At 29.2% G+C, this 57,671-nt stretch carries 60 protein-coding genes, 4 tRNA genes, 2 rRNA genes and 1 riboswitch (2 of these 67 running past the window's edge); of the genes, 29 read left to right on the forward strand and 37 right to left on the reverse strand.

The window, feature by feature from the left end:
• The 4 genes from ACTT9Y_RS04820 to ACTT9Y_RS04835 form a co-directional block, all read right to left on the reverse strand.
• Positions 1–611: ribosomal RNA gene (locus tag ACTT9Y_RS04820) — 23S ribosomal RNA — on the reverse strand; it reaches 2,142 nt to the left of the window's first position.
• Between the two features lie 131 nt (positions 612–742).
• Positions 743–818, reverse strand: a tRNA-Ala gene (locus ACTT9Y_RS04825).
• A 10-nt stretch (positions 819–828) separates the two neighbouring features.
• A tRNA-Ile gene (locus ACTT9Y_RS04830) sits at positions 829–905 on the reverse strand.
• Between the two features lie 98 nt (positions 906–1,003).
• Positions 1,004–2,478: ribosomal RNA gene (locus ACTT9Y_RS04835) — 16S ribosomal RNA — on the reverse strand.
• The 16S and 23S rRNA genes sit together here with 2 tRNA genes alongside, the layout of an rRNA operon.
• 337 nt (positions 2,479–2,815) lie before the next feature.
• Between ACTT9Y_RS04835 and ACTT9Y_RS04840 the strand changes: the two genes are divergently transcribed.
• Positions 2,816–4,108: a peptidoglycan DD-metalloendopeptidase family protein gene (locus ACTT9Y_RS04840; protein ID WP_440933268.1), complete on the forward strand. Its 1,293-nt coding sequence runs from the start codon at positions 2,816–2,818 to the stop codon at positions 4,106–4,108.
• Here ACTT9Y_RS04840 and ACTT9Y_RS04845 read toward each other — a convergent pair.
• From ACTT9Y_RS04845 to ACTT9Y_RS04865, 5 genes are read right to left on the reverse strand one after another with little or no spacing between them, the layout of a single operon-like run.
• Positions 4,105–4,545: a DUF4167 domain-containing protein gene (locus tag ACTT9Y_RS04845; protein WP_440933269.1), complete on the reverse strand. Its 441-nt coding sequence runs from the start codon at positions 4,543–4,545 to the stop codon at positions 4,105–4,107. The genes ACTT9Y_RS04840 and ACTT9Y_RS04845 overlap by 4 nt on opposite strands.
• A gap of 10 nt (positions 4,546–4,555) precedes the next feature.
• The gene (gene prmC, locus ACTT9Y_RS04850; RefSeq protein ID WP_440933270.1) at positions 4,556–5,398 is read right to left on the reverse strand and encodes a peptide chain release factor N(5)-glutamine methyltransferase; all 843 of its coding nucleotides are present in this window, start codon (positions 5,396–5,398) and stop codon (positions 4,556–4,558) included.
• Between the two features lie 3 nt (positions 5,399–5,401).
• Positions 5,402–6,475: a peptide chain release factor 1 gene (gene prfA / locus ACTT9Y_RS04855; protein ID WP_440933271.1), complete on the reverse strand. Its 1,074-nt coding sequence runs from the start codon at positions 6,473–6,475 to the stop codon at positions 5,402–5,404.
• 2 nt (positions 6,476–6,477) lie between these two features.
• Positions 6,478–7,572, reverse strand: a complete 1,095-nt coding sequence (ispG, locus tag ACTT9Y_RS04860; protein ID WP_440933272.1) for a flavodoxin-dependent (E)-4-hydroxy-3-methylbut-2-enyl-diphosphate synthase — start codon at positions 7,570–7,572, stop codon at positions 6,478–6,480.
• 5 nt (positions 7,573–7,577) lie between these two features.
• Positions 7,578–8,789 carry an aspartate kinase gene (locus ACTT9Y_RS04865; RefSeq protein ID WP_440933273.1) on the reverse strand — a complete coding sequence of 404 codons (1,212 nt, stop codon included), beginning with the start codon at positions 8,787–8,789 and terminating at the stop codon, positions 7,578–7,580.
• A 75-nt stretch (positions 8,790–8,864) separates the two neighbouring features.
• On the opposite strand from ACTT9Y_RS04865, the gene ubiG reads away from it, so the two are divergent.
• On the forward strand, positions 8,865–9,587 hold the full coding sequence (ubiG, locus tag ACTT9Y_RS04870) for a bifunctional 2-polyprenyl-6-hydroxyphenol methylase/3-demethylubiquinol 3-O-methyltransferase UbiG (protein WP_440933274.1): 723 nt from the start codon (positions 8,865–8,867) through the stop codon (positions 9,585–9,587).
• Here the strand turns inward: ubiG and ACTT9Y_RS04875 are convergent.
• On the reverse strand, positions 9,584–10,012 hold the full coding sequence (locus ACTT9Y_RS04875; RefSeq protein ID WP_440933275.1) for a DUF1178 family protein: 429 nt from the start codon (positions 10,010–10,012) through the stop codon (positions 9,584–9,586). The two genes, ubiG and ACTT9Y_RS04875, sit on opposite strands and share 4 nt — an antisense overlap.
• A gap of 38 nt (positions 10,013–10,050) precedes the next feature.
• Positions 10,051–11,352, reverse strand: a complete 1,302-nt coding sequence (gene argJ, locus ACTT9Y_RS04880) for a bifunctional glutamate N-acetyltransferase/amino-acid acetyltransferase ArgJ (protein ID WP_440933276.1) — start codon at positions 11,350–11,352, stop codon at positions 10,051–10,053.
• Between the two features lie 65 nt (positions 11,353–11,417).
• Here argJ and secA point away from each other — a divergent pair, with 65 nt between their 5' ends.
• Positions 11,418–13,964 carry a preprotein translocase subunit SecA gene (gene secA, locus ACTT9Y_RS04885; RefSeq protein ID WP_440933277.1) on the forward strand — a complete coding sequence of 849 codons (2,547 nt, stop codon included), beginning with the start codon at positions 11,418–11,420 and terminating at the stop codon, positions 13,962–13,964.
• Positions 13,965–13,966: 2 nt separating this feature from the next.
• Here secA and ACTT9Y_RS04890 read toward each other — a convergent pair whose 3' ends face one another.
• On the reverse strand, positions 13,967–15,061 hold the full coding sequence (locus tag ACTT9Y_RS04890) for an acetyl-CoA carboxylase carboxyltransferase subunit alpha (protein ID WP_440933278.1): 1,095 nt from the start codon (positions 15,059–15,061) through the stop codon (positions 13,967–13,969).
• 100 nt (positions 15,062–15,161) lie between these two features.
• A riboswitch (glycine riboswitch) is annotated at positions 15,162–15,245 on the forward strand.
• A gap of 82 nt (positions 15,246–15,327) precedes the next feature.
• Here ACTT9Y_RS04890 and ACTT9Y_RS04895 point away from each other — a divergent pair.
• Positions 15,328–17,502, forward strand: coding sequence for a malate synthase G (locus ACTT9Y_RS04895; RefSeq protein WP_440933279.1), 2,175 nt, complete (start codon positions 15,328–15,330; stop codon positions 17,500–17,502).
• Here ACTT9Y_RS04895 and recR read toward each other — a convergent pair.
• From recR to kdsB, 5 genes are all read right to left on the reverse strand, one after another.
• On the reverse strand, positions 17,477–18,088 hold the full coding sequence (gene recR, locus ACTT9Y_RS04900; protein WP_440933280.1) for a recombination mediator RecR: 612 nt from the start codon (positions 18,086–18,088) through the stop codon (positions 17,477–17,479). The two genes, ACTT9Y_RS04895 and recR, sit on opposite strands and share 26 nt — an antisense overlap.
• 3 nt (positions 18,089–18,091) lie before the next feature.
• Positions 18,092–18,409: a YbaB/EbfC family nucleoid-associated protein gene (locus ACTT9Y_RS04905; protein ID WP_440933281.1), complete on the reverse strand. Its 318-nt coding sequence runs from the start codon at positions 18,407–18,409 to the stop codon at positions 18,092–18,094.
• Positions 18,402–20,057: a DNA polymerase III subunit gamma/tau gene (dnaX, locus tag ACTT9Y_RS04910; protein ID WP_440933282.1), complete on the reverse strand. Its 1,656-nt coding sequence runs from the start codon at positions 20,055–20,057 to the stop codon at positions 18,402–18,404. Before dnaX ends, ACTT9Y_RS04905 begins: the two co-directional genes overlap by 8 nt.
• A gap of 140 nt (positions 20,058–20,197) precedes the next feature.
• Positions 20,198–21,031, reverse strand: a complete 834-nt coding sequence (locus ACTT9Y_RS04915; protein WP_440933283.1) for a prephenate dehydratase domain-containing protein — start codon at positions 21,029–21,031, stop codon at positions 20,198–20,200.
• Entirely contained in the window at positions 21,031–21,762 is a 732-nt protein-coding gene (kdsB, locus tag ACTT9Y_RS04920; protein WP_440933284.1) for a 3-deoxy-manno-octulosonate cytidylyltransferase, read from the reverse strand. Before kdsB ends, ACTT9Y_RS04915 begins: the two co-directional genes overlap by 1 nt.
• A 113-nt stretch (positions 21,763–21,875) precedes the next feature.
• Between kdsB and ACTT9Y_RS04925 the strand changes: the two genes are divergently transcribed.
• Entirely contained in the window at positions 21,876–22,415 is a 540-nt protein-coding gene (locus tag ACTT9Y_RS04925) for a c-type cytochrome (RefSeq protein WP_440933285.1), read from the forward strand.
• On the opposite strand, the gene argF is transcribed toward ACTT9Y_RS04925, so the two are convergent.
• Positions 22,407–23,336: an ornithine carbamoyltransferase gene (gene argF, locus ACTT9Y_RS04930; protein WP_440933286.1), complete on the reverse strand. Its 930-nt coding sequence runs from the start codon at positions 23,334–23,336 to the stop codon at positions 22,407–22,409. The genes ACTT9Y_RS04925 and argF overlap by 9 nt on opposite strands.
• Position 23,337: 1 nt before the next feature.
• A complete protein-coding gene (locus ACTT9Y_RS04935) occupies positions 23,338–24,504 on the reverse strand; it encodes an aspartate aminotransferase family protein (RefSeq protein WP_440933287.1) in 1,167 nt (388 codons plus the stop codon).
• Between the two features lie 169 nt (positions 24,505–24,673).
• On the opposite strand from ACTT9Y_RS04935, the gene ACTT9Y_RS04940 reads away from it, so the two are divergent.
• The gene (locus ACTT9Y_RS04940; RefSeq protein WP_440933288.1) at positions 24,674–25,168 is read left to right on the forward strand and encodes a GcrA family cell cycle regulator; all 495 of its coding nucleotides are present in this window, start codon (positions 24,674–24,676) and stop codon (positions 25,166–25,168) included.
• On the opposite strand, the gene ACTT9Y_RS04945 is transcribed toward ACTT9Y_RS04940, so the two are convergent.
• Complete coding sequence (locus tag ACTT9Y_RS04945; protein WP_440933289.1) at positions 25,169–26,155, reverse strand: complex I NDUFA9 subunit family protein; 987 nt, start codon at positions 26,153–26,155, stop codon at positions 25,169–25,171.
• Between the two features lie 15 nt (positions 26,156–26,170).
• Between ACTT9Y_RS04945 and ACTT9Y_RS04950 the strand changes: the two genes are divergently transcribed.
• From ACTT9Y_RS04950 to ACTT9Y_RS05015, 14 genes are read left to right on the forward strand one after another with little or no spacing between them, the layout of a single operon-like run.
• Entirely contained in the window at positions 26,171–26,785 is a 615-nt protein-coding gene (locus ACTT9Y_RS04950; protein ID WP_440933290.1) for a ribonuclease D, read from the forward strand.
• Positions 26,785–27,753: a KpsF/GutQ family sugar-phosphate isomerase gene (locus ACTT9Y_RS04955; protein ID WP_440933291.1), complete on the forward strand. Its 969-nt coding sequence runs from the start codon at positions 26,785–26,787 to the stop codon at positions 27,751–27,753. Before ACTT9Y_RS04950 ends, ACTT9Y_RS04955 begins: the two co-directional genes overlap by 1 nt.
• Complete coding sequence (gene lptC / locus ACTT9Y_RS04960; protein ID WP_440933292.1) at positions 27,754–28,329, forward strand: LPS export ABC transporter periplasmic protein LptC; 576 nt, start codon at positions 27,754–27,756, stop codon at positions 28,327–28,329.
• A 1-nt stretch (position 28,330) separates the two neighbouring features.
• A complete protein-coding gene (locus tag ACTT9Y_RS04965; RefSeq protein ID WP_440933293.1) occupies positions 28,331–29,107 on the forward strand; it encodes an ATP-binding cassette domain-containing protein in 777 nt (258 codons plus the stop codon).
• A gap of 6 nt (positions 29,108–29,113) precedes the next feature.
• Positions 29,114–30,433: a 3-phosphoshikimate 1-carboxyvinyltransferase gene (aroA, locus tag ACTT9Y_RS04970; protein WP_440933294.1), complete on the forward strand. Its 1,320-nt coding sequence runs from the start codon at positions 29,114–29,116 to the stop codon at positions 30,431–30,433.
• An 11-nt stretch (positions 30,434–30,444) separates the two neighbouring features.
• On the forward strand, positions 30,445–31,101 hold the full coding sequence (locus ACTT9Y_RS04975; RefSeq protein WP_440933295.1) for a (d)CMP kinase: 657 nt from the start codon (positions 30,445–30,447) through the stop codon (positions 31,099–31,101).
• Entirely contained in the window at positions 31,101–32,828 is a 1,728-nt protein-coding gene (locus ACTT9Y_RS04980; protein WP_440933296.1) for a S1 RNA-binding domain-containing protein, read from the forward strand. Before ACTT9Y_RS04975 ends, ACTT9Y_RS04980 begins: the two co-directional genes overlap by 1 nt.
• Before the next feature lie 19 nt (positions 32,829–32,847).
• Positions 32,848–33,144: an HU family DNA-binding protein gene (locus ACTT9Y_RS04985; protein WP_440933297.1), complete on the forward strand. Its 297-nt coding sequence runs from the start codon at positions 32,848–32,850 to the stop codon at positions 33,142–33,144.
• Positions 33,134–33,826 carry an orotidine-5'-phosphate decarboxylase gene (gene pyrF, locus ACTT9Y_RS04990; RefSeq protein ID WP_440933298.1) on the forward strand — a complete coding sequence of 231 codons (693 nt, stop codon included), beginning with the start codon at positions 33,134–33,136 and terminating at the stop codon, positions 33,824–33,826. Before ACTT9Y_RS04985 ends, pyrF begins: the two co-directional genes overlap by 11 nt.
• Entirely contained in the window at positions 33,823–34,446 is a 624-nt protein-coding gene (locus ACTT9Y_RS04995) for a phosphoribosylanthranilate isomerase (RefSeq protein ID WP_440933299.1), read from the forward strand. The genes pyrF and ACTT9Y_RS04995 overlap by 4 nt, the downstream gene beginning before the upstream one ends.
• Positions 34,443–35,672 carry a pyridoxal-phosphate dependent enzyme gene (locus ACTT9Y_RS05000; RefSeq protein ID WP_440933300.1) on the forward strand — a complete coding sequence of 410 codons (1,230 nt, stop codon included), beginning with the start codon at positions 34,443–34,445 and terminating at the stop codon, positions 35,670–35,672. The genes ACTT9Y_RS04995 and ACTT9Y_RS05000 overlap by 4 nt, the downstream gene beginning before the upstream one ends.
• Positions 35,672–36,472, forward strand: a complete 801-nt coding sequence (gene trpA, locus ACTT9Y_RS05005) for a tryptophan synthase subunit alpha (protein ID WP_440933301.1) — start codon at positions 35,672–35,674, stop codon at positions 36,470–36,472. The genes ACTT9Y_RS05000 and trpA overlap by 1 nt, the downstream gene beginning before the upstream one ends.
• On the forward strand, positions 36,469–37,398 hold the full coding sequence (locus ACTT9Y_RS05010) for an acetyl-CoA carboxylase carboxyltransferase subunit beta (RefSeq protein WP_440933302.1): 930 nt from the start codon (positions 36,469–36,471) through the stop codon (positions 37,396–37,398). The genes trpA and ACTT9Y_RS05010 overlap by 4 nt, the downstream gene beginning before the upstream one ends.
• Positions 37,352–38,617: a bifunctional folylpolyglutamate synthase/dihydrofolate synthase gene (locus ACTT9Y_RS05015; RefSeq protein ID WP_440933303.1), complete on the forward strand. Its 1,266-nt coding sequence runs from the start codon at positions 37,352–37,354 to the stop codon at positions 38,615–38,617. Before ACTT9Y_RS05010 ends, ACTT9Y_RS05015 begins: the two co-directional genes overlap by 47 nt.
• Here ACTT9Y_RS05015 and ACTT9Y_RS05020 read toward each other — a convergent pair.
• From ACTT9Y_RS05020 to ACTT9Y_RS05100, 17 genes are all read right to left on the reverse strand, one after another.
• Positions 38,614–38,931: a thioredoxin family protein gene (locus ACTT9Y_RS05020; protein WP_440933304.1), complete on the reverse strand. Its 318-nt coding sequence runs from the start codon at positions 38,929–38,931 to the stop codon at positions 38,614–38,616. The two genes, ACTT9Y_RS05015 and ACTT9Y_RS05020, sit on opposite strands and share 4 nt — an antisense overlap.
• A gap of 34 nt (positions 38,932–38,965) precedes the next feature.
• Complete coding sequence (locus ACTT9Y_RS05025; RefSeq protein ID WP_440933305.1) at positions 38,966–40,402, reverse strand: exonuclease domain-containing protein; 1,437 nt, start codon at positions 40,400–40,402, stop codon at positions 38,966–38,968.
• Between the two features lie 6 nt (positions 40,403–40,408).
• On the reverse strand, positions 40,409–41,095 hold the full coding sequence (locus ACTT9Y_RS05030; RefSeq protein ID WP_440933306.1) for a hypothetical protein: 687 nt from the start codon (positions 41,093–41,095) through the stop codon (positions 40,409–40,411).
• A 36-nt stretch (positions 41,096–41,131) separates the two neighbouring features.
• The gene (locus ACTT9Y_RS05035) at positions 41,132–42,229 is read right to left on the reverse strand and encodes a DNA recombination protein RmuC (RefSeq protein WP_440933307.1); all 1,098 of its coding nucleotides are present in this window, start codon (positions 42,227–42,229) and stop codon (positions 41,132–41,134) included.
• Between the two features lie 178 nt (positions 42,230–42,407).
• Positions 42,408–43,100, reverse strand: coding sequence for an ATP phosphoribosyltransferase (gene hisG / locus ACTT9Y_RS05040; RefSeq protein WP_440933308.1), 693 nt, complete (start codon positions 43,098–43,100; stop codon positions 42,408–42,410).
• Positions 43,100–44,152 carry an ATP phosphoribosyltransferase regulatory subunit gene (locus tag ACTT9Y_RS05045; protein ID WP_440933309.1) on the reverse strand — a complete coding sequence of 351 codons (1,053 nt, stop codon included), beginning with the start codon at positions 44,150–44,152 and terminating at the stop codon, positions 43,100–43,102. The genes hisG and ACTT9Y_RS05045 overlap by 1 nt, the downstream gene beginning before the upstream one ends.
• On the reverse strand, positions 44,130–45,524 hold the full coding sequence (gene hisS, locus ACTT9Y_RS05050; protein WP_440933310.1) for a histidine--tRNA ligase: 1,395 nt from the start codon (positions 45,522–45,524) through the stop codon (positions 44,130–44,132). Before hisS ends, ACTT9Y_RS05045 begins: the two co-directional genes overlap by 23 nt.
• Before the next feature lie 4 nt (positions 45,525–45,528).
• Positions 45,529–45,603 (reverse strand) — tRNA-His (locus tag ACTT9Y_RS05055).
• 231 nt (positions 45,604–45,834) lie between these two features.
• The gene (locus ACTT9Y_RS05060) at positions 45,835–46,047 is read right to left on the reverse strand and encodes a cold-shock protein (RefSeq protein WP_023854396.1); all 213 of its coding nucleotides are present in this window, start codon (positions 46,045–46,047) and stop codon (positions 45,835–45,837) included.
• 80 nt (positions 46,048–46,127) lie between these two features.
• Positions 46,128–46,202, reverse strand: a tRNA-Phe gene (locus ACTT9Y_RS05065).
• Between the two features lie 4 nt (positions 46,203–46,206).
• On the reverse strand, positions 46,207–46,422 hold the full coding sequence (gene infA / locus ACTT9Y_RS05070) for a translation initiation factor IF-1 (RefSeq protein ID WP_440933311.1): 216 nt from the start codon (positions 46,420–46,422) through the stop codon (positions 46,207–46,209).
• 2 nt (positions 46,423–46,424) lie between these two features.
• Positions 46,425–47,708, reverse strand: a complete 1,284-nt coding sequence (gene hisD / locus ACTT9Y_RS05075; RefSeq protein WP_440933312.1) for a histidinol dehydrogenase — start codon at positions 47,706–47,708, stop codon at positions 46,425–46,427.
• Between the two features lie 2 nt (positions 47,709–47,710).
• Positions 47,711–48,103, reverse strand: coding sequence for a DUF2948 family protein (locus ACTT9Y_RS05080; RefSeq protein ID WP_440933313.1), 393 nt, complete (start codon positions 48,101–48,103; stop codon positions 47,711–47,713).
• Positions 48,103–49,362: a UDP-N-acetylglucosamine 1-carboxyvinyltransferase gene (gene murA / locus ACTT9Y_RS05085; protein WP_440933314.1), complete on the reverse strand. Its 1,260-nt coding sequence runs from the start codon at positions 49,360–49,362 to the stop codon at positions 48,103–48,105. The genes ACTT9Y_RS05080 and murA overlap by 1 nt, the downstream gene beginning before the upstream one ends.
• A 3-nt stretch (positions 49,363–49,365) precedes the next feature.
• A complete protein-coding gene (gene dcd, locus ACTT9Y_RS05090; protein ID WP_440933315.1) occupies positions 49,366–49,926 on the reverse strand; it encodes a dCTP deaminase in 561 nt (186 codons plus the stop codon).
• Positions 49,927–50,023: 97 nt separating this feature from the next.
• Positions 50,024–50,224 (reverse strand): hypothetical protein, encoded by a 201-nt coding sequence (locus tag ACTT9Y_RS05095; protein WP_440933316.1) that lies wholly within the window; start codon positions 50,222–50,224, stop codon positions 50,024–50,026.
• Positions 50,225–50,398: 174 nt separating this feature from the next.
• A complete protein-coding gene (locus ACTT9Y_RS05100; RefSeq protein ID WP_440933317.1) occupies positions 50,399–51,121 on the reverse strand; it encodes a TVP38/TMEM64 family protein in 723 nt (240 codons plus the stop codon).
• Between the two features lie 96 nt (positions 51,122–51,217).
• Between ACTT9Y_RS05100 and rpmH the strand changes: the two genes are divergently transcribed.
• The 9 genes in view from rpmH to ACTT9Y_RS05145 are tightly spaced (at most 14 nt apart) and all read left to right on the forward strand, a layout consistent with a single transcriptional unit that may run on beyond the window.
• A complete protein-coding gene (gene rpmH / locus ACTT9Y_RS05105) occupies positions 51,218–51,358 on the forward strand; it encodes a 50S ribosomal protein L34 (RefSeq protein WP_023854404.1) in 141 nt (46 codons plus the stop codon).
• A 4-nt stretch (positions 51,359–51,362) separates the two neighbouring features.
• On the forward strand, positions 51,363–51,704 hold the full coding sequence (gene rnpA, locus ACTT9Y_RS05110) for a ribonuclease P protein component (protein WP_440933318.1): 342 nt from the start codon (positions 51,363–51,365) through the stop codon (positions 51,702–51,704).
• Positions 51,704–51,955: a membrane protein insertion efficiency factor YidD gene (gene yidD, locus ACTT9Y_RS05115; RefSeq protein ID WP_440933319.1), complete on the forward strand. Its 252-nt coding sequence runs from the start codon at positions 51,704–51,706 to the stop codon at positions 51,953–51,955. The genes rnpA and yidD overlap by 1 nt, the downstream gene beginning before the upstream one ends.
• A complete protein-coding gene (gene yidC, locus ACTT9Y_RS05120; RefSeq protein ID WP_440933320.1) occupies positions 51,955–53,634 on the forward strand; it encodes a membrane protein insertase YidC in 1,680 nt (559 codons plus the stop codon). The genes yidD and yidC overlap by 1 nt, the downstream gene beginning before the upstream one ends.
• A 14-nt stretch (positions 53,635–53,648) precedes the next feature.
• Complete coding sequence (gene argB, locus ACTT9Y_RS05125) at positions 53,649–54,497, forward strand: acetylglutamate kinase (protein WP_440933321.1); 849 nt, start codon at positions 53,649–53,651, stop codon at positions 54,495–54,497.
• Positions 54,494–55,165 (forward strand): pyrimidine 5'-nucleotidase, encoded by a 672-nt coding sequence (locus tag ACTT9Y_RS05130; protein ID WP_440933322.1) that lies wholly within the window; start codon positions 54,494–54,496, stop codon positions 55,163–55,165. Before argB ends, ACTT9Y_RS05130 begins: the two co-directional genes overlap by 4 nt.
• Positions 55,166–55,169: 4 nt before the next feature.
• Positions 55,170–55,997: a 2,3,4,5-tetrahydropyridine-2,6-dicarboxylate N-succinyltransferase gene (gene dapD, locus ACTT9Y_RS05135; protein ID WP_440933323.1), complete on the forward strand. Its 828-nt coding sequence runs from the start codon at positions 55,170–55,172 to the stop codon at positions 55,995–55,997.
• 1 nt (position 55,998) lies between these two features.
• The gene (gene dapE, locus ACTT9Y_RS05140; protein WP_440933324.1) at positions 55,999–57,156 is read left to right on the forward strand and encodes a succinyl-diaminopimelate desuccinylase; all 1,158 of its coding nucleotides are present in this window, start codon (positions 55,999–56,001) and stop codon (positions 57,154–57,156) included.
• Positions 57,153–57,671, forward strand: the 5' portion of a protein-coding gene (locus tag ACTT9Y_RS05145; protein WP_440933325.1) for a histone deacetylase family protein. The gene runs 411 nt beyond the window's last position; only the first 519 of its 930 coding nucleotides appear in the window; it begins with the start codon at positions 57,153–57,155; its stop codon lies off the right edge, out of view. The genes dapE and ACTT9Y_RS05145 overlap by 4 nt, the downstream gene beginning before the upstream one ends.

Below are 57,671 nucleotides of genomic sequence, written 5' to 3' on the forward strand. Positions count from 1 at the left end.
GCGCCTACACCTAGATGGCTTAAGCTTGCTTAATAAATTAAGTCACTGACCCATTATACAAAAGGTACGCCGTCACTCTAAAAAGAGCTTCGACTGATTGTAGGCATGCGGTTTCAGGTTCTATTTCACTCCCCTAATAGGGGTTCTTTTCACCTTTCCCTCACGGTACTAGTTCACTATCGGTCACTGAAGAGTATTTAGGCTTAGAGGGTGGTCCCCCTATATTCGAGCAGGATTTCACGTGTCCCGCTTTACTCAAGAATTTTGTTAAACATTACTCATACGGGACTATCACCCTCTATGGTTAGCATTTCCAAACTATTCAAATTTTTTCAACAAAACTACTGGCCTATTCCGCGTTCGCTCGCCACTACTAACGGAATCTCAATTGATTTCTTTTCCTCTGGTTACTTAGATGTTTCAGTTCTCCAGGTTGTCTCTTTAAACCTATTTATTCAGTTTAAAGTACCACATAAAGTGGTGGGTTTCCCCATTCGGAAATTTTCGGATCAAAACTTACATACAGCTCCCCGAAACTTATCGCAGTATATCACGTCCTTCATCGGCTTTCAGTGCCAAGGCATCCACTACACGCCCTTAAACGCTTGATTTATGCACAGAAAAAAATTCTGTGTAGAATCAAATTTTTATTTTGAACATTAGCTAATAACATTACTAATGTTCGGATATAGATATTGATATTAATTATTATTTATTCACAATTTTAGATAACTAAGTGTTCTGGTGGAGGATAGCGGGATCGAACCGCTGACCTCCTGAATGCAAATCAGGCGCTCTCCCAGCTGAGCTAATCCCCCATGATCTATTTGGTGGGCCGAGAAAGACTCGAACTTTCGACCCCACCCTTATCAAGGGTGTGCTCTAACCAACTGAGCTACCGGCCCCCATGCAAGAGAAACACTACTTTAAGAAGAGAAATGAGGACGGTCAACATTACCTATGTATATTATTTAGAATAAAAAAAATTTTTATTCATCCTTAGAAAGGAGGTAATCCAGCCGCAGGTTCCCCTACGGCTACCTTGTTACGACTTCACCCCAGTCGCTGACTATACCGTGGTCAAGGGTTTGAAACCTTGCCTTAAGGTAGAACCAACTCCCATGGTGTGACGGGCGGTGTGTACAAGACCCGGGAACGCATTCACCGTGGCACGCTGATCCACGATTACTAGTAATTCCAGCTTCATGCACTCGAGTTGCAGAGTGCAATCCGAACTGAGGTATCTTTTAAGGATTTGCTTAACCTCGCAGTTTTGCTTCCTGTTGTAGATACCATTGTAGCACGTGTGTAGCCCAACACGTAAGGGCCATGAGGACTTGACGTCATCCCCACCTTCCTCCAGCTTATCACTGGCAGTTCTTTCAGAGTGCCCAACTAAATGATGGCAACTAAAAGTGAGGGTTGCGCTCGTTGCGGGACTTAACCCAACATCTCACGACACGAGCTGACGACAGCCATGCAGCACCTGTGTTTCGTCCGGCCGAACCGAAAACTTTAATCTCTTAAAGTCGCGACGAACATGTCAAGTGTTGGTAAGGTTCTGCGCGTATCTTCGAATTAAACCACATGCTCCACTACTTGTGCGGGTCCCCGTCAATTCATTTGAGTTTTAACCTTGCGGTCGTACTCCCCAGGCGGTGTGTTTATCGCTTTCGCTGCGACACTGAAAATAAATTTCCAACGTCTAACACACATCGTTTACGGCATGGACTACGAGGGTATCTAATCCTCTTCGCTACCCATGCTTTCGTTCCTCAGTGTCAGTAATGATCCAGAAAGCTGCCTTCGCAATTGGTATTCTTTCTAATATCTACGAATTTCACCTCTACACTAGAAATTCTGCTTTCCTCTATCATACTCTAGCTGAAAAGTTTTGATGGCAGTTCCAGAGTTAAGCTCTGGGATTTCACCACCAACTTTTTCAACAACCTACGAACTCTTTAAGCCCAGTAATTCCGAACTACGCTAGGTCCCTTCGTATTACCGCGGCTGCTGGCACGAAGTTAGCCGGACCTTCTTATTCGGGTACAGTCATTTTCTTCCCCGACGAAAGAGCTTTACAACCCAAGGGCCTTCTTCACTCACGCGGCATCGCTGCATCAGAGTTTCCTCCATTGTGCAAGATTCCCCACTGCTGCCTCCCGTAGGAGTTTGGGCCGTGTCTCAGTCCCAATGTGGCTGATCATCCTCTCAAATCAGCTATTGATCACAGTCTTGGTAGGCCATTACCCCACCAACAAACTAATCAAGTGCAGGCTCATCCAATGGTGCATAAAGCTTTCTCCGTAAAGACTTATCCGGTATTAGCACAAGTTTCCTCGTGTTATTCCAGGCCAAAGGGCAGATACCTACATGTTACTCACCCGTCTGCCACTAAGTATTGCTACTTCGTTCGACTTGCATGTGTTAGGCGTGCCGCCAGCGTACGTTCTGAGCCATGATCAAACTCTCAAGTTTAAAAACGGCGCACACTAGCTTCCATATAAATTCTAAGAATAAAATTTATATGTGATTGAAGTGTGTACGACAAATTTTTGGTAACCTTAACCGTCCACACTTCTCTTCTTAAATTTTAACGTTTTAAATAGCTAATTGAGCAAAAAAGGCTCAATAATCCTCACTAATTTATTGTTTAAACAATAATTTTATTGAGAAAGTTCAGTGCTTATAGGCTAAAATTAAAGGAAATCAAGCATTTAAGACCAAAAAAATTAAGAAAAATACCATATTTTAAAGGGTTTTTTTTGATTTTTATCCACCCCTAAACTATTAATTGAACGACTATCAAAAATAAATGCTTAATAATTTAAAGATTAAATTAAAAAAAAATTTTGAAATTTTTGGATTAATTTTCTTAATTTTTATAACCGCTATTGCAACAAATTATTTTAATTATAAAAAAAATTTAAACGAAAAAACTTACAATAATTTTATTGATAATGTTTATTTTAAAAAAACATTAAGTTACCTAGTCGATAATCTTGAACCAAAATATAAAAAAGTTAAACACAAAATTAAATCAGGAGAAACATTTGATAAAATTTTGGAAAGCTATTCAATTGAAAAGTCAGAAATAATTAAAATTAAAACCTCTCTTAAAAAAAAAATAAATCTTAATAAGTTAAATACTAAACAAATAATACAATTTAGTCTTGATAAAACAAACAACAAAATTGAGGAATTTATATATCAAATTTCTAATACTCAAAAAATTTATCTTAAAAGAAATTCTAAAGGAGACAGTTTTGATAAAGAAATTGTTTCAATAAAGTTAGATAAGAAAATTATGTATAAAGAAAACTTGATAGTACAAAGTTTATATAAAGCAGCCACAGACGAAAAAATACCTGCTAATATAATTATTAATTTTGCAGGAATTTATGGATTTCAAGTTGATTTTCAAAGAGATATTAGAAAAAACGATAAATTTCAAATTATGTATGAAATTTTTTTGAACGAACAAAATGAAATCATAGAAACAGGTGAAATTCTGTTTGCGAACCTAAAACTCAGTGGACAAGATAACAATTTATATTATTTTGATAATAAAAAAAGTGAAGGTCACTATGATAAAAATGGAAAAAGTGTAAAAAAAGCATTAATGAAAACACCAATTAATGGTGCAAGACTTTCTTCTCCATTTGGAATGAGAAAGCATCCCATAGATGGTTACAATAAAATGCATAGAGGTACTGATTTCGCTGCACCTATGGGGACTCCAATAATGGCGTCTGGCGATGGGGTTGTTAAAAAGGCTGGATGGTGTGGAGGAGGAGGAAACTGTGTAAAAATTAAACATAATTCAACTTATCAAACAGTTTATGCTCATATGTCAAAATTTGCTCGGGGTATAAAACCTGGTGTAAGAGTCAAACAAGGACAAACTATCGGTTATGTTGGCTCCACAGGAAAATCTACTGGTCCTCATTTACATTATGAGGTGATTGTAAATGGAAAAAAAGTAAATTCGCAAAAACTTAAACTTCCATCAGGTAAAATATTAAAAGGTGAAGAGCGAAAATTATTCGAAACTGTCAAAATTAAATTGGATGTTCTTAAATCAGAAAAAATATTAGGAATAAATTAATTTACTTCTACTTGGGTTTTTGAAATTTTTTGAATTTTGGTTTTATCACTAGCTTCATCTACAGAATTTTGGTCTAAATTTTTAACGTTTGCCTCAATAATTTCAGGATTATATTCAGATCTTCCTTCAGAAAACTTCTCTCTTTTAATATTTTCTCTTTCGTTAAGTATTCTTGTGAAGTGATCAGCATGCTGTAAATAGTTCTCAGATAAAATTTTATCTCCATTTGATAGAGCCTCTCTTGCTAAATCATTGTATTTTTCAATTAATTTTGGTGCATTATGATTATTTCTTCCAGGAGCTTTTCTTTTAAAATTATCATTATTTGAAAAGTTAGAGCTAAATTTAGGAGCGTCACCATTTGTTTTAAAACTTCTAGTATTTCTTCTAAAGCTACTTCTTCTATTGTTATTGCTATTATTTCTGAATGTTACCATAATTTAATTATTATATTTTTGTACTAACTATACACCGATCATTATTTGCAAAATCTTTTAGAGTACTATTTATATAAAAACCTTCTTTTTTTAATAAGTTAATTACCTTATTTTTTTGATCAAATCCAATCTCTAAAATAAATTTACCATTTTTTTTTATCAGTTCAGAAGATTTTTTAATTACTTTTCTGATTTCTGATAAACCATCTAATCCACCATCTAATGCTAGTCTTGGCTCGAAATTAGCAACATCTCTGTCCAAATATTTAATATCTATTGTTTTAATATAAGGAGGATTAGAAACTATCAAATCATATTTTCCTAAATTGAATTTGTCAACATCTGATTTATATAATTTTACTCTAGAACTAACTTTAAGATTAATTGCATTCTTTTTACTTATATTAAGACATTTTTCACTTATATCTATCCCAGTACCAAAAAAATCTTTTCTTTCTTTAAGAATTGAAAGAAGAATACAGCCTGAACCAACGCCTATATCCAAAATATTTAATTTATTTCTTATTTTTGTTAACTTTAATGCATATTCTACAACGAGTTCTGTATCTGGTCTTGGAATTAATGTATCATTTGAAATAATAAATTCTGAATTCCAAAAAGACTTTTTTTTAATTAAATATGCTACCGGGTTCCCTAAAGATCTCTGTTCAATCAACTTAAAGAAATTATTTAAATCTTTTTTATTAATAGGTTTGCTGTAATTTAGTAAAATATAATTTCTATCTTTATTAATTATTTTAGTCATTAAAATTTCAGCATCTAATAGTGGGTTAGGTATAAATTTACTGTTTAAAATTTTTGAACCTTTATTTATAGCTAAATTAATATTCATATATTATTTTAAGTTACTAAGACTTTCCTCTTGCGCTTGTAGTGTCAAAGATTCAATCATTTCGTCAAATGCTTCACCTTCTAAAAATTCATTTAATTTATGAAGAGTTAAATTTATTCTATGATCTGTAACTCTTCCTTGAGGAAAGTTGTAAGTTCTTATTCTTTCTGATCTGTCTCCTGTGCCAATTTTTGTTTTACGGTCTTGAGATCTTTCTTGGTCAATTCTTGACCTTTCCAATTCATATAAACGTGCTCTCAAAATTTTCATTCCTTTTGCTTTATTTTTATGTTGTGATTTTTCATCTTGTTGAGATACACTTAAACCAGTTGGGATGTGAGTAATTCTTACAGCACTATCTGTTGTATTAACAGATTGTCCACCTGGTCCACCTGCTCTAAATACATCTATTCTTAAGTCAGAATCATTTATTTTTAAATCTACTTCTTCTGCTTCAGGTAAAACAGCTACTGTTGCTGCTGATGTATGAACTCTTCCTTGAGTTTCGGTATCTGGAACTCTCTGTACTCTATGAACTCCACTCTCATACTTTAGTGTTGAATAAATATTAGTACCTTTAATTGAAGCTATAACTTCTTTTAAACCTCCTGCATCACTTCTAGATATTGAGATTAATTCTAAAGACCATTTTTTTTTATGACTAACTTTTTCATACATTTTAAATAAATCTGATGCAAATAAACTTGCTTCTAATCCACCTGTCCCTGCTCTTATTTCAATAATAGCATTTTTTTTATCTGCTTCATCTTTAGGTAACAAAAATAATTTTAATTTTTTTTCATTAGCTTCATATCGATTTTGTAAATCTATCAATTCTATATCTGCCATTTTTTTTAACTCTCCGTCAGCAGAGCTATCATTTAGTATTTTCTCTAATTCTTCTTTTTCAGTTTGAAAAGAAATGTAATCTTTAGCACTTCCAACTATTTCATTTAAATCTGAGTATTCTTTTGATTTTTCGGCAAATAACTTGTTGTCTAATCCACCAGTGGATAAATCTTTTTCTATGGATGAATGTCTTATTATTAATTCCTCAACTGTTTTTAAGGGTATCATAATTAGTTCTCTAGTTCAGATACTTTTTTCTCAACTTCGCTTACAACCTTATTAATTATGTCATCAGTTAAAACTTTTTCATTCTGAACACCGGATAAATAAAGCATATTATTTCCTTTTCCCCCTCCAGTAATTCCTATATCTGTCATTGCAGCTTCTCCTGGTCCATTAACAACACAACCAATAATTGACACTGTTATTGGTGTTTTTATATGGGCTAGTTTCTTTTCCAATATTTTAACAGTATCGATTACATGAAATGCTTGTCTTGCACAAGAAGGGCAAGAAATGATCTTTACTCCTCTATTTCTCAAATTTAGTGATTTTAATATCTCATTACCAATTTTCACCTCTTGAGTTGGGTTGTCAGATAAAGAAATTCTAATAGTATCTCCAATTCCATCCATTAATAAACTACCAAGCCCTATGGATGATTTTATGCTCCCAGATACAAAACTTCCTGCCTCTGTAATTCCAAGGTGTAAAGGATAATCTATAACTTTAGATAGTTGTCTATATGCTGCTATCGAAAGGAATACATCTGATGATTTGACACTTATCTTAAAATTTAAAAAATCTTTATCTTCTAAAATTTTTATATTTCTTAAAGCGCTTTTAACTAATGCCTCTGGACACGGCTCTTTAAATTCCTCCAAAATATCTTTTTCCAGAGAACCTGCATTTACTCCAATTCTTATTGAACAATTATTATTCTTTGCTGCTTTCAATACCTCGTGTATCTTTGTTTCATCTCCAATATTTCCTGGATTAATTCTCAAACAGCTAGCTCCATTTTCTGCTGCCTCAATAGCCCTTTTGTAATGAAAATGTATATCTGCAACTACTGGTATTGATACATGTTTTATTATTTCTTTTAATGCTTTTGAAGAGTCCTCATCTGGACAAGAAACTCTTACAATATCAGCACCTTCCTCAGCTATATCATTAATTTGTTTTATGGTTGCTTTAACATCCGTAGTTAAAGTATTGGTCATTGATTGAACAGAGATTGGATTATCACCACCAATCTTTACATTTCCAACATTTATTACTTTTGTTTTTCTTCTTTTAATATCTCTAAATGGTCTTAAACTCATTATAATTAATCTAATTTAAATTCTTTATGCAAAGCAGCTATTGCTGTTTTAACATGCTTAACAGAAACTAGAACTGAAATTTTTATCTCTGAGGTAGAAATAACCAAAATATTAATTTTTTTTGATGCTAGTGCCTGGAACATTCTATATGTTATACCTGGAGTCGTTATCATACCAACACCGATGATTGAAATTTTAGAAACACCTTTATCAAAAGATAATTTTTTAAAAGATATTTTTTTATTTTGTTTGATTAATTTTTCTGTTTTTTTTAAATCATCAGCTTTTATAGTAAATGTAAGATCTGTCTCTTTTCCATCTAGAGATATATTTTGAACCACCATATCTACATTGATAAGATTTTTTGATAGTGGTTTAAAAATAGAAGCAGCAACACCAGGTCTATCTTTTACTCCTACAATTGTAATTTTAGCATCATTTTTTGTTGATGAAATTCCAGTTATAATTTGGTCACTAAATGCTTTTTTAGAATTTGTTATTAAGGTACCAGATTTTAATACAAATGAAGATTTTACTTTAACATCAATCTTATTCAGCTTTGCATCCTGAACCGATGTAGGCTGCATTACTTTTGAACCGAGAGATGCCATTTCTAACATTTCGTCATAAAAAATTTTTTTTATTTTTTTTGCTTTTTTATACTGCTTTGGATCAGTAGTATAAACTCCATCTACGTCAGTATAAATTATACATTCATCAGCTTTAATAAATTTTGCAAGCATAATTGCAGTTGCATCAGATCCGCTTCTTCCGATTGTTGTTATTCTTAAATCTTTACTTATACCCTGAAATCCTGTGATTATAGGTATTCCGCCTGAATTTATATATCTATTTAGTTCTTTGATACCTACTAAACTAATCCTTGCACTTGAATGAGGACCATCTGTTATAATAGGTAATTGCCATGATGTCCAAGATCTCGATTTAAAACCATTATGTTTTAGTCTACCAGCAATAAGTGCACATGATGCTTGCTCTCCAGTCGAAACTAATGCATCATATTCTGCTCTATCAAAATTGCTACTTATCAGTTTAGATTTATTAACTAACTCATTTGTCACACCACTCATTGCCGATGAAACAACTACTACCTTATTTTTTTTCTTTTTGTAAAAAGCAATAATTTTGCATACCTTTTTAATTCTATCTATAGTTCCTACAGATGTTCCACCAAATTTTAATACGATAGTTTTCATGCTAGCTTTAATTATTAATATTTAATAAATAATGGATAAAATACATCTAAATTATTATGTCAACTATTTATCACAATGACTAGTGTAAATAAAAAAGAAATAGATAAATTTTCTAAAATGGCCAATGAATGGTGGGATCCAGAGGGTAAATTCAAACCACTTCATAAATTTAATCCAACAAGAATAAAATATATAAAAGAAAATATTATTAATAATTTCAAATTAAAAAATAAATTAAGACCTTTATCAGGAATAAATATTTTAGATATTGGATGTGGTGGAGGGTTACTATCAGAACCAATGTCAAGAATGGGAGCAAATGTTACAGGTATCGATGCATCTGATAAAAATATAAAAATTGCAAAACTCCATTCAAAAAAAAATAAACTAAAAATTAATTATTTATGTTCATCACCTGAAAAGCTTAAAATTACAAAAAAATTTGATGTAATTTTAAATATGGAAATTGTTGAACATGTAGAGGATATAGATTTTTTTTTAAAGTCTTGCTCAAAACTTTTAAAAAAAAATGGACTAATGTTTGTTGCAACAATAAATAAAACTTTGAAATCTTATATTTTTGCAATTGTTGGAGCAGAGTATGTTTTGAGATGGCTTCCGATTGGAACGCACGAATGGGAAAAATTTGTAAAACCTGAAGATCTTAAAAAAATTTTAATGAAATATGATTTATCTCTAAACAAATTAGAGGGTATGAATTTTAACATTATTAAGGACGAATGGAGTATTTCTAGAGATTTATCTGTAAACTATATAGCAAAGTTTATTAAAAACTAATTTTCTTTTTCATCTATCCAAGGGATCATTTGAGCATCTATACCTTCTTCTTTTAATTCTTTCAAATCTTCCTTTGATGCACTACCGTAAATACCCTTTGATTTTTTTTTACCATTATAATGAATTGATCTCGCTTCATAAGCAAAATTATCACCAACGTAATTAAAATTATCTTTAATAAATTTTTGATAATCTTTTATAGTTTTTTTTATTTTATTGTATTTTTCTAATTTAAATTTTTCGTCAGTTTTTGATTTATTACTTATGAGCTGAGGTGCCATAATTGTTTTTTCAACTTTTTCTGAATTGCAATTATGGCAATTCAAAAGTTTTTTCTTTTTTAGTCTTTCATACTCGTTTGAAGATGCAAACCAACTATCAAACTTTAAATTACATTCTTTGCAAAGAAGTTTATATTTAATCATAATTATTAGTTAATTATAAAATTTGAGTTTTCAATAAGTTAACTTCTATAGTCTGCATTAATTTCAATATATTTTTTTGTTAAATCCATAGTATAAGCTGTAAAGTTTTTATTTCCTGTAAAAGTTTCAATATTTATTTCTATATTTTCAGATTTCATATAATTTGCTGTTTGTTTTTCGTCATAACTTTGATTTAATTTTCCACCTTCTACAATTGTTATAGTTCCAAACTTAACAGATAATTTTTTTAAATTAATTTTAGGCCCAGCTTTACCAATTGCCATTATAACTCGCCCCCAATTTGGATCTTCTCCAGAAATTGCAGTTTTCACTAGTGGAGAATTTGCGACAGATAAAGCAATTTTTTTTGCATCTATCTCATTTCTACATTTGCTAACATTTATTGTTATAAATTTTGATGCTCCTTCACCATCTGAAACAATTCTTTTGGCTAAATTCAAAAGAACATTATTTAATGCTTTATCAAAATTTTTAATTTTATTTTCATTCACACTTTTTACTTGAGAATTTTTAGCTTCATTAGTTGCAAAGATAGTTACCATATCATTGGTGCTTGTATCTCCATCACAAGAAATAGCATTAAATGTATTCGTTATATTTTTTTTTAATAGCTTTCCTAAAACGTCATTAGATAAAGTTGCATCAGTAAATATATATGCAAGTGTTGTAGCCATATTCGGATGTATCATTCCTGAACCTTTAGCAATTCCATATATTTTTATTTTTTCACTTCCAATATAACATTCCTCCATAGCTAATTTTGGCTTTGTATCTGTAGTCATGATTGCAAGTGCTGCCTTCATCCAAATAAATTTATTTTGAGTATAAGTGATTTTTTTTATTAAATTTGGAATATTGTTAGAAATTTTTTCATATGGAAAAATTTCCCCAATAGTACCGGTACAACCAAATATTATATTCTTTGAAGAAATTTTCTTTGGATTCTCTTCGTCTTCTTCTTGTTTTTTATTTAATTGTTTCACAGTTAAATCTGCTATTTTTTTTAAACTTTCATACCCTTGCTTTCCAGTGAAAGCATTTGCATTTCTTGTGTTTACAATTAGAGAATATATTTTTTTTGGTCTTTGATTGATATTCCATTTTATATTTTCAGATACTATTTTTGACTGCGTATAAACAGAAGCATAATTTGCACCTTCTCTAAAATAAAACATAGTTAAATCATCTCTTATATCTTTATATAAATTTGCTGAAACAACTGAAATTGAAAGACCATCTAGATGATCAAGGTCTTGAAAATCAATCATTTTTGTATTTTTTGATTGAGATGATAAAAAATTTGTTAAATTAATTCCCATATTGTTTAAATTATTTATTTAATACATATATTAAACAATATAAGTAAAGAATAAATCAAATAGTAATGTTTAACCCATTAAATTTAATAACAAAATTTATCAAATCTAGTAATCAAAAAGAGCTAGATAGGATTGGTAAAATTGTTGAAAAAATAAACTTATATGAGGAAGAGTTAAAAAATTTAAAGGACGACGAATTTCCAAAAAAAACTAATGAATTTAAAAATCAGATAAAAGATGGAAAAACATTAGACGAGTTACTTCCAAAAGCTTTCGCTTTAGTAAGAGAGGCTGCCAAAAGAACACGAAATGAAAGACACTTTAATGCTCAGTTAATAGGAGGTGTGGCCTTACATGAGGGTAAAATTGCTGAGATGAGAACTGGAGAAGGAAAAACCTTAACCATAACACTTGCTGCATATTTAAATGCATTGAGCGGTAAAGGTGTTCATATAGTAACTGTAAATGATTATCTTGCAAAAAGAGACTCGATTGAAATGGGACAAATTTATAATTTTCTTGGTCTTTCATCGGGATTTATTAACAACTATCAAGATGATGATGAACGTAAAAAAAATTATAATTGTGATGTAACTTATGCAACTAATAGTGAGTTGGGTTTTGATTACTTAAGGGATAATATGAAATTTTCTCAGGAGCAAATGGTTCAGAGAGATCATAATTTTTCAATCGTGGATGAAATAGATTCATGTTTGATTGACGAAGCAAGAACACCTTTGATAATTTCTGGAGCAGCTGAAGATAAAACTGCTCAATATCTAGTAATTGATAAACTAATTAGAATCTTAAACAATAAAGACTTTGAAATTGATGAAAAAGAAAAGAGTGTTTTATTGACAAATGACGGAATTAATAACGTTGAAAAACTCTTTTCTAATGCTGGTATTTTAAAAAATAATAATTTTTATGATCCAGAAAATCTACATTTAGTTCATCATGTTAATCAAGCTTTAAGAGCAAATCATTTATTTGAAAAGGGTAGAGATTATATTGTTAAAGATGGAAGTCTTAAAATAATTGATGAGCTTACTGGAAGAATTTTAGAAGGGAGACGTTTTGGAGACGGCTTGCATCAAGCATTAGAAGCAAAAGAAAAAATTCAAGTTCAAGCTGAAAATCAAACTTTAGCTTCAATAACTTATCAAAATTATTTTAAATTATATAAAAAAATATCTGGTTGTACAGGTACAGCTGCAACAGAATCTGAAGAGTTTTTTGAAATTTACAATTTGCCTGTTGTTGTTATTCCAACAAATAAAGAAATGATCCGAAAGGATTTTAATGATTTAATTTTTAGAACTGAAAAAGAAAAGAACGATGCAATTATAGAAAAAATAATTGAAAAAAATAAATTAGGTCAACCAATATTAGTATTTACTTCAAGCATTAATAAATCTGAAGTTTATTCAAATTTATTAAACAAAAAAAATATTAAACACGTAGTGTTAAATGCAAAAAATCATGAAAATGAGGCTGAAATAATTGCAAATGCAGGAAAAGAAGGTTCATTAATTATTACAACAAGTATTTCGGGTAGAGGAGTTGATATTCAGCTTGGTGGTAAGAAAGGTTCTATACCAGAAGATCAACTTAAAATAAATAAAGACAAAATTAAATCCTTAGGAGGTTTATTTGTAATTGGCACAGAAAGAATGGAGTCTAGAAGAGTTGATAACCAGGCCAGAGGAAGATCTGGAAGACAAGGAGATGAGGGTAGTTCTGTATTTTACGTTAGTCTAGAGGATGATTTAATGAGAATTTTTGGATCAGAGTCTATGAATAGTATGCTTGAAAAACTTGGGCTTAAAGACGGTGAAAGTATTGATCACCCTTGGATTAATAAAGCATTAGAAAGAGCGCAGCAAAAAGTGGAAGCTAGAAATTTTGATATAAGAAAAACACTTATCAAATTTGATAATGTTCTTAATGATCAAAGGCATGTTGTATTTTCACAAAGAAAAAATGCGATGAATAGTGAAAATATCTTTGATTATTCAAATGAATTTTTAAAAGAAATATCTGATGATTTAATAAAATTAAAAATTTCAAATTTATCCAATCCTAAAAGTAACGAATTTAATAATAAAACTAAGCAAATAGTTGGAAAAAGCTTTGAAGAAACTGAATTAAATTCTTTAATTCAAGCAAAAGATAAAGATTTTAGAGAAAAGATTTCTAATAAATTTCAAGAAACCAGAAACGAACGAATTAAACTTTTGGGTGAGGAGCATGCAAAAGATATAGAAAAAAGAATATTTCTTCAATCAATTGATTTAAATTGGAAATCCCATATCCAATATTTGGAACAATTAAGACAAGTTATAGGTTTAAGATCTTACGGTCAGAGAGATCCGTTAGTCGAATATAAAAAAGAAGCATTTGAATTATTTTCAAATCTTTTAGAAAAATTAAAGTTAGATTATGTAACTATATTAATGAATTTAAAAGTTGTTATTGAATCAAACCAGGATAAAAAAAATAAACAAAACAATATTTCTAATCAAATATCAAAGAATAAAAAAATGGGAAGAAATGAACCGTGTTTCTGTGGGTCTGGTAAAAAATTCAAGCACTGCCATGGAGCTTTATAAATTTAATCAAATAAAAGAATTAAAGAAAACAAAATTAATCCACCAACAATTGCGAACAACACATTTTTTGATTTAAAAATTTTATCAAAATTATTTTTCTTAATGGTTAATGTACTCAGATCTTCAGTACTTGTCATAAAACCATCGTTTCTTCCAATTTTAAGAAATTTATTTTTTCTATCATTCATTATTTCTTCTGAGGATAATTCATCAAAATAATTTAAATTTTTTGTTAAAGTTTGTCTGACATTATTTAATATTATATCTCTATCTCTGTGTGCGCCACCTAAAGGTTCATCAATTATTTCATCAATAACTTTTAACTTAAGTAAATCTTTTGCTGAAAGCTTCATTGCTTTTGCAGCATCAAGCATTTTTTTTGGATCTCTCCACAGAATAGTTGCACATCCCTCTGGAGATATTACTGAATAGATTGCGTTTTCTAGCATCAGGACTTTGTTTGATGATGCTAATGCTATTGCTCCACCAGAGCCACCTTCGCCTATAATTATTGCAATTGTTGGAACTTTAAGTTCCATACAGCACTCAATAGATTTTGCAATCGCCTCCGCCTGTCCTCGTTCTTCAGCCCCTACACCTGGATATGCTCCCGGAGTATCAATAAAAGAGATTATAGGAATATTAAATTTGTTTGCTAGATTCATTAATCTTATAGTTTTTCTATAACCCTCTGGTCTCATCATTCCAAAATTTCTCTCAATCCTACTATCTAAATCTTCTCCTTTTTCTTGGCCTATCACTAAAACTGATTTTCCGTTGAACTTTGCAAATCCAGTTAAAACTGATTTATCCTCTCCATAATATCTATCTCCAGATAGTGAAATGAAATTATCAAACAAATTATCAATAAAAAATTTTGCTTTAGGTCTATCTTCATGACGCGCAACCATAGTAGTCTGCCAAGGATCTAGATTAGAATAAATATTTTTTAATTTTTCATCAATTTCTGTTTGAGTACTTGAAATTTTTTTAGTATCGACTTCTGACAATCCTTCTTGATTATAAGGGTCTTTTAATTTTTCTAACTCGTTTTCAAGATCTTTAATTTCTGTTTCAAAATTTAAATAATTTTTCATATTTTATTTATAGCGGATGGTTAAAATACAAAAAAGGCAATAAAATGATATTAAAAAGGTGTAATTCTTATTAATTGACTTAAATCATTTTACAGATACAAATTCAATATCGGGAGAGACTATTTATAGCGCCGAAGGAGCAACCACCCCGGAAACTCTCAGGCAAAAGGACCGATTAAAGCATAACACTCTGGAAAGAGATTGATTTCCGCCGAAGGAGTAAAGCTCTCAGGCAAATATACAGATGGGGTACGAACTTGAGTGCTATGCAAGAAAAATATATTAAAATTAATAATCTACAAGTATCTGAGAAACTATCAAACTTTGTTAATGATGAATTATTAAAAAATACAAATGTATCTTCAAAAAATTTTTGGTTAGGTCTAGAGAAAACCTTAGATGAGCTAGCACCAAAAAATAAAGAATTAATTAAATTCAGGGAAGAATTGCAGAAGAAAATAGATGATTGGCATTTAAAAAATAAAGGTAAACAATTTAACTTAAATGAATACAAAAAATTTTTATTAGAAATTGGCTATTTAAAAAATGAAGGACCTGATTTTAAAATAGAAACTGAAAATGTTGATGAAGAAATTACGAGTATTGCTGGACCTCAGTTGGTAGTGCCAGTCATGAATGCTCGGTATGCATTAAATGCTGCAAATGCGAGATGGATGAGTTTATACGACAGTCTTTATGGTACAGATGTAATTGAACAATCTGAAGATAGCGTATCTGAAAGATATGACCCTTTAAGAGGTGAAATGGTTATAAAATATGGAAGAGATTTTTTAGATAAGTATTTTCCGTTAGCAAAACTAAGTTGGAATAAAATTACAAGTTTTGCTGTAAAAGGTGGGAAATTAAAAGTTTTAAAAGGTGCTGATATTTTTGATTTGGAGGACGAAAATAAATTTATTGGGCACAGGGGCGAAAGCGATAATCCATCTGCTATTATTTTAAGAAATAATAATTTACATATTGAAATTCTAAAAGACTCAAGAGCTTTTGCTGCTCAACAAGATCATGCAGGTATAAGTGATATTATACTAGAGGCTGCAATTTCAACAATTTGTGATAATGAAGATAGTGTAGCAGCAGTTGACTCGGAAGATAAAATCATTTGTTATCGAAATTGGCTAGGTCTAATGAAAGGAGATCTTAAATCAAAATTTGAAAAAGAAGGTAAATTATTTGAGAGAAAATTAAATCCTAACAGAAGTTATATCTCAAAAGATGGAAAAGGCTTAAAGTTACATGGTAGAAGCCTATTGCTTGTAAGAAACGTTGGTCATTTAATGACTAACCCTTCAATTTTATTAAGTGATGGAAGTGAAATACCTGAGGGTATTATGGATGCATTCATAACTACAGCAGCCGCGCTACATGATATTAAAAATAAAAATAATTCAAGAACTGGTTCAGTTTATATTGTAAAACCTAAAATGCATGGTCCAGACGAGACAGCATTTACAGATTTAATTTTTTCTAAAGTTGAGGAAGTTCTAAATTTACCTAAGTACACATGTAAGATTGGGATTATGGATGAAGAGCGAAGAACATCATCAAATTTAAAAGAATGTATTAGAAGTCTTAAAAATAGAGTTTTTTTTATTAATACTGGCTTCTTAGATAGAACTGGTGATGAAATGCATACATCAATGGAAGCTGGTCCTATGATTAAAAAAGGTGATATGAAATCATCTAAGTGGATTACTGCTTACGAAAACAACAATGTTGATATTGGTATAAGTTGTGGGTTTTCTGGTAAAGCTCAAATTGGAAAAGGAATGTGGGCAATGCCAGACAAAATGAAAGATATGATGGACCAAAAAACAGGACACTTAAAAGCAGGAGCAAACTGCGCATGGGTACCTTCTCCAACAGCTGCTGCATTACATGCTTTACATTATCATGAAATAAATATTTTTAATGAACAAAAAAAATTAAAAGATAGAGAACCAGCTAAGCTTGATGATCTCTTAACCATCCCAATAGCAGATAGACCTAATTGGTCTGTAGAAGATATAAACAAAGAAATTTCTAATTCTGCACAAACTTTATTAGGGTATGTTGTAAGATGGATCGATCAGGGTGTAGGTTGTTCAAAAGTGCCCGATATTAACAATATAGGCTTGATGGAAGATAGAGCAACACTAAGAATTTCTTCACAACATATAGCCAACTGGATTCATCATGGAATTACAACAAAAATACAAGTAACTGAAATAATGAAAGAAATGGCCAAGATAGTAGATGATCAGAACAAAGATGATCCACTTTATGTTAAAATGAGTAGTGATTATGAAAACTCTATAGCATTTCAAACTGCTTGTGATTTAGTGTTTAAAGGTAAAGAGCAACCTTCAGGTTATACTGAACCGTTACTTCATTTAAATAGATTGAAAAAAAAATCTAATCTGAGTTCGAAACCAAATTAGACCTATTTTTAAAAGCAGAAAATAAAGTTCCATCATCTAAACTTTCAATTTCTCCACCAACAGGTAATCCTTGTGCTAATTTTGTAATCTTAACATTCAAGTTTTTTAAACTATCTTGAATATAATATGCAGTTGTTTGACCTTCAACAGTTGCACTAGTTGCAAGAATTACCTCTTCGATTTTATCTCTATTAACTCTTTCAACTAATGAATTAATTAATAAATCTTCTTTTCTTTGGCCAACTGAAGAAATTGTCCCTCCTAAGATATGAAAATAGCCCTGAAAGATATTTGAATTTTCAATCGACCATTGGTCCGCAATATCCTCTACTACGCAGATTTTATTATATTTTTCTTTTGTATTCTCACAATTTAGGCATCCATTTGAATTTGACTTTAATGCACCACATGAATTGCATCTAACTACATTTTTGTAAACTTGCGCCAATGTATTTGCCATAGGTTTTACAAGTTCGTCACGATTATTTATTAATTTTAAAACAATTCTTTTTGCTGATTTGGGACCTAAACCTGGAAGTTTTGAAATTAATTTAATTAATTCTTCTATCTCACTGATGTTTTGCATCTATTATAAAGGCCATTTAAAACCAGGAATTCCAAAACCTCCAGTTGCTTTTGAAATTTCCTCAGTTGTTTTTGATTTAAGTTGAGATTTAGCACTATTATGTGCTGCAACAATTAAATCTTCAATTATGGTTTTGTCCTCTTTCATAATTTCATCAGATAACTTTATTGTTTGCATCTCTCCCTCTCCATCCAAAGTTATCTTTACAGAATTTGAACCCGAAACTCCTTCAACTCTAATTTCCTTAATCTTTTGTTGGCTTTCTTTCATTTTTGTCTCAAGTTCTTTTGCTTTATCTAAAATTTTACTAAAATCAGTCATTATCAACTCCATCTTTTTTTGAATTAACATCTATTAATTCGGCATCAGGAAATTTATCTATCACACTTTTAAATATTTCTGAATTTTTCATTTCATCCATTAACTTTTTTTTTACATTTTTTTCTTTATCTTTTACTGAAATTTTCCCTTTTAATTTACTAAACGTAATAATCCATCTTTCACCAGTCCATTCAAAAAGCTTTGATGATAAATCTTTTACAAAATCTTTATCTAAACTTTCATTAAAAGATATTTCAATTCTGTTTTTTTCAAATTTTACGAGGTTAACATTTTTTTCTAACTCGTATTTAAGTTTGATCTCTTTTTTTTTTGAACAAATTTCAATTAAATCCTCAAATACATTTATATTAATTTTATTTTCTGCTTTAATTTCTGTTTGAACTTCTGGTTTGATTTTTTCTTCCTGTGCAACATTCTTAATTTGGTTTATTGTTTTAGAAGTTAATTCAGTTTCTGTATTCTTTACATAATTTTCACTCTTCAATTGAACCTCAACATTTTCAATTTTATTTTTAAATTTTACAGAACTTAAATGCATTAGTCTTATTAAAAACATCTCAATTGAAAGGTGTTGATTAGAAACTATATCTATCTCCTCAAGAGAAGAGATGGCGAATTGCCAAAATAATATTAATACCTCTGAATCTATTTGATTTGATAAATTTTTAATTTTAGAAAATTCTTCATCATTTAATGAAAAGTTTGTACTTTCTAAAGTTAAAGAATTAATATTTTTAAAGTAGTAAAGTAACTCTAAGAAATCATTAATAAAAACCTTTGGTTCAACACCTTGGTCATAAATTTTTCTATAAATACTTATTACTTTTGTTTCGTCACCTTTTAAAATTAACTCAAACAAATCGATTAATTGAGATTTATCAAAATACCCAAAAATTTTCTGAGCTGAATTTAGGTCTAATTCTTTTCCTTCATCCAAACTTAATAGTGCTCTATCGAGCAAAGATAAAGAATCTCTAACAGAACCCTCGGAAATTTTTACTATAAGCTTTAAAGCATCATCACTTATTTTTCCATTTTCCTTGTCCTTAATTTTTTTAATAAACTCCAATAATTCTGAGGATTTAATTCTAGATAGATCAAATCTTTGACATCTAGATACTACTGTAATTGGAATTTTTTTAATTTCTGTAGTTGCAAAAATAAATTTTAGATATTCTGGTGGTTCCTCTAAAGTTTTTAATAAAGCATTAAATGCTTGTTTGCTTAACATATGAACTTCATCAATAATGAAGATTTTGTATTTAGCGGAGGTCGGCCCATATCTTGAAAACTCGATTAAATCTCTTACATCATCCACTCCTGTTTTGCTTGCTGCATCCATTTCAAGCACATCTATATGATTAGACTCACTTATAGATTTACAGCTTTCACAAAAGTTTTCTTTACATAAATTATCGATACCATTTGAACAATTAAGTGCTTTTGCAACAATTCGTGCTGTTGTGGTTTTTCCTATTCCCCTTATTCCAGTGAACAAATATGCATTAGGTATTTTATCAGCTTTAATGGAATTGGTAATAGTTTCCGCAACAACTTCTTGACCAATAAGATGATCAAAAGTTTGTGGTCTGTATTTTAATGCTAATACTTTTGAGTTATTATTCATATATCTATAAGGAGACTAGAACCTGAATAACTGTCTCTACGACTGCTTCCGTTAAGATCTGGTCGGGTTCAAGCAGCATCCACCTCTAGCCTCCAGATCTATTATAGCAGTTAAAATTTCTAATCTACAAGAAAAGATTCTTATTTATTTTGTCTCAAACTATCAGCTTCAAAAACACCTAGAACGTGAAAATCCTCACAATGTAGGCCTAGCTCTTCAAGAGATTTTTGAACTTTTGAGTCTTCAATATGTCCATCTAAATCACATAAGAAAAAATAAGAATCAAAACTATTTTTTTCTGGATAACTTTGTAGTTTTGTTAAATTTACACCATTAATAGCAAAACCTCCTAGTGATTGATAAAGAGCAGCTGGCTTACTTTTCAGTTTAAATAAAAAAGAGGTTATATAAGTTTTGTCTTTAAATTCTGGTTGTGAAATATTTTTCCCCATAACTAAAAACCTTGTCAAATTTCCACTTTCGTTTTCTATATTTTTTTTAATTACTTCCAAGCCATAAATTTCAGCACTCAAGGAAGATGCTATCGCAGATTGTTTGATATCTTTTGATTTAGAAATCATTTCAGCTGATCCAGCAGTATCTGCTCTAATATGTTCCACTAAATTATTTTCTTTTATAAATTTTGAACATTGAGACAATCCTTGAGCATGTGAGTATACTTCTTTGATATCTTTTAATTTTGCACCAGTTTGTCCTAACAAGTTGTGTTCAATTTTTTGAAAATGTTCTTTATAAATATTTAGCCTATGTTTAAATATTAAATATTCAATTCCAATATTACCAGTAATCCTATTTGATTCTGGAATTATAATTCTGCTATCTGGCTCTTCGGATGCTTTGTTAAAACACTCATCAAAAGTTTTACATGGCAAAATCTCAGCTTTAGGATCAATAGAAAGCGCTGCTAAATGAGAATATGCACCAAAGGTTCCCTGAAAATAAATTTTACTCATCAATTCTTATATTCCATTATTTTTTTTAAGGCTAGATAATCTTCTTCTGTATCCACTCCTATTGGAGATGACATAGCAAGTGAAACATTGATATCAATATTATTATCTAATGCTCTTAACTGCTCTAGTCGATTTTCTATTTCATTTTTGGATTGATCCAAGTGAACAAATTTTTCTAGACAATCTCTTGAATAACAATAAATTCCAATATGGTGATAAATATTTTCTACCTGCTCAGATTTTCTTGAAAAGGATACAGCCTTTGGAAAATGATCACTTTCTAGGCTATTTTCTGTAATGACCTTAACAATATTTTCATTCTTAAGGTTTTTATTATCTTTTATTTTTGCCGCAAGAGTTCCTAAATTAGAATTATTTTTTACCATTTTGTCATTCAAACTTTTGATATCATCAATATCGATTGCTGGTTCATCACCTTGCAAGTTCATAATAAAATCAACATCTCTAACATTTGATTTTTTAAGTGCTTCGAAAATTCTATCTGTTCCTGTCTTATGTTTATTGCTGGTTAAAATAGCATTGAAACCATTACTTTTAACATCATCAACAATTTCTTGATCCTCTGTAGCTACAATCACGTCTCCAATATTGGCTTCTCTAGCTTTTTTAGACACATGTGATATAATTGATAAACCATTTATTTTTAATAACGGTTTACCTGGAAGCCTAGTCGCAGACATTCTAGAGGGTATAATTACTAAAGTTTTCATTATATTTTCAAATTATTATACTCGTTAAACAACTATAGAGGCAAATTTATACATTAAATTTTAGCTTTTTTTTAATTTAACGTGTTATACGTTCACTACAAAATTTAGAAAAAATGGATTCTTTTGAAATAAATAAAATAGTTGCTGCAGTTTTAATGGTTGCCCTGCTTGTTATCGGTATTGGAAAATTATCTGATGTTATATTCCATGTAGAGAAACCTGAAACGCCTGGTTATTCAGTTGAAGTGGAAGCTGCCACTACTGTATCCACAACCAGCTCAAGCACGACTTCAGACAAAATTGATATATCAGCATTGATGGCAATGGGAGATATTGCTCATGGTGAAAAAGTTTTTAAAAAATGCGCAGCTTGTCATTCAATTATTAAAGGAGGAAAGAATGCGATAGGTCCAGCGCTATATAATGTTGTGGGAAGAAAAGTTGGAGCGGTTGAAGAATATAAATATTCTAAAGCATTAGCAGCGTATGATAAAGAATGGACTTTTGAAGAACTAAATGGATTTTTAATTAAACCTGCAAAATGGATTAAGGGAACAAAGATGGCATATGCAGGTCTTAGAAAAGAAAAAGATAGAGCCTCCGTAATAAAATATCTAAATGAGAATTCAGATAGCCCTTTGCCGCTACCTTAATTTTCCAAAACAATATAATAAAATACTTTTTTGTACGTGAACTCTATTGAGTGCTTGTTGCCATACGTGAGATTTTTTACCTAAAAAAATACCATCACTTACCTCATTGCCTCTTGGCAAACAGTGTAAAAAAATGCAACTTTTTTTTGCATAACTCATTAATTTTTTATTGATTTTAAAATTTTTAAATGCTTGTATTTTTTTCTTCTTATTAACTTTATCATTTAAAGAAATAACTTTGTCAGAAAAAATCACATCAGCACCTACAACTGCTTTTTTAGCATCATTATAAATATAAATTTTTTTATTATTTCTCTTGACCCAAGCTCTAACTTCTTTTCCTGGTTCAAATTTTTTTGGACAACCAATATTCAGCTTGAAAGAAAATTTTACTGATGCTGCTATTAAACTATCTAAAACATTGTTGGAGTCACCTATCCAACAAATATTTAGTTTAGAAATAGGTTTCTTCGTTATTTCCTCAACAGTAAAAACATCTGATAAAACCTGCGTTGGATGAGATGAGGGACTTAAACCATTGATGACGGGTATTGATAAATATTTTTCAAAATTTTCAACCTTTTTATCACTATCGGTTCTAAGCATAAACCCATCACCATAAGTAGAAAGAATTTTAGCCGTATCAGCAATACTTTCTCCACCTTGACCTAAATGAAGTTCATTAGATCTTAAAGTCAAAGTGCCACCACCTAATTGTTTGATAGCTAAATAAAAGCTTAATCTTGTTCGCAAACTTGATTTTTCAAACATTTGAATTAATAACTTTCCTTTTAAGGGTGCGCCCTTATCAACCTCTAAAGTACTAAGTTTTTTTCTTAAATTTTTTCTTTTTTTAGCATCAATAATAATCTTTCTAAGATCTTTTGCGGGTATATCTTTTAAATTGATGAAATGTTTCATATTATTTAATCTGCGAACAGACCTTTTCAATAATTTTTATTGCTAAATCTATTTCATTTTTTTTAACATTTAATGGAGGTAAAATACGAACAACGTTTTCTGCTGCTCGTATAGTCAATAGCTGATTATTCATCAATTTTTTAATAAATTCTGTTTGATCTTTATATAACTGTATTCCAATCAAAAAACCTTTTCCTCTTATCTGTTTAATCAGATTTGGATATTTTTTTTGAATTTTATTTAGTTTAAATAAAAAATATTTTGATAAAATTTTTACATTTTTTAAAAATTTCTTATTTGATATGATATCCATTACGGTGTTTCCAACTGCCATCGCCAAAGGGTTTCCTCCAAATGTTGATCCATGAGTACCTGGTGTCATGCCTGATGCAACTTTTTTATTCATTAAAACTGCTCCAATAGGAAATCCTCCACCTATTCCTTTCGCAATTGGTACAATATCAGGTTTTACTTTAGATTTTTCAAAAGCAAAGAAATCACCAGATCTTCCTATTCCACATTGAACTTCATCAAGAATTAACAATATTTTCTTTTTGTTACATAATGCTCTTAATTCTTTTAAACACCAATCTGGAATCACTTTAATTCCCCCTTCACCCATAATTGTTTCAACCATAATTGCTGCTGTGTTTTTATTAATTTTCTTTTTAAGAGTAGTATGATCACCAAAGCTGAAATGATCGAACCCTGAAACTTTTGGGCCAAATCCCTCAGTCATTTTCTTTGATCCACTGGCAAAAATAGCTGCTAAAGTTCTTCCGTGGAAGGAGTTTTTAATGCATAAAATTCTATTTTTATTCGGTTTACCTATTGAGTAAAAATATCTTCTAGCAACTTTAATTGCTGCTTCTGTGGCTTCAGCCCCGCTATTTTGAAACATTACATAATCTGCAAAAGTTTTTTTACATAACTTTTTAGCCAATGTTTCTCCCTCTGGAATTTGAAATGCATTTGATACATGCCATAATTTTTTTGATTGATTTTTTATAGTTTTTACTAACTTAGGATGTGCATGGCCTAAAGAATTAACCGCTATCCCTTGAACAAAATCTAAATATTTTTTTTTATTAGTAGAATAAAGATAGCTACCTTTACCGTATTTAAATGAAATTTTTTTTCTATTATAATTTTTTGCCAAATAACTCATAGATTTTATTTGTTTTATAAAGTTTAATCATTAATACAAGTTGGGATTGAAAATATATACATACTTACTAATTAAATAAAATGTTGATAAGTCTAATTTTTTAATTGTTTAATATAATTTAATATCAGTATATTGTTGTTTTATATAAATAAGATACAACATATTGATTATGAGCTGGACTGAAGAAAAAGTTGCAAAATTAAAAGAACTTTGGGGCAAGGGCAATACTGCAAGTCAAATTGCTGAAATAATTGGAGGTATTAGTCGGAATGCAGTTATAGGTAAAGCTCATAGGCTAAACTTATCAGCGAAAATCAAAACAAGAACGGCTATCTCAAGCCAAAATTTTGAAAATTCAAAAAATGAAAAAAATACCCAAGTTAAAAGAGGGCGTAGGAGTAAATTTAAATCTTTAATAATTGATAAAGATTTTGAACCAGAAAATCCAAAGCAATTAGAAGAGCTTGATGAGAACTCTTGTAAATGGCCTATAGGTCATCCTGATGAAAAATCATTTTACTTTTGTGGAAGATCTTCTCTAAAAGATTTTTCTTATTGTAAATTGCATCTTTTGTATGCTTATCAACCTAAGGGTAAAAAAGAAGAGGCTTCAGAAAAAGATGAAGTGCCTGAATTTATTGAAAAAAAAATTCAATCAGCTTAATTAATTTGGCTTTGTATCCAATTTATTTTTGTGAATATATTTATCTGTAGAAAATTGCCCACCGTCTCTCCACATATAAGAATATTTTTTAATTTCTTCATCAAAATATCTTAAACTTGGTGTACCTACGTCAAAGTTTGTTTTGTATTTTCCTGAGGGAATATTGTTATATTTTAAAAGTCTCAATTGATCTCTCGTAAGTATAGGATTTGGCATTATTTCAAAAAATCTTGCCGAAACTTCAGCTATTTTTAATGGAAAAGGGATAAGTAACCTTTTTTTTCCAATTGATTTTAACAATTTTTCTATTATTTGTTTAAAAGTAATCGTCTCAGGTCCAATACATTCAATAATCTTTGAATCAACATTTTTTGAAAGTATGTTGTAAATAACATCAGTTAAGTCTGAACAATGAATTGGTGAAAATTTGGTTGCTCCACCATAGTAAAGTGGAAAAAAAGGAAGTCTATTAAGTATAGTCATAAAATTTGTAGTAAAATTATCGTCTGAGGAATAAACAATAGAGGGCCTTAAAACAGTTGCGAGGGGAAAATTTTTAAAAATATTTCTTTCACCATCAAGTTTGCTTTTTGCATAGTTAGAATCCTCTGCTTCATTTATACCAAGAGCTGATAAATGTATAAAATGTTTTAGATTATATTCTTTGCAAAGTTTTGCTAATATTGATGGAAATATTGAATGTATATTTTTAAAAGTATTACCTTTTTTCTTTTCAAATAAAATTCCAATTAAATTTATACAAATGTCTGCTTTCTTAAAAAGTTCTCTTATTTTATTTTCATCAAAAATATTTGCTTCTACAATATCTATATAACCAGCATTTGCTTGGGTTTTTATAATATAGCTTTTTTGGTGTAAATTTCTGGTAACTACTGTAACTTTATAATTATTCTTAGTAAGCTTTCTTATTAAGTTTCTACCAATTTGACCACTACCACCAAAAATTAGACAATTTTTTGCTTTCATATATATATGTTTAAAATGAGTAATAAAATTCAATTACACAAAAATGATCTACCAGATGATTTAAAATTAGACAATAATATAATAGCTGTAGACGGTGAGTTTATGGGGCTAAATGTTAGACGTGATCCCCTTTGCTTAATTCAAATATCAACCGGCAACTCAGATGCTCATATAATCCAATTTGATAGAGAGAATTATAACGCACCAAATTTAGCTAAAATACTTAATGATAGTAAAATAACTAAAATATTCCATTATGGTAGGGCTGATTTAGCTCATATAAAATATTACCTTAAAATTGATACAAATAACATTCTTGATACTAAAATTGCCTCTAAATTAGCAAGATCATACTCTGACAACCATTCCTTAAAAACATTGATTAAAGAATTTTTAAATATTGACATAAGTAAACAATATCAAAGTTCAGATTTCGGAGGTCAGTTGACCCCTTCGCAACTAAAATATTGTGCAAATGATGTAATCTATTTACATAAAATTCATGAGGAATTAAACAAAATATTAGAAAGAGAAAATAGATCAGAGCTTTATCAAAATTGTCTTAAATTTTTACAGACTCGAGTTGAACTTGATTTAGCTTTATTTAAAGATGATATCTGGGCACATTAATGAATAAAAAGAAATTTCAAAATATTGCAAAAGATGTAATTAATCTTGAAATTAAAGCACTACAGAAATTAAAAAAAAATATAAATTATTCTTTTGATCAAGCTGTTAGTCATATTGTAAATTGTCGATCTAAAGTAATTTTATGTGGCGTAGGTAAAAGTGGTATTATAGCTTCAAAAATTGCAGCAACTCTTTCTTCAGTAGGTACACCATCTTTTAGTCTTTCAGCAGGAGATTCCTCTCATGGTGATTTAGGAAGTATTTCAAAAAAAGATATTTTAATATTGATTAGTAATTCTGGTGAAACAGATGAATTAAAAAATATTATTCAATATGCAAATAGAAATAAAATATTATTAATTTGTATAGTATCTAAAAAAGACTCATTACTTTATAAAGCCGCAGATATTAAATTACTAATACCAAAAACTATTGAAGCCGGAGGAATTGTTCCTACCTCAAGTACTACTGCTCAACTGGCACTTGGTGATGCATTGGCTATTGCAATAATGAAATATAAAAAATTTGATAAAATGGATTTCAAGAAGTTACATCCTGCAGGAAATTTAGGGGCTCAGCTTAAAACGGTTGAGGATATAATGTTAGTCGGAAATAGAATACCATTTGTAAGTCAAAATTTGAGAATGAAAGAAGCACTAAAAATACTAAGTGCAAAAAATTTAGGTGTTCTAATTGTTCAAAATAAACAAAAAAAAACAATCGGAATTATAACTGATGGTCAAATCAGAAGATTTAATCAAAAAAAATTGAATATACAGTCGATGAAAGTAAGCGAAATAATGACGAAAAAACCAATAAGTATTGAAAAAGATTCTTTGGCAGCTAAAGCCTTGGAACTTATGAACAGTAAAAAAATTACTTCTTTAAGTGTTTATAATAAGAGAAATAAGAATAAAACTATAGGCATATTACATATTCATAATATTTTGCAGTCAAACATTACATAAATGAATAATAAATATTTAAGAATTTCATTTTTAATTCTTATTGCATTTATTTTAATTATTTTGTCTTACCAAAAAATTTTTAAAAAAGATAAAAAAATTGTTTCTGAGACCACACTTGTAGAAAAAGAAAACACCGTTAACTCAAATATCATTAAAGATGTAAAATATACCTCTAGAGATGTTAAGGGAAACGAATATGTTATTACGGCATCTGAAGGCGAAATTGATTTTTCAGACAGTAATATAATATTTTTAACAGATGTGTATGCAACAATAATACTGAAAAACTCAAATGTAATAACGATTTCCTCTTCATATGGAAAGTATAATTCAAATAACTTTGATACGATTTTTTCAAAAAATGTAATAATTAATTACCTTCATAATAAAATTACAGGAGAATATCTAGATTTTTCACCAAAAAGAAATTCTATGATTGTTTCAAAAAATATAGTTTATACAAATTTAAAAAATATTCTTAAAGCAGATGTAATTGAAATTGATTTAAAAACGAAAGATACTAAAATTTATATGTATGAAAATGAAAAAAAAGTAAAAATTCAAAGTAGAAATTAATATGGCAATTATAAAAAAGTTCAGGATAAAGTCATTTAAAAATATTAATTCAATTGTTGAGTTTGATAATGTTTCTTTGTCTTATGGAAATAGATTAATTTTAGATAACATAAATTTTAAAATTAATGAGGGTCAAATATTTGGTATGCTTGGTCCAAACGGTGTCGGTAAATCAACAATTTTTAATTTAATAACTGGACTAGTGAATCCAGATAAAGGAAGAATAAAAATCATTAACGAAGATGTAACAAAATATCCAGTCTACCTTCGAACAAAAAAATTTAAGGTTGGATATGTCCCCCAATATGGAGGATTTTTTAATGATCTTTCACTTTATGATAACTTAAAAGCTATAAGCGAAATTGTAATTGATGAAAAAAATTTAAGATCAGAACGTATAAATTATTTAATTTCAAAATTTGAATTAGATAACTTAAAAGATATTAAAGCTAAATTTTTATCGGGAGGACAGAAAAAAAAATTAGTTATAGCATTGTCTTTGTTAGGAGATCCTAAAGTTTTACTATTAGATGAATGTTTTGCAGCACTTGATGTTATGACGATTAAAATGTTGCAAGAAATTATTGTAAATCTACAACAAGAAAACCGTATAACAATTTGTATCTGTGATCACCAAGCAAGAGACTTACTAGCATGTGTAGATACAGCAATGATTTTAAGTAATGGAAAAATTGTAGCTCAAGACTCTCCTTCAAACTTAGTAAGAAATATCGATGCCAAAAATGCATATTTTGGTGATAGTTTTAAATTTAATTAATTTTTAATGACAAATTTGATAAAAATTAAAAAAAAGATAAATAAATTTAATAAAAAAATCAGAGTAAGTGGTGATAAAAGCTTAAGTATAAGATGGGTATTATTTTCTTCTCTTGCAAACGGCAAATCAATAGCAAAAAACTTGTTGTTGTCTGAAGATGTTCTTGCTGCATTTAACGCCATCAAAAAGTTAGGAATTAAATCAAAAATAAATACAAAAGAGTGTGTAATTTATGGAAAAGGTATTGATGGATATAAATATAATAACAAACTAACCCTGGACGCCAAAAACTCAGGTACATTAGGTAGACTTATTCTAGGTTTATTAATAAATACTCCAAAAATAATAAAACTAATTGGAGATAAGAGTTTATCTAAAAGAGATTTTAAAAGAATTGCTGTACCTCTAAATAAATTTGGAGCAAAAATAAAATTAAGCAAACAAAATAATCTACCTTTAACTATTTTAGGTTCACAAAATTTAAAACCTATTAAATATAAAGAAAATAGAGGATCAGCGCAATGTAAAAGTTCAGTGATATTTGCTGGAATGAGAACTAATGGAACAACTATAATAAAAGCAAAAAAATCAAGAAATCATACTGAGCTTTTAAGTAAACATTTAAGTTTGCCAATAAAAATTAAATCAAACAAGAATTTTGATTTAATAGAAATTAGAAAAGTAAAAAAAATAGATAAAATTAATTATGATATTCCATCAGATATTAGCTCTGCTGCTTTTTTTATAGTACTGACAGCCTTGTCTAAAAACTCAAAACTTACAATTACTAACGTTAACATTAATCCAACAAGGACTGGAATAATTACAATATTAAAAAAAATGGGCGTTAAAATTAAAATCAAAAATAAAAGAATATACAAAGGTGAAAAAATTGCAAATGTTCAGATTATTAGTTCGAATAATATCAAAGCAATTAATTGCCCACCAACCTTAAACAGTGGAGCTATAGATGAATTTTTGATTATTTTTTTAGTTGCTGCAAAAGCTGATGGTATTTCTTACTTTAAGAACTTAGATGAATTAAATCAGAAAGAAAGTCCGAGATTATTTTGGGGCGCAAAAATTCTTAATAAAATGGGAATAAAAACAATTACCAAAAAAAATAGTATTAAAATTTTTGGTAATCCTAATCTAATAATTAATAAAAAGATAATAATTAAAGAATTTTTAAAAGATCATAGAGTTTTTATGACTAGTGTAATAGCTGCATTAACTTTTGGTGGTAATTGGACTATACATGACAAGGACTCGATTAAAACTTCTTTTCCAAAATTTTTAAAATTAATAAACGAGCTAAAAAAATAAAAGAAAAGAAAATGATTAAAAGAAAAAATATTATAAAAATAGCTATTGATTCTCCTGCTGCAGCTGGTGCTGGAACATTAGCTAAAGCTATTTCAAAGCATTACAATCTTTTATATGTTGATACTGGTAAGGCTTATAGAGTTTTAGCTCTTAACAAAATAAAATATCCAAAAAAATTTAATTTATCATTTGCTAGAAAAATAATTGCAAAATTAAAAATAAAAGATCTAGATGACAAAGAACTATTATCAAATAAAATTGGAACAGAAGCCTCTATTATCGCAAAAAAAAAATCTATTAGAAGTTTAGTTCATAAATTTCAAATTAATTTTGCTTATAATCCACCAAAAAAATATAAAGGTTCATGTTTAGATGGAAGAGATATAACTTACAATATAGTTCCAGATGCTGATTTAAAATTTTATATAACTGCTAACGTTAAAACTCGAGCAAAAAGAAGATTCAAAGAATTAAAGGTATTTAATAAAAAAATTACTTATTCAGAAGTGCTAAAAAGCATTAAAAATCGTGATAAAAGAGACCTAAATAGAAAAATTGCACCTCTTAAAAAAACAAAAGATTCACTATTGATTAATACGACAAACCTTAATAAAAGGGCATGTTTTTTAAAAATTAAAAAAATAATAGACAGGAAAATTTATAATTAATGGAAATTTATAAAGATTTATCAAACCCAGCGTCCCTAGAATTCGAAAAACTATTAAACAGTCAACTTTCAAAAATCCAAATTGAAGAAGGAAAAATAATTGAAGGTAAAATAAACAAAATAACAGAAAAATTTGTATTTTTATTTGTGGAAGGGTTAAAATCAGAACCTGTATTAGATATTAATGAGTTAAAAAGTATGGGATTATCTGAAAAGATTAAAATCGGTGAAACAATACCAGTTTTACTTGAAAAAATTGAAGATAAGCATGGAGAAGTTTTAGTATCTGCTAGTAAAGCACAAAAAATAAAAGGATGGGATAGATTGGTTGAAGCATATGAAAAAAATGAACCTATCATGGGTAAGATCACATCCAAATGTAAGGGAGGATGTATAGTTGAGCATATTGATACTGGTTCACTAATGTTTCTCCCTGGATCTCAAATCAGTGACAAACCTCTAAAAGACATCAGTCATTTAATGAATGAACCACAAAAATTTGCACTTATTAAACTAGATAAAGTAAGAGGTAATGCCTGCGTTTCTAGAAGAGAGATCATATCCTCATTTAAAAAAGAGGATAAGGCAAAAATTATTGAAAAATATAAAGTTGGAGACATAATTAAGGGTGCAGAAGTAAAAGGTTACAGCACTTTTGGTTGTTTCTTTAATGTAAATGGAGAACTTGACGTATTAGTGCATTTACAAGAGATATCTTATTCAAGAGTAAATCATCCAGATGAAGTTTTCAATATAGGCGAAAAACACGACCTTAAAGTTATAAGTGTAGATAAAGAAAAGTTGCAAGTAGGTTGCTCAATTAAACAATTATCTCCAGATCCATTTGAACATATTGAAAATTATGAATTAAATAAAGTATACAAAGTTAAGGTTGTCAAGTTAATGGATTTTGGAGCGTTTTGTGAATTAGAACCGGGATTAACAACTTTACTTCATTCTAGTGAATTGAGTTGGACAAAAAAAAATATTTCTGCAAAGAAAATGTTTAAAGTAGGTGATGAAATTGAATGTGTGATTACTGAAATTGATAAAGAAAAAAGACGTGTAGCTATTTCACATAGATTGACAAAAGAAAATCCTTTTGAAACTTTTGAGAAAAATTATCCAGTTGGTACTATTGTTGAAGGTGAAGTTGTAAATAAAAACGAATATTCTTTATTTGTAAAAATAAAAGATTTGGATATTGATGCGTTTTTACATTGTAATGATTTAACTTATTTAAATAATGGAGAAGAAGAGCTTACCAAATATAAAAAAGGAGATAAAATTAAAGTTAAAGTTTTAGAAATTAAAGCAACTGAACAAAAAATCAGAGTTGGTTTAAGACAAACTCAAGAAGATCCATTTAATTGGTTTAAAGATAAAACAAAAAATCAAACTATAACAGTAAAAGTTATATCTACTGACAATAAAGGTTTGCTAGTAAGACCAGAAGGTTGTGAAATGGACTTTCAAATAAAAAAATCAGCAATAGCAATCAATGCTGCGGATGCTAGACCAGGTAGATGGACTGGAGGAGAAAAGTTGGATTGCGCAATAGCGGAAATTGATTTGAATAAAAGAAAAGTTGTACTTAGTATTAAACTTTTAGAGGAAATTGAAAAGAAAGAGGCTTTAGAAAAATATGGATCTGAGGGATCTGGTAAAAATTTACCTTTTTCATCTTTATCTGAAGATTTAAAGAAAAAAGAAGAAGAAACAGAATAAATTAAATAAGAAGATAAAATTGGCTGTTGTAAAATCAAAGCTTTTAAAACAACTCTCTAATAATTACCCAAATTTTTTAAAAAAAGATCTTGAAAAATTTACAAATATCATTCTGAGTGAAATAAAAAGAGCTCTGAAAAGAGGAGATAGAGTAGAACTTAGAGGTTTTGGTGTTTTCTCAACTAACATACAAAAAGCAAGAATTTCAAGAAATCCTAAAACTGGTCAGAAAGTTAATACCCCTGAAAAAAAAACAATTCACTTTAAAATGTCAAAAGACTTGTTTAAAAAAATAAATAAAAACAATGAAGAATAAAACTATATTTGTTGCCTGCGATACTTCAAATTTGAGTAAAATTAAAAAAATATTAACACAAACAAAAACAAAAAAGCTTAAAATTGTTCCAAAATTTGGTCTTCAATTTTTTTATTCTAAACAAGGAAGAAAATTCTTAGAAAATATTAAAAGTGACTTTTGGTTAGATTTAAAAATAAACGATATTCCACAAACAGCTATGTCTGCAATAGATAGCTTAAAAGATTTAAAAAAATGTAAATATATTACTGTGCATGCCAATGGTGGATTAGAAATGCTAAAAGCAGTAAAAAAAGAAGTAATAAAAATAAATAAGAATATAAAAATACTGGGTGTTACTGTATTAACAAGTCTTAATAATAAATCTTTAAAACAAATAGGTCATACTAAAAAGATCAAACAATTAGTTTTAAAACAAGCTGGCCTTATAAATTTATCAAATTGCGATGGTATAGTTTGCTCTGCACAAGAAGCACTAATTATACGAAAAAAATACAAAAAATTACTAATTATAACCCCAGGAATAAGATTACCAGGAGACAATTCCAACGATCAAAAGAGAATTATGACTCCTGTAGATGCTTTTAAAAACAAAGTTACAGGCATAGTCATTGGTAGATCTTTAACAAATGGAAATGTAAAAAATAATACAAAACGACTAATAGATCATTTGAATCAATGATCAAAGGTTGTAAAATTTGTGGCATATCAGATACTGAAACTTTAAATTTTATTATCAATCATCCTTATCCACCTAAATTTGTTGGTTTTATTTGTAACTATCCAAAAAGCTCAAGATATATTGAAACAAAAAATCTAAAAAAATTATTAGATGTAAAAAAAAATAAATGTGAATTTGTTGCAGTTTTAGTAAAACCTGATCAAGAGATTTTAGAAAAAATAAAGAATTTACCTTTTGATTATTATCAATTGTATGACTGCACTCCAGATGAAATTAGAAGTATTAAACAAAAATATCAAAAAAAAATTATTACAGCCTTAACAATAAAAGATAAGTCTGATGTTGATAAGCACAAATCATTTTCTGACATAACAGATATTTATTTATTTGATAGTAAAGGTTATGAAAAAAGTCAGGGATTTGATCACAATTTAATTAAAAATATCAAACTAAATAAAAAATTGATGTTAGCAGGTAATATTAAATTCAATGATAATCTCAAAAATTACGAAAAAATTACTGATTTTATAGATTTATCTGGAGGCTTGGAAACTTCTGGATTAAAAGATACATCCAAAATAGAAATTTTTTTAAATAATTTAAATGAAATAAAAAAATGAAACTTAAAAAAAAAATTCCATTAATTGATCAACATGACCGTTTTGGTTTTTGGGGTGGTAAATTTGGTGGAAGTTTTATTCCTGAAACTTTAAAAAAACCTGTAGAAGATCTAACAAAAGAGTTTGCAAAATTAAGAAATAATAAGAAGTTTCTAAAAAAGAGAGATTATTATTTTAAGAATTATATAGGATCACCTACATCATTTGTAAAATTAGAAAATTTAACTAATCAATTGGGTGGTGCTCAAATATGGGCCAAAGTTGTATCAGAGGCTAATGGTGGTGCGCATAAAATATATAATGCTACTGTCCATGCTTTAATTTGTAAGGCTATGGGGAAAAGATATATAGTTGGTGATACAGGTGCAGGTTACGCAGGTAAAATGTTAAGTATGGCTGCAAAGAAATTTGGTCTTAAATGTAAAATTTTCATGGGTGCAAAAGACATCAAAAGACAAAAACCAAATTGTGATGCTATGAGAAAAAATGGTGCTGAAATAGTTCCTGTTTATTCAGGTAGTCAAACTTTGGTAGATGCAGTCAGTGAGTGTATGAGATATTGGGTATCAAATTGTGACACTACACATATGTGCGTCGGAAGTACAGTTGGTCCAAACATATTTGTAAAAATTTGTGGATGGAGTACAGCTCAAATTTCAAGAGAATTACAAATACAAATTAAAAAAGAATTTAAAAAAATTCCAAAAAAAATTAAATTAATTAACTGTGTGGGTGGTGGAAGTTCAGCATATGGTTTTTGGAGCGAATTTATTGATTTTAAAAAATCACAAATAGAATTAATTGGTGTAGAGGCTGGTGGTCCAAAAAAATCCAAACTTCACGCTGCTCCTCTAAGTAGAAACGCAAAAATTGGAATACTACATGGTGCAGCTTCTTATGTGTGTCAAAATAATGAAGGTCAAATTAATGACACAGAGTCTATTAGTGCCGGATTGGATTACCCGGGAGTAAGTCCAATACATTGTTTTCTTAAAGATACAAAACGAGCAAGATATACTTATGCAACTGATGAAGAAGCGCTTAAAGCACATGTGATGGTAACTAAATTTGAAAAACTTAATCCAAGTTTAGAACCTAGTCATGCATTTGCTGAAGCAATAAAAATTGCGCCAAAATTAAGAAAAGATACCATAATAATTGTTAACTCTTGTGGCGATGCTAAAAAAGATAGAGATATCTTAAAAGAGAGATTGGGTAAAAATTAATGGGTTCATTAATTAACAAGGCGTTCTCTAATGCGAAGAATGAAAACAGGCCAGCACTACTTACCTATACCGTTGCTGGAGATAATACTAAAAAAAAATCCTTAGAAATATTAAAATCAATTTCTAATTACGCAGATATTTGTGAACTAGGTTTTCCACATAACACTCCAATAGCTGATGGTGGACAAATACAAACAAGTGCTTACAGAGCAATTAAAAACGGTATTAAAATTAAAGATGTATTTTCAATTGCAATAAATTTTAAAAAAATAAAGAAAAATAAACCAATTATACTGATGGGCTATTACAATATGATCTATCAATATAATGAAAATAAATTTTTAGAAAAATGCAGAAAATCGAAAGTAGATGGTTTAATAGTTGTTGATTATCCTTATCCTGAAAATAAAAATTTTGCATCAAAATGTAAAAAGAAAGGAATTAATTTTATTCAATTGGTTTCGCCAACTACCTCAAGTATAAGATTGAAAAAAATCGTAAAAGATTCACACGATATGATTTATTATATAAGCATGTTATCCACCACAGGTGGAAAACTTAAGGTGTCTCCAAAAAAAATATTAGAAAATTACAAAAAAATAAAAATACAAAATAAATCAAAAAATGTTGTTATTGGTTTCGGGATTACAGAAAAAACCATCCAATCCCTTAAAAAAGCTGATGGTTTGGTGGTTGGTAGTGCAATTTGTAAGGAAATCTCTAAATCAATTGAAAAGAGACAAAATGCTGTCACAAATGTTACTAATATTGTTAAGAGATTAAAAAATAAAATTCAATGAACTGGATAACTAAAATTATAAAAGCAGGTGAAAAAATAAAAACTGCTATACGTGAAAGAGCTACAAAAGAGGATATTGCAAAAAGTGATTGGACATCTTGTTGCAAGGGTCCAATTTTAAAAAAAGATTTAGAAGAAAACTTGTGGGTATGTCCAGATTGTAAGCGTCATCATAGAATAAAACCATACCAAAGATTTGATATTTTATTTGGAAAAAATAATTACGAGATCTTCAAAACTCCTATACCTAAAGATGACCCTTTGAATTGGACGGATTCAAAACCTTATAAAGAAAGATTAAAAAGTGCTCGAAAAAAAACAGGATTAGAGTGTGGGATGATGGTTGCCTCAGGGTTTATAAATAATATTAAAATTACAGCTGTTGCCTCTGATTTTGATTTTTTAGGTGCTTCGATGGCTGCTGCAGAGGGAGAAGCTTTTTTATACGGAATACAACATGCCATAGAAAATCAAACACCATTTTTATGTATTAGTGCTGGAGGAGGAATGAGAATGATGGAAAGTTTAATTTCTTTATCTCAAATGACAAGAACAACACTTGCAATTAATGAATTAAAAAAAAATGGCCTTCCATATTTAGTTTGTATAACTGATCCAACAGCTGGAGGTATTACAGCATCATACGCTATGTTAGGTGACATTCATATTGCAGAACCAGGGGCTTTAATTGCATTTGCAGGTGCAAGAGTAATACAAGGAACTGTTAAAGAAGAACTTCCTGCAGGTTTTCAAAAAAGTGAATATGTTGAAAAAACTGGTTTTGTTGATTTAATTGTTGAACGTAAAGAGCTTGCATCTAAAATTGGAACTTTATTATCAATATTGTTAAAGAAGAATTCTGATATAAGTGCTGAACAAAATGAAACTTCAGAAGATTCTCAGCAACTTTCAAAAGTTGCATCCTAAAGAAATAGACCTATCACTTGATAGAATTAAAAAACTTTGTGAAAAACTAGGAAATCCACAAAACAAAATTAAAGCAATATCAATTGTAGGAACTAATGGTAAAAATTCTACAATTCAAGCTGCTTATTCGATTCTTAAAGAAGCAAATTTCAAATGCAATGTTTACACAAGTCCGCATATTCAAAAAATTAATGAAAGATTTATTTTTGGCAATAAGGAATTAAATGATGATGAGTTAGCTGATTTATTGGAAGAAGTTGAAAAAATTAATAATAATCAATCAATAACAGTGTTTGAGATGTTATCAGCTTGCTTTTTTTATAAAGCGGCACAATATCCAGGTAACATCAACTTAATAGAAAGTGGCTTGTTTCATCGTTTTGATGCTGTCAATATTCTAGAAACTAATCTGGCAAGTATTGTTACATCCATAAGCAAAGATCATCTAGATTGGCTTCCAAAAGATAAACAAACAATCGAACAAATTGTATTTGAAAAAACATCTACACTTTTAAATTCAAACATTATTGTAGCAAAACAAAGCACTAAAGAGACAATGGATTGTATTAAAAATACTATCTCTCAAAATAAATCTAATAAAGTATTTTTTAATGATGATTTTAGTTACTCAGTTAATGAAAATGATTTCTTCTACTATGAGGATAAATTTGGCAGATTAAAACTTCCTATGCCTAATGTGCTTGGTCAATATCAATTAGAAAATATATCTACTGCAATAGCAACTCTTAGAACTCTAGATCTTGAGATAAGGGATGAACACATAAAAAAAGGTATTAAAAATATATCTAGCTTAGCTAGGCTTCAGGAAATTAAATCTGGTAAATTAAAAGAATTAGTTAAAAACAATAGATTTATAATAGATGGAAGCCACAACGAAGGTGGTGCTAAAGCATTAAATGAATATCTTCAAAGCTTGAATTGTAATAAACATGTTATAATTGGAATGATGGCAAACAAAGAACATGAAAAATATATCAGTTACTTCAAAGATATTTCTTCCATAACTACTATAGATTTAAAAACTCAGCCTAACTCTATTAGTGGAAAAGATTTGAAAGAAAAATTTAAAAGTATGACCAATGTTCAATATCAACCAGATATCAAGCAAGCGATTAAATCAATTGATTTAAAAGAAGGTGATCTTTTATTAATTACAGGATCTTTGTATGGAGCTGCTGAAGTGTTAAGTTTAAATTAAATATTTTTATCTAAAAATTCTTTCATATGGCTTTCAGGAACTCCACCAACTTTTCTATCTACTTCAACACCTTTTTTATAGATTATAACTGTTGGAACACCTCTAATACCAGCGGCTGAACCTGTATTAATTCCACCATCTTCAACATCAGCATAATAAAAACCAGCTTTATCTTTATATTCATCAGATAATTTATCCATTACTGGTTTTAGTGCCTTACATGGTCCACACCATTCGGCTGAAAACTGAATTACTGAAACATCTTCATTTTTAATTTTAGTATCAAAATCTTCGTCTTTAAAATATGTAAGCATATTTCCTTTCTATTAATTAGAGCCTTAAAGTCAACTAGGCAATTTCATATTTTTTTTCTATAGACATAATAAATTCATTTATTTCATCTAATTTTTTTAGTTCCTCTTCATCATCTCGATTTGATGCTTGATCTCTTAAGGCGTCAATTTCTTGGTAGGCCATTCCTATAGTTTGCCATTTTTCTCTATTTTTACTTAAAATTCTTCTGGCGATTTCACTTTTTATATTTTTATATAAATCTGGTGGCAAAATATGCGGTGCTTCTTGATAAATAATTTTTTGCCCAAACCAACTACACCTTTTATCTTGAAACTTATCCAACATTCTTAATTTATCTTCCCAAGAAGAACTATGCCAAGTTTTAAATAATTGGGTGTCTTTATTGGGAACAAATTTTTCATATAAAGTTTCTTCAGGTAACAGATCTTCCTGGGTTTGAGTTTGAGCTTTTTCTTCAGCGGCCTCTCTATTGATGATTTGAATATTTTTACAAAAATTTTCACTATTTCTAACCATTTTTGCTCTTTTCTGGATTGTTTCTAAATCTAAGTCAGCATATGCCTTCTGTTTTAATGCAAACTTTTTATCTAAAACTACAGGAGCTTTGTTGGTTTTGATTACTCTAAGTGCTTTTGGACTAAACTTTTTTAAATAAACTTTAAGATCATTTATTGATAAATTTAATAAAGGTTCAGGATCTCTTCTTAAATCAAATAAATATCCCCAAGATGCATATGATGGATGAAAACAATGATCTGGATGTAATGTAGACACAAGATACATCATATTTTTTCCCTTAACATTTTCGAAAATTGAATAAATCCCCTCACTTTTTAAGATAGTTTCGACGCTATTTTTTGTAGATGTACTTAAGAAATTTTCCCAATTATTTTTATGTTTGTCTTTTATAATTCTTAGAATTTTTAAGCTTGTGAATGCATCATGATACGCAGTGTGTTGTTGAGATGTATCAAATCCTTGTTGTCTAGCTAAACCTTCTAAAGCTAGACTTTCATTTCCAGCTTCTGTTAATTCAGTCTTTAATGTTTCAGGATTCAAGGTTTGTGCTACTCTTGCAACGTGTAAACCGTCATGTTCTTTATTGGGTGATGAATGTGTAATGTAAGGATATCTATTCCCTTTAAAAAAATTAAAATGAAACATTCGTCTATCAAAATTTAAGTTACTCCAACCCATAAACAATGCAGGACCAGCTTTAGAGAAAAAATTTTCTACTGCGCCTAAAAAATCGTAATGCGAATAATTGCCTTTAGTAAGTAAATCAATACTTGTTGAATTAACTAATAAGGCCTTTGCACTTGGAACCTCACCCTCGGGCATTCTGCCACGAATATTTAACTTACCAATTTCTTTTAAGTTTTTATCAACAACTACAGCACCTACTTCAATTATTGAGCCCCAAATTGTACTATTTGTTGTTTCTGTATCGTAAATTACTATTTTATCCATAAAATCCTAAGTCAAATCCGATAGCTCATTAAATTTTTTTAATCTTCCCAAAAACAAATTTTGATAAACAATTAAATCATGCCCTTGAATTTTAAACTCTTGGAATAATTTATCTACTGTGCAAACCAAAATTACACAAGAAGTGATATTGGAGTTATACACAATGTTATGTGCTAATGAATATGCACTTGTTTGAAGAAGCCATGAGTCTATATATTCAGCCTTTTTAGGTTTATTACTTTGTTTAAAATCTATTATTGTCTCTTTTCCTTCATAAACTCCAACACAATCAGCAGTTCCTGCATACTTCTCTGGGTAATAAAGAGTACATTCAACACCCCAAATTTCATCCAATCTATTTTTTAAACCTTTTTCAATAATTTCTTTAGCCATTAATTTGTATTGTTCGTTATCTTCAAAAAAACTTAAATTTTCTCTTCCAAGTAAATAGGACTCTAAATAATTGTGCATTTGAGAACCTCTACTACTTGCTGCTTTTGTAATTGCCTCAGCCTCTTTTTGCCCAGTTCTTTCTCTCCAATTTGCTAATGCTGCTTTATCTTCTTCAGATCGAGTTGCATCTAAAATTGAAGTGACACTTGGTAATTTTGTTTCGCCTAATAAGTATCTTCTAATGCCATCAACTATTGCTCTTGATGATTTTGGATAATCATATTTTTGATTCCACTGCATGAGATTTCTTATAGACGTTATTAAGGAAAAAAAAAATTAATTTTTAAGCTGCCTATTTCGTTCAACAAATTTTTCCACGTTTTCAGTTTGTACAGCTTTCTCAACCTGCTCGGGATCTTTAATATTTTCTAAGGTTCTTGAAATTGATCTTGCATCCGTTCCAAATTTATCAACAACTCCCATAGCATCTTCTAATTTTTTTCTAAGAACTATAATGTTGTCAAAATGTTTAGAAAATCTTGTACTAATTGTTTTTAAATGATTATAAATTTCCGTTGCACCTTTTTGTACCTTTAATGATTGAAATCCCATATGTAAAGACTGTAAGTAAGCAGAAAGAGTATTAGGTCCACATATTACAACTTTATATTTTTTCATTAACTCTTGAGTTAATAATTCTTTTGTACTTGGATCTTGGTATTCAGTTAACTCTTTGTATAAACTTTCTGTAGGAGCATATACGATTGCAAAATCAGTAGTTTTTGGTGGAACAATATATTTTTCATTAACACTTTTAGCTTTTGCTTTAAACGCTGAGGCTAATTTTGCTCTAGCATCTGCTACAGCCCTTTTGTCTTCCGCGTCATGACCATCAGTAATTGCTTTGAATTTTTCTACTGGAAAATGACTATCAACAGGAACTAAAACATCTCCTTGAAGCTTTATTGCAAATTCAACATTTTCACTAGTGTCCTCTTTCATTTTAACATTTGTCATGAATTGAGATGCTGGTAGCAAATCTTTAATTAGAGCATCTAAGCTAAATTCTGCAAGAGTTCCATATTTCTTAACTCCAGCTAAAATTTTAGTTATCCCCTCTTGGCTTTGATTTAATAGTTGAACTTGTTGATTAAAATTACCAACCTTTTCCTCTACCTTAGTTAAAGTTTCAGTCATATCTTTAGTAACTCCAGTTGATAGATTATTAAATGAAGTCGACATTGCACCAAGTGAACTATTGATTGAAGTATTTAAGGTATCTTTTAAACTTGATATTTCTGATTTTAAATTAGCTATTTCCTCAGCTTCTTTGTTTTCATTTTCATCTTTTGGCTTAGTTTTTAAACTTAGATAAAGAATAGCTAAAACGCCGCCTAATAACAAAACTAGTAAAATTAACAATATATTATCCATGATTCTAATTTTTTATTTTATCGTAAATATTTGATTAATGTATTTAAATATTTAAAAATACTTTATGGAACTAATTTTGGTGTTAAAAATATTCTTTATTATTTGTGTTATTATTGCACTTTATGCAATTATTAGAAATCTAGATATAATCAAAATTATACTAATTTATTGGAAAGACTTAATTTTTAGAAAGTAATTTTACTATTTTTTTAAGACCCATTTTATTATTGGATGACTTAGAAATCATCATGCAGGCCTCTGATCTTAATATTTCCCCATCCTTTAAAATTCGTAAATTATTTGCTTTTAACGTTTCTCCAGTAGAAGTGATATCTGTAATTATTTCCGATGAGCCTGTAAAAGGATAAGCTTCAGTTGCACCCAAACTATCAATTAATTTGAATTGGGTAACGCCCTTTGAAAACAAAAATTCCCTTGTTAAGTTTGGATATTTTGTTGCTACTCTTAATCTTTTCTTTTTCTTATCTTTAAATTCAAATGCAATTTCTTCTAAATCTGCAACTGTTTGTACATCTATCCATGGATCAGGAATTGCGACTACTAATGTAGCCTTACCAAAGTCATAACTTTTTAAAACATTAATTTTCTTTTGAGTGTTAATTTCACTTTCCTTTAATAAATCAAAGCCAGAAAAACCTATGTCCAAAGATCCGTCTCCAAGTCTTTCGATGATCTCTCTTGCATGAAGATATAAAATCTTAATATTTTTAAATTGTTTTATGGATCCTAAAAGATCTCTTTCTCCTCTTTCAGAAATGAGGTTTAATTTATTTTTTTTAAAAATATTTAAAACATCTTTTCTAAGTCTGCCTTTGCTTGGAATTCCAATATTAAAAATATTCTTTGTCATTAGTAATTTAAGTTTAAAGCAGCACCTACTGCTGGAGTTTGTTTTTTTGATCCTAAGTCTGAAATTAGACCATCATAACGACCACCATTAATAATATTTTTTAATGAGTTTTTTGATTTAATATCGATTTTAAAAACCATTCCAGTGTAATATTCTAATTGCCTTCCAAAGGATGCTGAAAATACTACATTTAATTTTGAAACCTTGTTATTAGAGATTGGAAAATATTTTTGATCTACAGCTAAATTTATTCTGTTTTTTTTAAAAAATTTATTTAACTCTGTGGCTGCTTTATTTATTGGACATTTAATTTTTAAGAAATCTTTAATTATTTTTGAAACATTTTTTCCTCTACTAGCTCTTCTAGGATCTTTTATTTTCTGATCAAATCTTTTTAATATTTCGTTAATTGTTCGTCCTGCAACAACATTTGATAGATCCTCTTTAAGCATTTTCAGGTATCGCTTTTTATCTATTTCTACAATTGTTGGATCAACATCTGAATTAGTTTCTAATCTTTTTAATAAATCATTAAAATATTCTTCTCTCCAGAAGTGTCTGGATAATCGTAGCTTCCATCTTTTTGGAATATCCAATTTTGATATTAACAAATTAAATATTTCAACATTTCCAATAGTGAGTGTTCCTGAAAAATATTTGATATTTTGAAGTGATTTAAGAGATGTATTTATAATTTCTTTATCATCATTTTTCTCATCCTTAGATCCTAAAATTTCAAATCCGATTTGATTTCTGATTATTGAGTCTTTTTTGTTTTGTGATTTTCGATAAGCTTGACCACTGTAAAAAATTTTTTCCTTACCCTTTAAATTATTTTCTAAATATCTTAAACAAGATGCAATCGTCAAATCTGGTCTTAGACATAACTCGCTTCCATTTTGATCAGTAAAAGAGAAGATGAATTTTCTAAAATTTTCTCCTGATCTTTGGACGATATGATTAGCCTCAATTACTGAAGGTAAATCAATATATTTAAAACCCTTAGATTTTACTGATCTAAGGATATTTTCAGATAAGTTTTTTGACTTCATTGATTAAATTTTCTTTTGGAAATGTTTTATTGTTTTCACCCTTGGCACCTTTAAGATTTTTTATAGTGACTGTATTTTCATTAAATTCATTTTCACCACATATGATTGCAACATCTAACTCACGTTTATTTGCTAAGGTTAGTTGCTTACCTAAATTTTTCTTTGTATCTAAAAAAATTTCAGAATTGATATTATTATTTCTTAATAGATCTAAAATTTCATAGTAATTTTTAAGATATTTTTCATCCATTACACAAACTAAAACTGGTTTTTGACTATCTACTTTTATTTGATCTAATTGCATCAAAGCAAACAACAATCGATCCACTCCAAAACTAATTCCAGTACCTGGAATATCTACACCTTTAAATCTTGAGATTAATTTTGCATAGGATCCACCAGAACAAATACTACCTATATCTACCTCTTTACCTTTATTATTTGTAACTTTAAAATTTAGATTTGTTTCAACAATGAAATCTGAATAATAAGCTAATCCCCTAACAATTGTAAAATTTGTTTTGACCTGATTTAAATTTGAACTGTAACCCAATACTTCAAATACTTGTTCTAATTCCTTTATACCTTCCTGAGACAATGGATTTTTTAATGTTTCTTTTAATTCTTTTAAATCTTTAATTTTAAGAAAATTAAGTATTTCGGATGCTTGTTCATCGTTTAAATCTGCACCCTTAGTTATTGCACCACTTATATCTTTTCTCTCTTTTTTAAGTAGATCTTCAACACCTTTTAAACCAAAACCTGGTTTGTCTAATTTATCAATTGCCCTAATTACTTTTGCTTGCTTTTCTTCTGATATTTTTAAATTGTCAATTAATCCTTGAACTATTTTTCTATTACTAATGTTGATTGTAAATTGATCTTTTTTTAGACCACAATCTAACAAAGTACTTGATATTAAATTACAAAGCTCTGCATTTGCTTGAGCAGGATTAACATTTCCCACGATATCAAAATCTGCCTGCATGAATTCTCTGTACCTTCCATTGCCAGCCTTCTCATTTCTAAATACATTTTGAACAGCATACCTTTTAAAGATTGATGGAAGCCTCTGATTATTTTGAGCAACAAATCTAGCTAGTGGGCTTGAAAGGTCATATCTAAGAGTAATGCTTTTTTCTCCATCCTGAAATGAGAATACATCAGACATAGGATTAGCATCATCTTCTGCCAAAAAAGATCCTATATTTTCACTTATCTCAAACGAAGGGGTTTCCAAAGCCTCTGCTCCAAATTTAATAAAATTATTCTCAATAGCTTTTAAAAGCTTTTTTTTGAGAAGAAGTTTTTTATCCCAACGATCTTCAAATCCTGAAGGTAATCCAGGAATTAATTTTTTTTCTTTATTCATTTTTTGGTACCCGGGCTGAGAGTCGAACTCAAACTTAAAGTTCCACAAACTTCCGTGCTAACCATTACACCACCCGGGCATATCCTCTTTGTTTTTATCTTATTTTATGTGGATTTAAAATTATAATATAAATAAATAGCCTACTGGCTATGGAAACAGTTTCTGTGAGTACTTCTAAAAGTCTTTCTGTATGTAATATTTATATTCATGAGCAGTCTTTTAGACAAAAAAAATTAATATTCAAGGTCTAAATAAAAAAAGGACGTTTATATATTTGATAGATAAAACGCCCTTTTAAATAATTTCTAAATTAGTCTATTTTTTTTAAATTAACTGCAGAAGGACCTTTGGGACCATCTTCTAATGTGAATTCAAGTTTATCACCTTCATTGAGATATCTCATACCAGCAGCTTTTACTGCAGAAGCGTGAACAAAGGCATCTTTCTCTTTATCATCCCTTTCAATGAAGCCATATCCCTTTTTACCATTATACCATTTAATTTTTCCTTGTAGTGTACTCATCTTATTTCTTAGTCCTTTTGTTATTTATTATCTCTTAAAGTTAATTTCTTTTACGATTATTTCAAGATGAAACTTTTTGGTGGTGGCTGAGGAAGGATTCGCACCTCCGACACAAGCCTTTTCAGGGCTCTGCTCTACTCCTGAGCTACTCAGCCTTATTTATCCCCTAAAGATAATTCTTCCTTTAGTAAGATCGTAAGGTGTCATTTCAACTGTCACATCATCACCTTGGAGAACTCTAATTCTGTTTTTTCTTAACTTACCAGCTGTATGGGCAGTAACGGTATGTCCATTTTCTAATTTGACTCTAAACATAGCGTTAGGAAGTAGGTCTATCACTGTACCTTTAAATTCCAGTAAGTCTTGTTTTGACAAATTTATTTTCTCCTAATTCGTTTTACTACAGATTGAGCGTGTCCAGTCAACCCTTCGTAATTTGCAAGTGTTATAACTGATGGTCCAAGACTTTCAATACCCTTTTTTGATAAGTTTATATATGAAATCCTTTTATAAAATTCATTTACACTTATACCGCTTGAGTATTTTGCAGAACCATTTGTTGGTAACACATGGTTTGATCCAACATTATAATCAGTCATTGCCATCACTGCATATTTTCCTAAACATATTGATCCTGAATTTTTTATTTTTGGAACTAACGATTTATAATTTTTAATATTTAATTCTAAATGTTCTGGTGCAATTTTATTTACAACACTTATTATTTTAGCGTCTGAAGAGATATGCATAAGAATTCCATTGTTAACTAAACTTCTTCTTGCAACAGAAGCTCTTGGAATTTCTTTTAATTGTTTAGTAATTTCAATTTTTACTTTATCTAGCAAATTTTTATCTTTAGAAATCAAAATACATTGTGCAAGAATATCATGTTCAGCTTGTCCAATTAAATCACTTGCAACCCACTCAGGATTTGAGAATTTATCACAAACTACAGTCACTTCTGAAGGACCTGCAGTCATACCTTCAATTCCAACAACACCAAAAACTTCTTTTTTTGCTGCCGCAACATATGCGTTTCCTGGACCAACTATTTTATGAACTTTTTTAATTTTTTTAGTCCCATAAGATACTGCTGCAATAGCAGAAGGGCCCCCGATAGAATAAATTTCTTTTATTCTACATTTTTTTGCAGCGTATAAAACGGCTGGATTTTGTTTTCCTTTATGGCCTGGATTAATCATAACTATTCTCTTAACACCTGCTACAATTGCTGGAATAGCATTCATCAATACACTTGATGGGTATGAAGCAGTAGAACCAGGAACATAAATTGCAACAGACTCTAAAGGCACATATTTATATTCAAGTTTATTTTTAAATTTATCTGTATAAGAAATATTTTTAAATTTTTGAAGTGAATGAAATTTATAAATTCTATTATAAGCCGTATCGATTGCTTTCTTTACTTTTTTATCAAGTGAATTTATAGATTTTTTTATTTGTTTTAAGCTTGGAATAATTACGTTATTTTGATTATATCTTTTCTCGTATTTTAATAATGCTTTATCTCCATTTTTTTTAACATCTTTGATTATATTTGCTACAGAGATAGAGTCTGATTGAATTTTTTTTTTTCTCTGTAAAAGCAAATTGTCTAAAAATTTATCAAAATTTTTACTTTTACTATTTAATATTTTCATAACTATTTTATTTCACTTTGATCCTCTAATCTTGCTTCAATAGTTTCTGTGGTTAAAGCAATATGAGCATTGTTATTAAAAATAAGATTTATTTCATAAACATCATTATTTTTCAAATAATCTATACCTATTAGTTCTAAAACTTTTTCTTGATTTGATTGATCAATGTTCTTTGATCTTACTTTATCAACAAAATCAAACCTGCAAATGCTATTAATTTTTTTATCTTCTTGATCACTTTCAACCTTAGTTCTTTCAATTGATAATAAAAAAACCTTATTGGATGCGAGATATTTTATATCAGCAATTTTAACCTTAGCACCTGAACTACAAGCTGAAATCATTTGTAACCCTTCTTGATCGCTTGCTATTATTTTTGCAAAATATTTATTCACTATTTTAATCTTTTAATTTTAACACCTATTTTTTTTAATTTATTTTCTATTTTTTCATAACCTCTGTCTAAATGATAAATTCTGTTAATACGTGATTTACCATTAGATACTATAGCTGCAAGAACCAAAGCAACAGAAGCTCTTAAATCACTAGACATCAATTCAGCACCAATGAATTTAGTATTTCCTTCTATCGTAGCAGTATTATTTTTAATATTTATTTTTGCTCCTAGTCTTTGTAATTCTGCAACATGCATAAATCTATTTTCAAAAATACTTTCAGTTATTGAGCTTTTACCAACTGCTTTACACATCAAAACCATCAATTGTGCTTGAAGGTCTGTAGGAATTCCTGGAAACGCTCTAGTTTTGATGCTTTTTATTGATTTTATTTTTTCAGGTCCTTTAATTAAAATTTTATTTTCACTTGTCTTAATTTTAGCACCAACTTTTTTTAGTAATTTTATTTCTGTACCAATAATTTTAGGATTTAAATTAATTATTTGTAAATTACCTTTTGCAAGTGTTGCAGCTACACAAAATGTGCCTGCTTCTATTCTATCGGCCATTACAGAATATTCAGTTTCATTTAAAGAATTTACACCTATGATTTTACAAACTCTTCCTGTCCATTTTATTTTCGCTCCAGCTTTATTTAAAAAATTTGTAAGGTCTTTAATCTCAGGTTCCGTTGCACAATTTTTTATAACTGTTTTTCCTTTTGCTAAACATGCTGCTATTATAGAATTTTCAGTTGCCCCAACACTTATCTTTGGAAAATTTATAATTGTTCCACTAAGTTTTCCTTTTGATTTTGCTAAAATATATCCATCTTTTAGTTCATATTTCATACCAAGTTTTTTTAATGCTGTTAGATGATAATTAACTGGTCTAGCACCAATTAAACAACCTCCAGGTAAAGAAATTTTTGATTTATGGTATTTTGAAATTAGTGGACCTAAAACTAAAATAGAACCACGCATTGTTTTGACTAAAGAATAACTAGCAAAAGTTTTCATATTTTTTTTATTTATAATTTTTGCTGTTTTTTTATCTCGTGATAAAATTATTTTAGAACCAAGGGACTTTAATAAATTTAACATTGTATTAATGTCTCTTACTCTTGGTAAATTTTTGATAACTACAGGTTTATCAAATAAAAGTGTTGCAGCTAATATAGGTAGGGATGCATTCTTCGAACCTGAAATTGAAACATTACCCTTGATTTTACAAGGGCCATTAATCAGAAATTTATCCATAAATTACTTTTTAATCTTAGCAACTTGAATTGTAGTTTGACCCTGATATTTACCGTTCTTTGATTTATAAGTTGTTTCTGGCTGAGTATCTGATTTGAAAAATAAAAATTGTGCAATTCCCTCATTTGAATAAATTTTTGCAGGGTTAGGTGTTGTATTACTTAGCTCAATTACAATATTACCTTCAAATTCATTTTCAATTGGAGTAACATTGCAAATAATTCCTGTCCTTGCATAAGTACTTTTTCCAACACAAATACATAAAACATCATTTGGTATTCTAAAATATTCTACTGTTTTAGCTAAAACGAATGAATTTGGTGGTATAATACAGTGTGGTCCTTTTCGTTCAATAAAGTTATCTTCAGAAAAATTCTTTGGATCAACCAAAGAACTATTTACATTAGTAAATATTCTATATTCATCGGAGATTCTTACATCATATCCCATACTACTTAATCCGTAAGAAATTTTTCCTTCTGAGACTTGATGATCCAAAAATGGCTCTATCATATTGTGCTCTTTGCACATTTTTTTAATCCAGGAATCAGGTTGAATTGACATTATTTATTCTTCTTTTTATTTTTTTTTTGGAAAAGTTTTCTTTTCTTCAAATTTTTTCTAAGCGCTAAGCTTAAACGCTCATTTTTTTCTTTTGAACTCATTCTTTATTTGGGTTAGTCAGGAAATCTAAAGAAATTGGTTTGTTAGGATCCAATACTGGTGATTTGTTTTCTTCTTTTTTTGGGCCTTCTTTAGCTAAACGTTTAGCTTTTTTTTCAGCAAGCTTTTTTTCCCTTTTAGCCTGCTTTTCCATAAGCTTATTGCCTTTGGTTGATTTATAATCGTAATGAATTCCCATAACATTTTCCTAAAATAGATATAAATCATATTGATCAAAAAATTAAGGCAATAATTTGAAAAAAATGCTTTATTATCAATAAAATACAATTTGTCTCTAAGCTCCTGTAGTTAAATGGTATAACAAGTCATTGGTAATGACTAGTTCCCTGGTCAGTACAGGGTGGGAGCACCACTAATCTTTAAAAAAAAAATTTTTTAAAATGATTGTTAGGAAAACTAATAGAAAAAATGCTAATAGTGGTAAGTATATCTCTGGAGAAAAAATAATATCCTTTAAGCTCGGCACTACCTCATTTTGATCTATTATTTTTTCTAATCCACTCCCAATTGAAACAGGTATAAATATTCCTGGCACAATTCCAATTAGTGTAGCAAAAAAATAGTTTTTAATTTTAACATTAAACAGTATCGGTAGTAGACATTGGATTTGCCATGGAATTCCACCTACAAATCTATAAAATAATAAGTATATAAATTCTGATTTTTTGAATTTACTTTCAAGATTTTGAAATTTTTTAAGAAATGTGTTCTTAATAAAGTCTTTTAAAAAATAATTACCAAAAATATATAGAAAAGTTGACCCAATTGTTAAACCTAAAACAACTAAGATTATTCCTATCCATTTTCCAAAAATAAAACCTCCAATTAAACCAACTGGAGTGCCAAATCCTAGGAAAGGAAAAACCCAAAGAATAGTAGAAATTAAAAAAATTATAGACATTAAGAATAAGTTTGACTCTTTAAGTTCCAATAAATAAATCTGATTATTTTTTATAAAATCATAAGATGTAATTTCTTCAAAGCTAAATTTTGAAAAAAAGAAATACAAAAATAAGCAAACAATTAATAAATAAGATAAGCCAATAAATAATTTAATTTTTTTTGTATTTTCCATGATTCTTCTTATTTTAATGCTTAATCTTCTATTTGCTATTTTAATTATTACTAATATAAAGGTCCAAAATTATAAAAAACTATATCAAATCTAATTATGAAAAGAACTTATCAACCCTCAAATAAAAAAAGAGCTCGAAAACACGGCTTTCGTTCAAAAATGAAAACTAAAGGTGGTAAAAAGCTCTTGGCTAGGAGAAGAGCAAGAGGAAGAAAATCACTAACTGTTTCAGTATAAAATAATGAAAAGCAAAATACTTGCTCTTTCAAAAAACGAAGAATTTAAAAATTTACTTAAACAAAAAAAGATTTCAAATAAATACGTAAGTATTTTTTTTGGAAAATTATTAAATAAAGATAAAAAAAGACTAAATATCAGTTTTGTGACAAAAAAAAAAATTGGTAGTGCAGTAAAGAGGAATAAAATTAAAAGAAGATTAAGAAACATTATGAATGAAGCTGTTAAAAAAGTAGAGATAAACTTTGATTATTCATTTCTTGTTATAGCCAAGTCTTCTATGCTAAATAATGAATACAAAATTATAAAAGAAACTCTTTTTCAGGATTTTGCAAAAATAAAATAATGAATATATTTACTTTAATTATAATTAAATTTATCAAAGCCTATAGATATTTGATTAGTCCATTATTGGGTCATTCATGTAGATATTTACCAACATGTTCTGAATACAGCATTGATGCTTTAAAAGAATACGGTTTTTTTAAAGGTTTATTAAAGAGTATAAAAAGAATTTTATCCTGCCATCCAATAAAATTTTTAGGGGGTGGTGAAGGGTTTGATCCAGTTAAAAAAGAAATAAAGGATAATAAATAATGGAAACGCGAAATATAATTGCTGCCATAAGTTTATCAGCTGCTGTAATTATATTATATTCGCTATTTTTTGCACCACCTCCTGTAACGAAAGAAAATTTAACTGAGAAAACCAAGACTGAACAGAATTCAGATGCACCTAGTCTTGATCAAAAAGAAAATATAACTGAAATTTCACGGGAAGAAGCGTTACAACAAAGTGAAAGAGTTCAATTTGAGAACCAAAGTATTGTTGGATCTATTTCATTAAAGGGGGCCGCAATAGACGATCTAACTTTCAAAGAATATAATGTTAGTTTGGAAAGTGATGAAAAAGTAAAATTTCTTGCACCACGAAGCTCTAAAGAAGGGTATATAATAGAAAGTGGTTTTATCACTGCTGATAAAAATATCGATATTCCAAATGCAGATTCAATTTGGTCAGTTTCTGGAAATAATAAATTAACTGATCAATCTCCTATAAAACTAAGTTGGACTAATGATCAAGGCATCACTTTTGAAAAAGAAATTGCATTAGATGATAAATTTTTATTCACAATAAAACAAAGAGTTATAAATTCTACTGATAAAAACTATGACTTCTATTCTTATGGACAAATTATAAGAAATCAAATCCCAGAAGGTTTAACCGATTTTTACATTCTTCATGAAGGTCCTATCGCTACATTAGACGAAGAGTTAATTGAGGAAGATTATGACGATATTGAAGAGAAAAAATTCTCAAGAACTGCTCAAAAAGGATGGTTAGGTCTTGGAGATAAATATTACATATCAACTCTAATTCCACCAAGAGAAAAAGAATTTAAAACTACGATGGATTACAAAAACAAGTACAGAATAAACTTTGTTACAACAGAACCATTAGAGTTAACAGGAAACTCTTCTATAGAAGAAAAATTGCAAGTAATAGTAGCTGCAAAAAGAGTTGATGTAATTGATGGGTACGCAGAATCATTAAAAATTGATAAATTTGATCTTACGATTGATTGGGGATTCTTATACTTTTTAACACGTCCTTTGTTTACTGCTTTAGAATATTTCTTTAAAATATTTGGTAATTATGGATTAGCAATTATTGCTGTGACCGTTTGTATTCGTGTAGCTTTTTTTCCACTTGCTAATTTTTCATTCAGAAGCATGGCTAAAATGAAAGCTCTTCAACCTGAGATGACAAGACTTAAGGAAGTACACAAAGATGACAAGATGAAATTACAACAAGCAATGATGGCCCTTTACAAGAAGGAAAAAGTAAATCCAATGTCTGGATGTTTGCCAATTCTGATTCAAATACCTGTATTTTTTGCTTTGTATAAAGTTTTATTTGTAACGATAGAAATGCGTCATATGCCTTTTTATGGTTGGATCCAAGATTTAAGTGCTAAGGATCCTACTTCTATATTTAATTTATTTGGATTGTTTCCTTATGACGTACCTTCTTTCCTTGTAATTGGAGCATGGCCAGTTGCTATGGGGATATCAATGTGGGTACAACAAAAGTTAAATCCCGCTCCAACAGATCCAATGCAAGCAAAAATATTTATGTTCTTCCCTTTATTTTTAACGGTAATTCTTGCACCATTCCCAAGTGGACTAGTAATTTATTGGACAGTTAATAACATTTTAACAATGGCTCAGCAGGTTGTAATAATGAAACGTACAACAGTTAAAACTGTAACCTAATTAAAAAATAATAAATGGACCTTGAAAAGATATTACCTAAAGATGGGCCACCAATTAATGAGGTAACTAAATATATTGAAAAATATAAAAATGATTTAATAGTAATTAAATACGGTGGAAATGTTTTAATTGATAGAAATGTATTTAATAATTTTATAACTGATCTTAGTATTTTAAATGAATTAGGCCTTGCAACTGTGGTAGTTCATGGTGGCGGACCTAGAATTAAAAGAGAGCTTGAAAAATCAAATATTCAATCAAAATTTATAAGAGGACTAAGAGTAACTGACAAAAATATAATTGATATTGTTGAGTCTGTTTTGATTGATTTTAATGATGACATTGTTAATTCTTTAAAAGACAAAGGAACAGAGGCAATATCTATTCACACAAAAAATTATAATGTTATAAAAACTATACCAGAAGCAGAAGAGCTAGGATTTGTAGGAATACCAAATGAGATTAATAATGAACAAATATTAAACATAATTAATCAAAATAAAATCCCTATAATTTCACCATTAGGCTTAGGGAAAGGAAATCAAACATATAATATTAATGGAGATACAGCCGCAATGGCCGTAGCAAAATCCTTAAAATCTAGAAGATTGTTGTTGATGACGAATGTAGATGGTGTTCTAGATAAAAATAAAAAACTAATTGAAGAAATCTCTTCATCTGAAATTTTGGAAAAGATTAAAGACGAAACTATTACTGAGGGCATGATACCTAAAATAAATGCTTGCTTAGATGCAATTAATAATGGTGTGACTGCAGTGGGTATAATTAATGGTACAAAACCGCATTCATGTTTATGGGAAATATTTTCTGACAAAGGCTCAGGAACATTAATAAGACAATGAAGGAATTAAAAAATATTAAGAACATATTATTTGATTGTGACGGGGTACTCTACAGTGACCTTGAGGGAGTATTTGGTCAAGTAAGTAAAAAAATGACTCAATATATTTCAAATAAATTAAATGTAGATTTAAAAGAAGCAAAAGAATTACAAACAAATTATTTTCATAAATATAACACAAGTCTTAATGGTTTAATGATACATCACGATATACCTCCAAGAGAGTTTTTAGACTACGTGCACGATATTAATTTAGATTTTTTAGAAAAAGATACTGCTTTAAGGAATGAGCTAGAAAATATTAATCTAAACAAATTTGTGTTTACAAATGGTAGCAAAGAACATGTTAAAAATATTATTACTCACTTAGGAATTGAAGATCAATTTGACGGTGTATTTGATATTGTCGATGCTGAATACAGTCCAAAACCTGAGGCAAAAGCATTTGATCTGATGGTGAAAAAATTTCAAATTGATCCAACTGAAACACTTTACATTGAAGATATCGCAAAAAATCTTTCAATTGGAAAAGAAAGAGGAGCAAAAACAGTTTGGTTAATCAATGATGAATACTGGGGGAAAAAAGAGTCTGATGAAGACTATATTGATTACAAAATTGAAAATCTTTCTTTATTTTTAAAAGAAATAAGGTTATTAAAAAACCCATAAAACTATGAGTATTGAGAAAATTATAAATGAAGCTTGGGAAAATAAAGACCAAGTAAGTCAAAATTCAGATAAATCTTTAAAGGATGCTGTGAATCAAATTATTGATAATTTAGACAGTGGAAAAGCAAGAGTAGCTGAAAAGATCAATGGTGAATGGGTTACACATCAACATCTAAAAAAAGCTATCATGTTAAGCTTTAGAATGTACCCAATGGAAAATTTAAATGGTCCATACAGTAGCTGGTATGACAAAGCTCATTTACTTAAAGGAAAAACAGCTGGATGGACAAAAGAAGATCATGAAAAAGCTGGTTTTAGAATGGTGCCTAATTCACCTGTAAGAAAAGGATCGTTTATAGGAAAGAATGCGGTTTTAATGCCATGTTATGTAAATATTGGTGCATATATTGATGAAGGAACAATGATGGATACATTTAGTCGTGCAGGAAGTTGTTGTCAGATTGGAAAAAATTGTCATATCTCAGCTGGTACTGGAGTTGGAGGTGTATTAGAACCTGCTCAAGCATTACCTACAATTATTGAAGACAACGTTTTCTTGGGAGCAATGTCAGAAGTAGTAGAAGGTGTGATAGTTGGAGAAGGCTCTGTATTAAGTATGGGGATGCTGATTACTCAAAGTACTAAAATAGTAAATAGGGCGACAGGCGAAATTACTTATGGAAAAATCCCTCCATACTCAGTTGTTGTACCAGGTTCTTTACCAGATAAAAATAATCCATCTGCACCATCTTTAAGCTGTGCTGTAATTATTAAACAAGTTGATGAAAAAACGAGATCTAAAACATCAGTTAACGATCTTTTAAGAGATTAAAATGCCAACAATAAATGAATTACAATTAGCTAAAGAGCTAATTAGGTTTCCATCAGTTACAAAAACTGATGCTGGTGTTATTAAATTTTTAGAAAAAAAATTAAAAAAAATCGGCTTTAAAACTAAAATTCTCGAGTTCAAAGATAAAAATAGTTATCCTGTAAAAAATCTTTACGCAAGACTTGGTACTGCAAGTCCAAATTTTTGTTATGCAGGTCATTTGGATGTAGTACCACCTGGTAATTTAAATGATTGGACTGTTAATCCCTTTAAACCAGTTGTTAAAAAAGGATACTTAATTGGCAGAGGTGCAAATGATATGAAAAGCTCAATAGCTGCATTTGTTGCTGCGGTTAGTAACTTTTCTATGAAAAACAAAAAATTTGTTGGCTCCATCAGCCTTCTAATTACTGGAGACGAAGAAGGAATTGCAATTAATGGGACGAAAAAAGTTGTTGAATATTTGAGGAAAAGAAAAGAAAAAATAGAATTTTGCTTAGTAGGAGAACCTACAAATCCAAATAAATTAGGAGAAATGATTAAAATTGGTCGTAGAGGTAGTATGACTGGAAAATTATCTGTCATTGGTATTCAAGGTCATGTAGCTTACCCAAATAGAGCTAACAATCCTTCAACAGCTTTGGTTCGAATACTCAAAAAGTTAAAAGAAATTAAATTTGATAGAGGTACAAAAGATTTTCAACCCACAAATTTGGAAATAACAAAAATTAACATTGATAATGCAGCTGACAATGTAATTCCAGAATTGGCTAGTGCATCCTTTAATATTAGATTTAATAACAAGCACACATCTTACAAATTAAAGAATAAAATTAATAAAATAATAAAACAAATTTGTAATAAAAATAAATCAAAATATAAAATTGAATATAGTGTTTCTGGTGAGGCCTTTTTAACCAAACCTAATAAAACTACATTTATGATACAAAATACAATTAAGAAAATTACTAGAATTAAACCTAAATTATCTACAACTGGTGGCACGTCTGATGCTAGATTCATAAGAAAAATAGCTCCATGTTTAGAATTTGGATTAGTGGGAAAAACTATGCATAAGGTAGGAGAATGTGTGTCCTTATCTGATTTAAAAAAATTAACTTTAATTTATACTAAAATCTTAGATAATTATTTTAAGTGAAAACTGGCTTAATTACATCAGATACATCTCAAAATCATGATACAGGTCCTGGGCATCCAGAACAAATAGCAAGAGTATCTGTCATAGTAGAAAATTTTAAAAAACTTAATAATAAAAATCTTATATGGAAGAAACCATCTAAAGTTTCAGATGATATTTTATTAACCACACATGAAAATAATTATTTAAATTTAGTAAAAAGTTCTTTCCCAAAAAAAGGTTTTTCTTCACTTGATGGTGATACTATCATTTCACCCGGAAGCAAAGAAGCAACTTTTGATGCAGTTGGATCAATAATTGCTGCAATTGATGGGGTGGAAAAAAAAGAATTTAGAAATGCCTTCTGTAGTGTTCGACCTCCTGGACATCATAGTTCACAAAATAAGGCTGCTGGTTTTTGCATTTTAAATTCAGTGAGTATTGGTGCAAATTATTTGTTGAAAAAATATAAATTTAAGAAAGTTGCAATAATAGATTTTGATGTACATCATGGAAATGGAACACAGGATATTTTT

Origin of the sequence: Candidatus Pelagibacter sp., assembly GCF_052049995.1 — a bacterium.
Classification (GTDB): domain Bacteria; phylum Pseudomonadota; class Alphaproteobacteria; order Pelagibacterales; family Pelagibacteraceae; genus Pelagibacter.

Coding starts and splice junctions, on each gene's coding strand:
- ACTT9Y_RS04840 (WP_440933268.1), top strand. CDS start 2,816: ATGCTTAATAATTTAAAGATTAAATTAAAAAAAAATTTTGAAATTTTT.
- ACTT9Y_RS04845 (WP_440933269.1), bottom strand. CDS start 4,545: ATGGTAACATTCAGAAATAATAGCAATAACAATAGAAGAAGTAGCTTT.
- prmC (WP_440933270.1), bottom strand. CDS start 5,398: ATGAATATTAATTTAGCTATAAATAAAGGTTCAAAAATTTTAAACAGT.
- prfA (WP_440933271.1), bottom strand. CDS start 6,475: ATGATACCCTTAAAAACAGTTGAGGAATTAATAATAAGACATTCATCC.
- ispG (WP_440933272.1), bottom strand. CDS start 7,572: ATGAGTTTAAGACCATTTAGAGATATTAAAAGAAGAAAAACAAAAGTA.
- ACTT9Y_RS04865 (WP_440933273.1), bottom strand. CDS start 8,789: ATGAAAACTATCGTATTAAAATTTGGTGGAACATCTGTAGGAACTATA.
- ubiG (WP_440933274.1), top strand. CDS start 8,865: ATGACTAGTGTAAATAAAAAAGAAATAGATAAATTTTCTAAAATGGCC.
- ACTT9Y_RS04875 (WP_440933275.1), bottom strand. CDS start 10,012: ATGATTAAATATAAACTTCTTTGCAAAGAATGTAATTTAAAGTTTGAT.
- argJ (WP_440933276.1), bottom strand. CDS start 11,352: ATGGGAATTAATTTAACAAATTTTTTATCATCTCAATCAAAAAATACA.
- secA (WP_440933277.1), top strand. CDS start 11,418: ATGTTTAACCCATTAAATTTAATAACAAAATTTATCAAATCTAGTAAT.
- ACTT9Y_RS04890 (WP_440933278.1), bottom strand. CDS start 15,061: ATGAAAAATTATTTAAATTTTGAAACAGAAATTAAAGATCTTGAAAAC.
- ACTT9Y_RS04895 (WP_440933279.1), top strand. CDS start 15,328: ATGCAAGAAAAATATATTAAAATTAATAATCTACAAGTATCTGAGAAA.
- recR (WP_440933280.1), bottom strand. CDS start 18,088: ATGCAAAACATCAGTGAGATAGAAGAATTAATTAAATTAATTTCAAAA.
- ACTT9Y_RS04905 (WP_440933281.1), bottom strand. CDS start 18,409: ATGACTGATTTTAGTAAAATTTTAGATAAAGCAAAAGAACTTGAGACA.
- dnaX (WP_440933282.1), bottom strand. CDS start 20,057: ATGAATAATAACTCAAAAGTATTAGCATTAAAATACAGACCACAAACT.
- ACTT9Y_RS04915 (WP_440933283.1), bottom strand. CDS start 21,031: ATGAGTAAAATTTATTTTCAGGGAACCTTTGGTGCATATTCTCATTTA.
- kdsB (WP_440933284.1), bottom strand. CDS start 21,762: ATGAAAACTTTAGTAATTATACCCTCTAGAATGTCTGCGACTAGGCTT.
- ACTT9Y_RS04925 (WP_440933285.1), top strand. CDS start 21,876: ATGGATTCTTTTGAAATAAATAAAATAGTTGCTGCAGTTTTAATGGTT.
- argF (WP_440933286.1), bottom strand. CDS start 23,336: ATGAAACATTTCATCAATTTAAAAGATATACCCGCAAAAGATCTTAGA.
- ACTT9Y_RS04935 (WP_440933287.1), bottom strand. CDS start 24,504: ATGAGTTATTTGGCAAAAAATTATAATAGAAAAAAAATTTCATTTAAA.
- ACTT9Y_RS04940 (WP_440933288.1), top strand. CDS start 24,674: ATGAGCTGGACTGAAGAAAAAGTTGCAAAATTAAAAGAACTTTGGGGC.
- ACTT9Y_RS04945 (WP_440933289.1), bottom strand. CDS start 26,155: ATGAAAGCAAAAAATTGTCTAATTTTTGGTGGTAGTGGTCAAATTGGT.
- ACTT9Y_RS04950 (WP_440933290.1), top strand. CDS start 26,171: ATGAGTAATAAAATTCAATTACACAAAAATGATCTACCAGATGATTTA.
- ACTT9Y_RS04955 (WP_440933291.1), top strand. CDS start 26,785: ATGAATAAAAAGAAATTTCAAAATATTGCAAAAGATGTAATTAATCTT.
- lptC (WP_440933292.1), top strand. CDS start 27,754: ATGAATAATAAATATTTAAGAATTTCATTTTTAATTCTTATTGCATTT.
- ACTT9Y_RS04965 (WP_440933293.1), top strand. CDS start 28,331: ATGGCAATTATAAAAAAGTTCAGGATAAAGTCATTTAAAAATATTAAT.
- aroA (WP_440933294.1), top strand. CDS start 29,114: ATGACAAATTTGATAAAAATTAAAAAAAAGATAAATAAATTTAATAAA.
- ACTT9Y_RS04975 (WP_440933295.1), top strand. CDS start 30,445: ATGATTAAAAGAAAAAATATTATAAAAATAGCTATTGATTCTCCTGCT.
- ACTT9Y_RS04980 (WP_440933296.1), top strand. CDS start 31,101: ATGGAAATTTATAAAGATTTATCAAACCCAGCGTCCCTAGAATTCGAA.
- pyrF (WP_440933298.1), top strand. CDS start 33,134: ATGAAGAATAAAACTATATTTGTTGCCTGCGATACTTCAAATTTGAGT.
- ACTT9Y_RS04995 (WP_440933299.1), top strand. CDS start 33,823: ATGATCAAAGGTTGTAAAATTTGTGGCATATCAGATACTGAAACTTTA.
- ACTT9Y_RS05000 (WP_440933300.1), top strand. CDS start 34,443: ATGAAACTTAAAAAAAAAATTCCATTAATTGATCAACATGACCGTTTT.
- trpA (WP_440933301.1), top strand. CDS start 35,672: ATGGGTTCATTAATTAACAAGGCGTTCTCTAATGCGAAGAATGAAAAC.
- ACTT9Y_RS05010 (WP_440933302.1), top strand. CDS start 36,469: ATGAACTGGATAACTAAAATTATAAAAGCAGGTGAAAAAATAAAAACT.
- ACTT9Y_RS05015 (WP_440933303.1), top strand. CDS start 37,352: ATGAAACTTCAGAAGATTCTCAGCAACTTTCAAAAGTTGCATCCTAAA.
- ACTT9Y_RS05020 (WP_440933304.1), bottom strand. CDS start 38,931: ATGCTTACATATTTTAAAGACGAAGATTTTGATACTAAAATTAAAAAT.
- ACTT9Y_RS05025 (WP_440933305.1), bottom strand. CDS start 40,402: ATGGATAAAATAGTAATTTACGATACAGAAACAACAAATAGTACAATT.
- ACTT9Y_RS05030 (WP_440933306.1), bottom strand. CDS start 41,095: ATGCAGTGGAATCAAAAATATGATTATCCAAAATCATCAAGAGCAATA.
- ACTT9Y_RS05035 (WP_440933307.1), bottom strand. CDS start 42,229: ATGGATAATATATTGTTAATTTTACTAGTTTTGTTATTAGGCGGCGTT.
- hisG (WP_440933308.1), bottom strand. CDS start 43,100: ATGACAAAGAATATTTTTAATATTGGAATTCCAAGCAAAGGCAGACTT.
- ACTT9Y_RS05045 (WP_440933309.1), bottom strand. CDS start 44,152: ATGAAGTCAAAAAACTTATCTGAAAATATCCTTAGATCAGTAAAATCT.
- hisS (WP_440933310.1), bottom strand. CDS start 45,524: ATGAATAAAGAAAAAAAATTAATTCCTGGATTACCTTCAGGATTTGAA.
- ACTT9Y_RS05060 (WP_023854396.1), bottom strand. CDS start 46,047: ATGAGTACACTACAAGGAAAAATTAAATGGTATAATGGTAAAAAGGGA.
- hisD (WP_440933312.1), bottom strand. CDS start 47,708: ATGAAAATATTAAATAGTAAAAGTAAAAATTTTGATAAATTTTTAGAC.
- murA (WP_440933314.1), bottom strand. CDS start 49,362: ATGGATAAATTTCTGATTAATGGCCCTTGTAAAATCAAGGGTAATGTT.
- dcd (WP_440933315.1), bottom strand. CDS start 49,926: ATGTCAATTCAACCTGATTCCTGGATTAAAAAAATGTGCAAAGAGCAC.
- ACTT9Y_RS05095 (WP_440933316.1), bottom strand. CDS start 50,224: ATGGGAATTCATTACGATTATAAATCAACCAAAGGCAATAAGCTTATG.
- ACTT9Y_RS05100 (WP_440933317.1), bottom strand. CDS start 51,121: ATGGAAAATACAAAAAAAATTAAATTATTTATTGGCTTATCTTATTTA.
- rpmH (WP_023854404.1), top strand. CDS start 51,218: ATGAAAAGAACTTATCAACCCTCAAATAAAAAAAGAGCTCGAAAACAC.
- rnpA (WP_440933318.1), top strand. CDS start 51,363: ATGAAAAGCAAAATACTTGCTCTTTCAAAAAACGAAGAATTTAAAAAT.
- yidD (WP_440933319.1), top strand. CDS start 51,704: ATGAATATATTTACTTTAATTATAATTAAATTTATCAAAGCCTATAGA.
- yidC (WP_440933320.1), top strand. CDS start 51,955: ATGGAAACGCGAAATATAATTGCTGCCATAAGTTTATCAGCTGCTGTA.
- argB (WP_440933321.1), top strand. CDS start 53,649: ATGGACCTTGAAAAGATATTACCTAAAGATGGGCCACCAATTAATGAG.
- ACTT9Y_RS05130 (WP_440933322.1), top strand. CDS start 54,494: ATGAAGGAATTAAAAAATATTAAGAACATATTATTTGATTGTGACGGG.
- dapD (WP_440933323.1), top strand. CDS start 55,170: ATGAGTATTGAGAAAATTATAAATGAAGCTTGGGAAAATAAAGACCAA.
- dapE (WP_440933324.1), top strand. CDS start 55,999: ATGCCAACAATAAATGAATTACAATTAGCTAAAGAGCTAATTAGGTTT.